The sequence below is a fragment of the Olleya marilimosa CAM030 genome (assembly GCF_000518485.1).
GTDB classification, from domain to species: domain Bacteria; phylum Bacteroidota; class Bacteroidia; order Flavobacteriales; family Flavobacteriaceae; genus Olleya; species Olleya marilimosa.
Genome location: NZ_JADR01000009.1, coordinates 1 through 57,671 on the forward strand (window position 1 = coordinate 1; position 57,671 = coordinate 57,671).

Consider the following 57,671-nt stretch of genomic DNA (forward strand, 5'->3'; position numbering starts at 1 on the left):
TCATAAGTTACCGTTACTGTATCACCTGTTTGGGTATTGATGGTTCCGTCGTTATCTGTGCCTGCTACTGTGCCAAATGTTGTGTCTACTGTGCCTGCAAATTCACCTGTATTTGGGCCTGTCTCGGTTAAGGTAATGTCTTCACTTTCTCCAGTTACATCATTTACTACCGTCACTACAATAGTTTCTGCTACTAATGGATCCGTGTTTAAATCATTATCGGTTACAACAACATCTAAGGTGTCCCCTGGTACTGACGTATCTGTGATGTCTACGGTTCCTGTGACTCCACCACAAGCAGTAAGGTCTGTATTATCAGTAACTCCTGAAGTTGTTGCTTGTTGAAGTGAGTTAGCAGATGCATCCTCAGGAATACCATTTGCATCAACCTGTCCTTCATTATCATCTGCTAAGTTGTTACTTGAAGTTAAATTTGCAATTGTAAAACTACCAGCTCCTTCGATTGCATCATAACATCCATCACCATCACTATCTACATCTAAATAATCCGGAATATTATCATTATCTGTATCAGTGCTTTGACAAGTAGAAAGAATAATTTCGATCCCATCTGTACCAGTTCCAAATAAACCACCTTGAACAAATTCTAAAGTAAAAGTTGAAATTTCACCATTAATCTGTAAAGTACCAGCAGCTGTACCATCAGCATCATTTTGCGTACTTTCTTGGGTATGTGCAGGATCTGCAGGAGCATTAATACCTGTGTCTGAAGCTGTAGAAGACGCTACATTAAAATCAGAAGTTCCTGTTAATTCATTCCAAGTTAAACCATTAAGCAATGTTACAATTGCACCATTTTGAGTTGTAACTCCATCTGTCCCTCCTAACCTGTCTAAATGTATGATTGGATTAGTAACAGTAACTGGGTTACCTAAAGCATCTACATAATTTACAGTAAGTGTACTACCCCAAATATATTGGTTTTGTAAAGATGTATCGTTAGCTAAATTTTCTGTCCAAAAAGAATCGTTAGTAAAATTACCAGCTGTAAAATCTATTGCATTTGTTGTTGAAACTTCTGCTATAACACCATTACCAAAGTCATATGAAGCTGTGGTACCTGAAATAGTCCAAGCTCCAGACAGCACTTGAGAAGTACATTTACCTTCGTCTGTATCTAATATACCATCATTATCATTGTCTAAATCACAACCATTAGGCACACCATCATTATCTATGTCAACACTATCATCGAAACCGTTACAAATATCATTTGTATCAATTACTCCATCTCCATCAGAATCACATTGTCCAAATGAATCAAATTGGGTATTATCTGTAGATGTCCCAGCAGTTTGTCCATTGTTAACATCAACATTGTTAGGTACACCTGTTGTTGAATTAACAGCCCCATCTAACTGTCCATTAGCAAGAACATTACTGATTAATATATTATCTCCTCCTTCTAACGCATCAAAACATCCATCACCATCAGAATCTGTATCAAAAATATCTGGTATTCCATCACCATCTGTATCCTTAGCTACACAATATTCTAATTCAAAAAACTGCATAGTTACAGTTCCTAAATTTCCATCTTGCTTCCCTACAGTTATACTTATCACTGTAACAGGACCTGAAATAAAAGCTCTTACAGCATTATTAGGTGCATTTGCTCCACCAGCAGAACTAACTACACTTTGCCCACTAAATACTCCATTAGCACCTAAATTTATATCTGACAATATCACAGGTGTGTTTATGGCTCCATTAGAAGCAGTAAAATCTGCTCTATCTTGATTATCTAAACCTCCAAATTTAAATTCTACATTATATACTGGTTCAGAAAAAGTGTACGTATATACAGCTACATCACCATTAGGAAAATTTGTATTATTTGGCTGAGTATTAATATAATCACCTGTTACACCAGCTACACTTGCACTATTAACTCCTGTACCCCAAGTAGTAGATCCTAATAACTCATAAGTAGCGGAAACAACATCAACTCCATCAAAAGGATATATATTATTTAATGTAGCTGAAGCAGACCCTCCGTTTGTTCCTGTATCATTATTTGTAAAAGTTTGCCCTAAATTTACAAAGCCTGGAGAACATGATAATTCATTAATATCAAGAATACCATCATTATCGTCGTCCAAATCACAAATATCACTTACATTATCTCCGTCTGTATCTAAATTACCAGATGCAGATGCATCACATTGATCTACAGGTATAAGAACATTATTACTAGCTGTATCACTAACAGTTCCAATATAATTTGCTCCTACATTAACAGTATTTGTTTGAGTTGTACCTGCTGCACTAGCATTAACAATCGCATTCAATGTAACCGTCATTGTTTCGCCTGGAAATAAATTAATATTATCTCCAGAAATTATCATATTAGCTGGGTCATTAACTGTATTTGTAACTTGAGATCTATTTACCGTTGGAATTGTGTAATTGATTGTAAATGTAGCATCATTTACCGTATTCGTTCCAAAATCATTTGGGTCGTCCCACACAAAATTATAATTACCTAAAGCCGAAATAGCTCCATTTACATTCACTGTTGCTGTCTGACTAACGTTATTGCCAGCCACATCACCACCAAAGGAACCTGCGGTTAAAGAACCCTGAGGGTAGCTTGCCACCATAGATATTTCTGACAACCAATCCGTTGTGCTGACAGTGACATTATAAGTATATGAGGTTAAGATTGCATTTGACGGTATATCTGCGCTTGTTACAGTATAAGTTTGTGTTAAACCTGTACTATTAAATGTTTGATTAGCTGGTGACATAGTATATGAAAACGAGCCATTTGTGAAATCAGACTCCCAATATGTTGCGCTTGCAGTTCCAGATACATAATTTAAACCAGAAGGTAGTAAATCCGTAACGTTAATATTATTAGCATTAACACTACCATTATTTTCAATTTCTACGGTATAACTAATCGTATCACCGACATTAACATCACCAGTAGGTACTGCTGACTTGGCAACCTGTATACTTGGAGGTTCTGGTACTAATCCTGTAAAAACCAATTCAATAGCATCTCCTCCATTAGGCCCTCCTGCTGCTTGTGTTGCATTAATAGAAATAGTCGAATATGTCCCATTTAATTGTAAGCTTCCTGCTGAAGTACCAGCGCTAGGACTAGTAGTACATTCTGGGGTGTTAGGATCATCCATAACAACTCCAGTTGACCTTTGAAATTCAGTACTTGTAGAAACAAAATGAACGCCATTTTGAGATAATTCAGACCACGTACCATTAGTTAAGGTATATAAACCTGAATTTGAAAGTTGACTTCCAGGCACACCTGAAGCACCTCCAACTCTGTCTACATGAATTATTGGAGCATTTACAGAGATTTGATTTGTAGAAGTTGGACCATCAAAAAAAGCAAATACTAAATCTCCATTTATAGCTCCTGTTCCGTCTGCATTAGCTGTCAATCTTAATGAAGGGTTATTATCTACACTAGGATCAGAATATGCTCCAGCACATCCCATTGTTTCTGTTGATAAATTAATAATATTTCTAGAATACGTTAACCTTACATAGACACTACCTGCTTGAGCCTGCCATTCTCCTCTTGGACCTGATTGGGACCATACTCCAGTGATTTGACCAATCGATTCTGTAGTTACTGACAGTAAAACTATTAAGGTTAGTAAAACTTTAATATATGTCAATTTGCTTGCCATTAATCTTGTAAATATTTTCATACTATATTATGGGTAAAATTGTGTAATACTCTAAATTTATTAAAATTTGCTATTAAATAGTAGAACTACCTACTAGATTTGCGAAGTTAAATACTTACAAACTTTTAAAATTTAAATGGACGCTAAAAAGTGTTAATATTCGTTAAAACGTAATTTAATCAGATTAAAACAATAAATCATAAGATAAAAAAACATTCATAAAGCATATTTAACATCGTTAAAACACAACTTACATCGTTTATTTGCAAATTAAAATCGATTTAAAAGATTTATACTACATACCAATCAAAACTAACAACAAAATACCTACTAAATATATTAACAAATGATTTTGACTAGTAGGACATTAAACCCTATACCTATATATTTGTAAAAATTATTTTAATGAAATTTTTAGACGAAATAAAAAGACGAAGAACCTTTGGTATCATATCGCATCCAGATGCAGGAAAAACAACGCTAACAGAAAAATTGTTACTTTTTGGTGGTGCAATTAATGAAGCAGGAGCTGTAAAGAGTAATAAAATTAAAAAGGGTGCCACTAGTGATTTTATGGAAATAGAACGTCAACGTGGTATATCTGTAGCTACATCTGTACTTGCTTTTGAATATGATGGTATAAAAATAAATATTTTAGATACACCTGGACACAAAGATTTTGCAGAAGATACGTTTAGAACTTTAACAGCTGTAGATAGTGTAATAGTTGTTATTGATGTTGCTAAAGGTGTTGAGGAACAAACGGAAAAACTTGTAGAGGTTTGTAGAATGCGAAACATACCAATGATCGTTTTTATTAATAAAATGGATCGTGAAGGTAAGGATGCTTTTGAACTATTAGATGAAATAGAACAAAAATTAAAATTAACAGTAACACCTTTAAGTTTTCCGATAGGAATGGGTTACGATTTTAAAGGTATATACAATATTTGGGAGAAAAACATTAACCTTTTTAGTGGTGACAGTAGAAAGAATATTGAGGAAACTATAGAGATTAATGACTTAGAATCTGAAGAATTAAATACTTTAATAGGAAATAAAGCTGCAAATACTTTACGTGAAGAAATAGAGTTAGTTGAAGGTATTTATCCAAAATTTAGTAATGAAGACTACTTAAAAGGAGAGCTTCAACCAGTATTTTTTGGGTCAGCGTTGAACAGTTTTGGTGTTAGAGAATTATTAGATTGTTTTGTTGAAATAGCTCCTAAACCAAGACCTAAAAATAGTGAGGAAAGATTAGTTTTACCAGAAGAAGATAAATTTACTGGTTTTGTATTTAAAATACATGCTAATATGGATCCTAATCATAGAAATAGATTAGCTTTTGTTAAGATAGTATCAGGAGAATTTAAAAGAAATACGCCCTATTTGCATGTTAGACATAAGAAAAAAGTTAAATTTTCTAGCCCAAATGCTTTTTTTGCAGAAAAAAAAGAGATCGTAGATATATCCTATCCTGGTGATATTGTTGGTTTACAAGACACTGGAACTTTTAAAATAGGTGATACGTTAACAGAAGGTGAAATCCTTAATTACAAAGGGATACCAAGTTTTTCTCCTGAGCACTTTAGATATATTAATAATGCAGACCCATTGAAGTCTAAACAACTTTTTAAAGGAATAGATCAGTTAATGGATGAAGGTGTGGCACAGTTATTTACATTAGAACTTAATGGAAGAAAAGTAATTGGTACTGTTGGAGCATTACAATATGAAGTTATACAATATAGGTTAGAACATGAATATGGTGCTAAATGTACCTATGAAAACCTAAATGTGTATAAAGCGTGTTGGGTTGATCCAGAAGACAAAAAAAATAGTGAGTATAAAGAATTTTTACGTGTTAAACAGCGTTATTTAGCTAAGGACAAAAGAGGACAATTAGTTTTTTTAGCGGATTCACCATTTTCGTTACAAATGACACAACAAAAATATCCTAGTGTTAAATTCCATTACGTTTCAGAGTTTGAATAGTACAAAATTGATTTTAAACGGTTTTAAAGATAGATTAAGCTAATAAGCTTAATATATAGAGAGAAAAAACAAAAACACTCTTAAAACATCATTAATTAAAGCCTAAAACAGAGCGTTAATAACTAAAACCAATCACAAAATTAATATAAATAGTTTTTAATTATTTAAAAATTTAATTTAAAAAAAAGCCTTTCTAATTTTAATAGAAAGGCTTTTTTATTAAGCTTGACCAGTGGGTCCAAAATTTAACGGAATTGGTGGTTGCTCATAATCCTTAATTTCTCCATGGACTTTTTCAAATCTATTTACATTTTCACCCAAAGCCTTTAATAATCTTTTAGCGTGTTGTGGCGTTAATATGATTCTGGACTTTACTTTGCTTTTTGGAGTACCAGGCATTATTCTTACAAAGTCTACAACAAACTCTGATACTGAATGATTTATAATGGCAAGATTAGAGTATATACCCTCTGCAATTTTCTCGTCTAATTCTATATTAATTTGACCTTGTTTAGGTTTGTTATCATTATTATCTGACATATCTATTTTTTTAAACAAAGAATCCTGCAATATGCAGGATTCTTTTAATTATTATATAATCTGATTACCAATATTAAATTGATATACAATTAGTTATAGTTAACTTCTTGTTTAGCTTTCATCATTTGATCAAACTCTTCTTTAGATCCAACAATAATATTATCATAAGCTCTCATACCTGTTCCTGCTGGTATGCGATGTCCTACAATTACATTTTCTTTAAGTCCTTCTAACGTATCAATCTTACCAGCAACAGCTGCTTCATTTAATACTTTAGTAGTTTCTTGGAAAGAAGCTGCTGATATAAACGATTTAGTTTGTAAAGAAGCTCTAGTAATACCTTGTAAGATTGGCGTAGCTGTTGCTGGCTGTGCGTCTCTTGCAATTACTAGTTGTTTATCTTCACGACGTAAAATAGAATTTTCATCTCTTAATTGGAAAGCAGATATGATCTGACCTTCTTTTAAGTTTGAAGAATCTCCAGCATTTTCAACTACTTTCATTCCAAAAATATTATCATTTTCTTCAATAAAATCAGATTTGTGTGCTAATTGATCTTCTAAGAAGATAGTATCTCCAGAGTCAATAATTCTTACTTTACGCATCATTTGTCTTACGACAACCTCAAAATGCTTATCATTAATCTTCACTCCTTGTAAACGATATACTTCTTGCACTTCGTTAACTAAGTATTGTTGTACAGCAGATGGTCCTTTAATATTTAGAATATCATTTGGTGTAACAGAACCATCAGATAATGGCATTCCTGCTTTAATAAAGTCGTTTTCTTGTACTAAGATTTGACTAGATAACTTAACTAGGTATTTTTTAATTTCTCCTAATTTAGACTCTACAATAATCTCACGATTACCTCTCTTAATCTTTCCAAAAGATACAACACCATCGATTGCACTAACTACTGCTGGATTAGAAGGATTACGCGCTTCAAATAATTCTGTTACACGTGGTAAACCTCCTGTAATATCACCTGCTTTAGCAGATTTACGAGGGATTTTAACTAAGATTTTTCCAACCTTAACTTTTTCTCCATCATCAATCATGATGTGCGCACCTACTGGTAAGTTATAAGAACGAATTGCTTCACCTTTACCGTCTTCAACAATAAGTGTTGGTATTAATTTTTTATTTCTAGATTCAGAAATCACTTTTTCTTGGAAACCTGTCTGCTCATCAATTTCAACTTGATAAGTTATACCTTGTTCGATATTTTCATATCTAACTTTTCCAGCAAATTCTGAAATAATAACTCCGTTATATGGATCCCAAGAACAAACAACATCACCTGCTTTTAAAGGATCTCCATTTTTAACAAAAACGTGAGAACCATAAGGTATATTATTAGTACTTAAAGTAATTCCAGTTTTCTTATCTACTAACTTAAGTTCTGATGTACGAGAGATTACAACATCTACTGCTTTACCATCGTTGTCAGTACCTTTAACAGTTTTTAAATCTTCAATTTCTGCAATACCATCAAACTTAACTACAAGTTTATTTTCTTCAGAAATGTTACCTGCAATACCTCCAACGTGGAAAGTACGAAGTGTTAACTGTGTACCAGGCTCTCCAATAGATTGTGCTGCTACAACACCTACAGCTTCACCACGTTGTACCATTTTGTTAGTAGCTAAATTACGACCGTAACACTGTGCACAGATACCTTTTTTAGCCTCACAAGATAATGGTGAACGTACTTCAACAGACTCTATTGGTGAGTTCTCAATTCTAGCTGCTACTTCTTCATCAATTAGTTGACCTGCTTCTGCTAAAACTTCTTCACTTAAAGGATCATATACATCATTTAATGAAATACGACCTACAATACGAGCTTCTAACTTCTCAACAACTTCATCATTTTTCTTAAGTGCAGAAACTTCAACACCTCTTAATGTACCACAATCTTCGCTATTTACAATAACGTCTTGTGAAACATCCACTAAACGACGGGTTAAGTAACCAGCATCTGCAGTTTTAAGTGCTGTATCGGCAAGACCTTTACGTGCACCGTGAGTAGATATAAAGTACTCTAAAATTGAAAGACCTTCCTTAAAGTTAGATAAAATTGGATTTTCAATAATAGAACCTCCTCCTGCAGTAGATTTCTTAGGCTTAGCCATTAATCCACGCATACCTGTAAGCTGACGAATCTGTTCTTTAGATCCACGAGCTCCAGAATCAAGCATCATATATACCGAGTTGAATCCTTGTTGGTCCTCTCTAATACGTTTCATTGACAATTCAGTCAATTCTGCATTGGTAGACGTCCAAATATCAATAACTTGGTTATAACGTTCGTTATTTGTAATTAATCCCATGTTATAGTTACCAGTAACACCATCAACTTTTTGGTTGGCAGCATCAATCATAGATTGCTTTTCTGGCGGGATAATTATATCTCCTAAACTGAAAGATAAACCTCCTCTAAATGCGAAGTTATATCCTAAAGTTTTAATTTCATCTAAGAAAGCTGCAGTTTCAGGTACACTAGTTACTTTTAAAATATTACCAATAATATCTCTTAAAGATTTTTTAGTTAATACTTCATTAATAAAACCTGCTGCTGCTGGAACTTTTTCGTTAAATAAAACACGACCAACAGTAGTTTCAATAATTTGATATACTAGTTCGCCAGCTTCATTAAAGTCCATTGCTCTAACTTTAATCCCTGCATTTAATTCTACCCTCTTTTCGTTGTAAGCAATTGTTACTTCCTCTGCCGAGTAAAATGTTAATCCTTCACCTCTAACTGGAACTTCAGGAGTAGAATATCTGTGCTTAGTCATATAATATAAACCAAGTACCATATCCTGAGATGGTACAGTAACTGGAGCACCATTTGCAGGGTTTAAGATATTATGAGATGCTAACATTAACATCTGACATTCTAAAATAGCCTCAGGTCCTAATGGTAAATGCACAGCCATTTGGTCACCATCAAAATCGGCATTAAATGCAGCACATGCTAATGGGTGTAACTGGATTGCTTTACCTTCAATTAATTTAGGTTGGAAAGCTTGAATACCAAGTCTGTGTAACGTAGGAGCACGATTTAAAAGCACTGGATGTCCTTTTAAAACATTTTCTAATATATCCCAAACAACTGGTTCTCTCTTATCTATAATCTTTTTAGCAGATTTTACAGTTTTAACAATACCTCTTTCAATTAATTTTCTAATTACAAAAGGCTTGTATAATTCTGCTGCCATATTTTTTGGCAATCCACATTCAAATAATTTTAATTCTGGTCCAACAACAATTACAGAACGTGCTGAATAATCTACACGCTTACCAAGTAAGTTTTGACGGAAACGACCTTGCTTACCTTTAAGTGAATCTGATAAAGATTTTAAAGGTCTGTTAGAATCTGTTTTTACTGCAGACGACTTACGTGTGTTATCAAATAATGAATCTACCGATTCTTGTAACATACGTTTTTCGTTACGTAAAATAACCTCTGGTGCTTTTATCTCAACTAATCTTTTAAGACGGTTGTTACGGATAATTACACGACGATATAAATCATTTAAATCTGAAGTAGCAAAACGTCCACCATCTAAAGGCACTAATGGTCTTAATTCTGGTGGTATAATTGGCACTACTTTCATAATCATCCATTCTGGACGATTCTCTCTATTCTCATTAGACTCACGTAAAGCTTCAACAACTTGTAAACGTTTTAAAGCTTCAGTTTTACGTTGTTTAGACGTTTCTGTGTTAGCTTTGTGTCGTAACTCGTAAGATAACGTGTCTAAATCTATTCTAGATAATAAGTCAATAAGACATTCTGCTCCCATTTTAGCAATAAACTTGCTTGGGTCTGTATCATCTAGATATTGGTTGTCTTGAGGAAGTGTTTCTAAAATATTTAAATACTCTTCTTCAGTTAAAAAATCTAATTTTTGTAAAGGCTCTCCTTCTTCATTTTTAGCATTACCTGGTTGTATTACTACATAACGTTCGTAGTAAATAATCATATCTAATTTCTTAGAAGGTAATCCTAAAATGTATCCTATTTTATTTGGTAAAGAACGGAAGTACCAAATGTGAGCAACAGGAACAACTAAATTAATGTGTCCTACTCTATCACGACGTACTTTCTTTTCAGTAACTTCAACTCCACAACGGTCGCAAACAATTCCTTTATATCTAATACGCTTATATTTACCACAAGCACATTCGTAATCCTTTACAGGACCAAAAATACGCTCACAGAATAAACCATCACGTTCTGGTTTATGTGTACGATAATTGATAGTTTCTGGTTTTAAAACTTCACCTCTAGATTCTGCTAATATAGATTCTGGTGATGCTAAACCAATAGAGATTTTATTAAACCTCTGTACTGTATTCTTATCTTGCTTTTTTGCCATAATTCTTATAGTGTTCAGTTTGTAAAGCAGTTTTTAATGTATTAAAAACTGCTCGACTCACTTAAAATTATTCTTCTAATCTAATGTCTAATCCTAATCCTTTCAATTCGTGCATTAATACGTTGAAAGATTCTGGTAATCCAGGTTCTGGCATTGGTTCTCCTTTAACGATAGCTTCGTAAGTTTTAGCTCTACCAACTACGTCATCAGATTTAACGGTTAAGATTTCTCTCAACGTTGCAGATGCTCCGTAAGCCTCTAGTGCCCAAACTTCCATCTCTCCAAAACGCTGACCTCCAAATTGTGCTTTACCACCTAAAGGTTGTTGCGTAATTAAAGAGTATGGTCCGATAGAACGCGCATGCATCTTATCATCTACCATGTGTCCTAATTTAAGCATATAGATAACTCCTACTGTTGCAGGTTGATCAAAACGATCTCCAGTTCCACCATCATATAAATATGTATGACCATATCTTGGGATTCCAGCTTCATCAGTTAATTCATTAATTTGATCAATTGTTGCTCCATCAAAAATTGGTGTAGCAAAGGTGCGACCTAAATCTTGACCAGCCCAACCTAAAACAGTTTCATAAATCTGTCCAATGTTCATACGAGAAGGTACACCTAATGGATTTAATACAATATCTACAGGAGTTCCATCTTCTAAGAAAGGCATATCCTCTTGACGTACAATACGTGCAACAATACCCTTGTTACCATGTCGTCCTGCCATTTTATCACCTACTTTTAACTTACGTTTTTTAGCGATATAAACTTTAGCTAACTTGATAATACCTGCTGGTAACTCATCTCCTACAGAAATAGTAAACTTCTCACGTCTTAAAGAACCTTGTAAGTCATTTTCTTTAATCTTGTAATTATGAATTAAATCAGCAACTAACTTATTTGTATGTTCATCTGTTGTCCAAGTACCTCCTGTTAAGTGAGTATAATCGTCAACAGCGTTTAACATTTTTAAAGTGAATTTTTTACCTTTTGGTAAAACTTCCTCACCTAAATCATTAAATATACCTTGAGATGTTTTACCATTAACAATTGTAAATAGTTTTTCAACTAATACATCTTGTAATTGTTCAAACTTAGTAAAGTAAAGATTTTCTAACTTAGCGATGTCCTCTTTATCTTGAGCTCTCTTTCTCTTGTCTTTAACTGCTCTAGAAAATAATTTTTTATTAATAACTACACCATGTAATGAAGGTGAAGCTTTTAATGAAGCATCTTTAACATCTCCAGCTTTATCACCAAAGATTGCACGTAAAAGTTTTTCTTCTGGAGTTGGATCAGACTCTCCTTTAGGAGTTATCTTACCAATTAAAATATCACCAGGTTTAACTTCTGCACCAACACGGATCATACCGTTTTCATCTAAGTCTTTAGTAGCCTCTTCTGAAACGTTAGGAATATCGTTTGTTAATTCTTCGTTACCTAATTTAGTATCTCTAACTTCTAAAGAATATTCATCAATGTGAATTGATGTAAATATATCTTCACGAACAACCTTTTCTGAAATTACAATTGCATCCTCAAAGTTATACCCTTTCCAAGGCATAAAGGCTACTTTCATATTTCTACCTAAAGCTAATTCACCCTTTTGAGTTGCATAACCTTCAGATAATACTTGTCCTTTAGTAATTTTATCGCCTTTTTTAACAATTGGCTTTAAATTAATAGAAGTTCCTTGGTTAGTTTTTCTAAACTTAACTAAAGGATAGGTTTTAATATCACTATCAAAACTAACTTTAGCTTCGTCTTCTGTACGTTCGTACTTAATAACAATCTCATTTGCATCAACATACTGTACAACACCATCTCCTTCAGCATTAATTAAAACACGAGAATCTGATGCTACTTGTCTTTCTAATCCTGTTCCAACAATTGGAGCTTGCGGACGTAATAATGGTACAGCCTGACGCATCATGTTTGATCCCATCAATGCACGGTTGGCATCGTCATGCTCTAAGAAAGGAATAAGTGACGCAGAAATAGATGAAATTTGATTTGGTGCTACATCAGTATAATGAATATCCTTAGGATCCATTACTGGGAAGTCACCTTCCATACGTGCAATTACCTTATCATGTAAAATCTTACCATCTTCATCAACTTTAACAGTTGCTTGAGCTATAAGTTTATCTTCCTCTTCTTCTGCACTTAAATATATTGGAGCTCCTTTAATATCCACAACGCCATCTGTAACTTTTCTATAAGGTGTTTCAATGAATCCCATTGAATTTACCTTAGCATATACAGATAATGATGAAATTAATCCAATGTTTGGTCCCTCAGGAGTTTCAATTGGACAAAGTCTTCCGTAGTGCGTATAGTGAACATCTCGAACTTCGAAACCTGCTCTTTCTCTAGATAAACCACCTGGTCCTAGTGCTGATAAACGACGTTTGTGCGTAATTTCAGCTAAAGGATTGGTTTGATCCATGAATTGAGATAACTGGTTAGTTCCGAAGAAAGAATTAATAACAGACGAAAGCGTCTTAGCATTAATTAAATCAATAGGAGTAAAAACCTCGTTATCACGAACGTTCATACGTTCACGGATAGTACGTGCCATACGTGCTAAACCAACACCAAACTGAGAAGATAATTGCTCTCCAACTGTACGAACACGACGGTTAGATAAGTGATCAATATCATCAATCTCTGCTTTAGAGTTAATAAGCTCGATTAAGTACTTAATTATAGTAATAATATCTTCTTTGGTAAGCACTTGCTTATCCATTCCGATATCTAATTGTAATTTTTTATTCATTCTATAACGACCTACTTCTCCAAGAGAATAACGTTGATCACTAAAGAATAATTTATCTATAATACCACGTGCTGTTTCCTCATCTGGCGGCTCAGCATTACGTAATTGTCTATAGATATGTTCTACTGCTTCTTTTTCAGAGTTAGTAGGGTCTTTTTGAAGTGTATTATGAATAATTGCGTAATCACCTTGTTGAGCACTTTCTTTGTGTAAAAGAATAGTTTTAACATCAATCTCAAGGATTTCTTCAATATTATCTTTATCTAATTCTGTATCACGATCTAAAACTATCTCGTTACGCTCAATAGAAACAACCTCACCAGTATCTTCATCAACAAAATCTTCATGCCATGTATTAAGCACACGAGCTGCTAATTTACGACCTATGATTTTTTTAAGACCAGACTTAGATACCTTTACTTCTTCTGCAAGGTCAAATATTTCTAATATATCTTTATCACGCTCAAAACCAATAGCTCTAAAAAGAGTAGTTACAGGTAACTTCTTCTTTCTATCAATGTACGCATACATTACTTGGTTAATATCTGTAGCGAATTCTATCCATGATCCTTTAAAAGGAATAACTCTTGCTGAATATAATTTGGTTCCATTTGCATGGAAAGACTGTCCAAAAAATACACCTGGAGATCTATGTAATTGAGAAACTACTACACGTTCTGCTCCATTGATACAAAAAGTACCAGAAGGTGTCATGTAAGGTATAGTTCCAAGGTACACATCCTGGACAATGGTCTCGAAATCCTCATGTTCAGGGTCTGTACAATATAACTTTAACCTAGCTTTTAATGGAACGCTATAGGTTAGTCCTCTTTCAATACATTCTTCAATGGTATATCTTGGTGGATCAATAAAGTAATCTAAAAATTCTAATACGAATTGATTACGTGTGTCTGTAATTGGAAAGTTTTCCATGAAGGTATTATATAAACCTTCATCACCTCTTTCTTCAGATTTTGTTTCTAACTGGAAAAAATCCTGAAAGGATTTAATCTGAATATCCATGAAATCTGGGTATTCTGTTCTATTTACAATAGACGAGAAATTTAATCTTTCAGCTTGTGTTACTAACATCAATGGACGAAATTTTGATTAAAAAAAATATTATTTTATATAGCTAATCACTATATACGACAAATGGTTTAGGTCGTAAAGCGTATGCTTCAGACCTAAACCTTTGTAAAATTATTTGGTAAGCTTACTTAAGCTCAACCTCAGCTCCTGCCTCTTCTAAAGAAGTTTTTAACCCTTCAGCTTCGTCTTTAGATACACCTTCTTTAATGTTACTTGGTGCGCTATCAACTAATTCTTTAGCTTCTTTTAAACCTAAACCAGTTAATTCTTTAACTAATTTAACAACTGCAAGCTTAGATGCTCCAGCTGCTTTAAGAACTACGTCGAATTCAGTTTGAGCTTCAGCAGCATCACCTCCTGCAGCTGGACCAGCCGCAACAGCTACTGCAGCAGCAGCAGGTTCGATACCATATTCATCTTTTAAAATAGTAGCTAACTCATTTACTTCTTTAACAGTAAGGTTAACTAATTGTTCTGCGAAATCTTTTAAATCTGCCATTTTTCTATCGTTTTAATTTTGTAATTTAATATATAATTGTAAAAGTGCCTAAGTTGGTATTATCCCTCTTTTTGAGATAATGTTTTTAAGATACCTGAAAGTGTTCCTCCACTAGATTTAAGAGCTGAAATAACATTCTTAGCTGGTGATTGTAATAATCCTACGATGTCACCAATTAACTCTTCTCTAGACTTGATGTCCACTAACATATCTAACTGATTGTCTCCTAAGTAAACTGCTTCTTCAATAAAAGCACCTTTTAATAAAGGCTTATCAGATTTTTTTCTAAAAGTCTTTATTACCTTAGCTGGAGCATTACCAGTTTCAGAATACATCACAGATGTATTTCCTTTTAATACTGATGGTAAATCTCCAAAATCTCTATCTGAAGCTTCCATCGCTTTTTCAAGTAATGTATTTTTAACAACCGCTAACTTAATGTTTGCTTTGTAACAAGCACGACGTAAGTCAGAAGTAGTTCCTGCGTTTAAACCAGAAATATCTGCTATATAGATATTAGAATTTTCGGCTAATTGTACAGTTAAGTCTTTAATTACTTGTGATTTTTCTTCTCTAGTCATAATATAAAGTTTTTAACTCCTTAACCTATTTTAGTCTCCACAGCAATACTAGGACTCATGGTAGAAGACATAAAAATGCTCTTTACATAAACTCCTTTTGCAGCAGTTGGTTTAAGTTTTAATATTGTTGTTAATAATTCGTTTGCGTTATCTTCAATCTTATCAGCAGTAAATGAAGCTTTTCCAATTGAAGCATGAACGATACCAGTTTTATCAACTTTAAAATCAATTTTACCAGCTTTCACTTCTGTTACAGCTTTTGCAACGTCCATTGTTACCGTTCCTGTTTTTGGGTTAGGCATTAAACCACGAGGACCTAATACACGTCCTAAAGGACCTAATTTACCCATAACACTAGGCATAGTAATGATAACGTCAACATCAGTCCAACCACTCTTGATTTTATCAAGGTACTCGTCTAAACCAACGTAATCAGCACCAGCTTCTTTCGCCTCAGCCTCTTTGTCTGGAGTTACTAAAGCTAATACCTTAGTATCTTTACCAGTTCCATGAGGAAGAGAAACAACTCCTCTAACCATTTGATTAGCCTTACGAGGATCTACTCCTAAACGTATTGCCAAATCAACAGAAGCGTCGAATTTAGTGTTAGTAATATCTTTTATTAATACCGAAGCTTCTTTTAAAGAATAAACTTTATCTTTTTCTATTTTTGCTACAGCTTCTTTTTGTTTTCTTGTCAATCTTGCCATTTTAAAATCTTTTTAGGTTAATTTGGTGCATCACCACCTTTAACAGTTATACCCATAGATCTTGCAGTACCAGCAATCATCTTCATTGCAGAATCTAATGTAAATGCATTTAAATCTACCATTTTGTCTTCCGCAATAGTTTTGATTTGATCCCAAGAAACTTTTGCTACTTTCTTAACGTGTGGTTCTCCTGAACCTTTTTTCACTTTGGCCGCTTCTAGTAATTGTACAGCAGCTGGTGGTGTTTTGATTACAAAATCAAATGATTTGTCCTTGTAAACCGAAATCACAACTGGTAACACTTTACCAGCTTTATCTTGAGTTCTAGCATTAAACTGCTTACAAAACTCCATGATATTAACACCTGCAGCACCTAGAGCGGGTCCAACCGGTGGCGAAGGATTCGCTGCACCTCCCCTAACTTGTAGTTTAACTACTTTTCCTAGTTCTTTTGCCATTTTGAATAAATTAATTTGATGCTATGTTTAAGTGGAAGCCTAAAAAAGCATTATTATTAGTGTAACAATTATTATATTTTTTCTACTTGCATGTAACTTAACTCTAATGGTGTCTTTCTTCCAAAAATCTTAACCATTACTTCTAACTTACGTTTTTCTTCATTTATATTTTCAATAGTACCATCAAAACCATTAAAAGGTCCATCTATAACCTTAACAGTTTCTCCTTTAGTAAAAGGTATTGCTACATTGACATCTGCATCCACTGAAAGTTCGTCAACTTTACCTAACATTCTATTTACTTCTGATTGTCTCAAAGGTAAAGGATCACCTCCTTTAGTAGCTCCTAGAAAACCAATAACATTAGTAATAGATTTAATAATATGAGGAATTTCTCCTGTAAGGTTTGCTTTAATCATTATATAACCACTAAAGTAAACTTTTTCTTTATTTACTTTTTTACCATTTCTAATTTGCACTACATTTTCAGTAGGAACTAAAACCTGTTCTACATAGTCTTGCAAACCTAGCCTAGCAATTTCATTTTCGATATAAGCCTTAATTTTATTTTCTTGACCACTTACAGCTCTTACTACGTACCATTTTTTTTCTCCAACTTCAGCCATAGCATTTTATCCTATTAGATTGAAATATAAACTAATTACTTTACTAAAAACAGTATCTATACCCCAAATAGCTAAAGAGAAAATAATTGAAAAAACAGCCACAAGGATTGTCAAACTTTGTGCCTCCGACCATGGTGTCCAAGTGACATTGTTTTTTAACTCTCCAAATGATTCTTTTATATAGTTTACTATTCCAGCCATGTTATTTTATTTAATATTATTAAACGGAATGAATTCCTTTAATACTTTTTAGAATAAATTCAAAATATATTCTAAGTTGCACGGGTTGAGAGACTCGAACTCCCGACACCTGGTTTTGGAGACCAGTGCTCTACCAACTGAGCTAAACCCGTAAACATAAATCAAGGCACTTCTTAACGAAGTGCCTTAATTTTATATTTAAAACTATAAATTAGTCTAAAATTTCAGTTACCTGACCTGCTCCTACTGTTCTACCACCTTCACGTATAGCGAAACGTAATCCAACATTCATTGCGATCTTTTGAATTAACTCAACATGAATAGTTAAGTTATCTCCTGGCATAACCATCTCTACTCCTTCAGGTAAAGCTATATTTCCTGTCACGTCAGTTGTACGAACGTAAAATTGAGGACGATAGTTGTTATGGAATGGAGTGTGACGTCCACCTTCTTCTTTTTTAAGGATATAAACCTCTGCTTTGAATTTAGCGTGTGGTGTAACTGATCCTGGCTTAACGATTACCATTCCTCTTGAGATTTGAGACTTCTCAATACCTCTTAATAGAATACCTGCGTTATCTCCAGCTTCACCTCTATCTAATATCTGACGGAACATTTCGATTCCTGTAATTGTAGATGTTAATTTTTCAGCACCCATACCAATGATCTCAACAGGATCACCTGTATTAGCGATACCAGTTTCGATACGTCCTGTTGCAACAGTACCACGACCTGTAATAGAGAATACATCCTCGATTGGCATTAAGAAAGGCTTATCAACCTCACGTAATGGCTCTTCGATCCATGCATCTACTTGTGCCATTAATTCCATTACTGTATCAACCCACTTTTGCTCACCATTTAAAGCTCCTAATGCAGAACCAGAAACAACAGGTCCATTATCTCCATCATACTCATAGAAAGATAATAACTCTCTAACCTCCATGTCTACTAATTCTAAAAGCTCTTCATCATCAACCATATCCACTTTGTTTAAGAATACTACAATTCTTGGGATTCCTACCTGACGACCTAATAAGATGTGCTCACGAGTTTGTGGCATTGGACCATCTGTTGCAGCTACTACTAATATAGCTCCATCCATTTGCGCAGCACCAGTTACCATGTTTTTAACGTAATCGGCGTGACCTGGACAATCTACGTGTGCATAGTGACGATTAGCTGTAGAATACTCTACGTGTGATGTATTAATTGTGATACCTCTTTCTTTTTCTTCAGGAGCGTTATCAATTTGATCGAATGATCTTGCTTCTGATAAACCTGCATCAGCTAATACTTTAGTAATAGCAGCAGTTAAAGTTGTTTTACCGTGATCTACGTGTCCAATTGTACCAATATTTAAGTGTGGTTTTGAACGATCGAAAGTTGCCTTTGCCATGTTTTAATAATTTAATCTTAGTTATATAATAATATTAGTGTATTCTTTTTATTCTATTCTTTATTCTGAGCCAATGACGGGAATTGAACCCGTGACCTCTTCCTTACCAAGGAAACGCTCTACCCCTGAGCTACACCGGCTTAAATATTAGAGCGAGAGACCGGGTTCGAACCGGCGACATTCAGCTTGGAAGGCTGACGCTCTACCAACTGAGCTACTCTCGCAATTATTTAAAATCCTTTTTTTTGTTTAAAACTTTTTTTTTCAAAAAAGTGGGGAGAGCAGGATTCGAACCTGCGAAGACGTAGTCAGCAGATTTACAGTCTGCCCTCGTTGGCCGCTTGAGTATCTCCCCAATTTTAAACTTTTCACTCTTTTAAAGAACTTTACAAACTTAAACAAAAAACTTATCTATTCAAGTTTATTTTGAGCCGATGGAGGGACTCGAACCCACGACCTGCTGATTACAAATCAGCTGCTCTAGCCAGCTGAGCTACATCGGCTTTTTTATGCTAATTTTATTTCTAAAAAAAGCCCGCTATTTCTAACGGACTGCAAATGTAAATATTTATTTAATTATTCAAAACATTTTTATGAAATATTTTTAAATTTTTCTCTTAATTTTTCTTTTCGCTTTTTTAATTGCCTTTCTAAAGAGGCTACAGCTATATCAGCCCCTTCTTCAAATGACTTACATTGTTTTTTTACAACCAAGCAATCTCCTGGTACATTTATTTTAGCTTCAAATATTTTATTGAGCTTATTACTACTCTTTTCTACTTTTAAATAAACTTCGGACTGTATTACTTTATCGTAGTACATTTCAAGTTTATCCATTCGTTTTTGAATGAACTCTAATAATTGGGGATTAGCATTAAAGTTTACTGCTTGTGTGTTTACCTTCATACTTTAAAATTTTGTGGTTAAACATTTATTTTTTGCTTCTAGGATGTGCTTTTGCGTATACTTTTTTTAACTCAGCAATACTATTGTGAGTATATACTTGAGTAGCTGCCAAACTTGAATGGCCTAACAACTCCTTAACAGCATTTAGCTCTGCTCCTTCATTTAATAAGTGCGTTGCAAATGAATGCCTAAGAATATGCGGACTTTTTTTTACTTTACTAGAAGCCTTACTAAAGTAATCATTTATAATTCTGTAAACAAGAGTTTCATATATTTTAACTCCCTTTTTTGTTAAAACCAAATACTCATTATCTGTAATAGTTTCTAATTTATTTCTTTCTAACTTATAACTATTTACACTATTCACTATCATGGGTAATAGTGGAATTATACGTTCTTTATTTCTTTTTCCTAAAATTTTGACTGTTTTATTTATTAAATCAACATCTTTTAACTTTATATTAATTAACTCTATACGTCTAATTCCAGTTGAATAAAACAATTCTATTATTAATTTATTTCTAAGACCTTCAAAATCTTGGTCATGATTTATTTGGTCTAAAACGGTTGCAATTTCTTTCTCTGAAAATGGAATTTGAACTTTTTTACTAGTTTTAAGCGCTTTGTGTTTTGAAAGTGGATTTAGATTTACTTCTTCAATTTTAAGTAGAAATTTGTAAAAACTATTTAATGCTGAAATCTTTCTATTTATACTCCTGTTAGTTATATCTTTTTGCACCAAACTAACTATCCAACTCCTAATTTGCGAATAGTGAACCTCCTTTATTGTAGTTGTTTGATCTTCTTCATTAACAAAATTTAAAAAGGTTTCAATATCTTTTTTATAAGCATTAACAGTTAGCTGGGAATATTTTTTTTCGAGCAATAGATAGTCTAAAAAGGCTTTTAATAGCATTATATTTTAAATGTTTGAATAGGTTAAATATAACATTTTGCATTGGATTTAATAATAAAAGAAAAATCCCACTAAATGACTTAGTGGGATTTTTAATATTAGTTGAAACTTTTAAACAGCTTCTTGATCTCTTAAATGCTGAACATATTGAGCTTTTTGAATTTTAGCTCTATTCTCTACTGACGGTTTGATAAATTGCTTACGACCTTGCAAAGCTCTTCTTGTACCTGTTTTATCAAACTTACGTTTGTAGCGCTTTAAAGCTCTTTCTATATTTTCTCCGTCCTTTATTGGAATTATTAACATAGTGTCTTAACCTCCTCTCTTTTAAAATTTTGAGGCGCAAATATAATTACTTATTTATATTTTACAATAAAAATTACTGCTTTTATTGCTTAAAAAGTGTTGAACGCTTAGTTAAATCTTTAATTAACTTTTCGTCTTCTTCACTTTCTAACAAGGTATTATAGTTTTCCCAAAAGGATTTATTATAAGGTTTTACAGAAAAAAGGTCTGAGTCCCAGTTTTGACCTAAAGCTGCTTCTACTTGTTCTTGATCTTGAATTATCTCTGTAAATAAAATTTCTTGTACTGTATAGTAGTAACGTTCTTCCTTATTAAACAGGGCTTCTTCTTCTTTATTAATTTTACCTGCTGGTTTATACCCAACATTGACAAGTTTTGGTGTTTCGTAATAAATATAATTTGGATACATCCTGTCTTGATATTCCAAATAAGATATTACTAACTTGTGATTTATTTGTGTATCAAATAGGGTTTTACTTCTACTTTTTTGAGCATTAGATCCTGCTTTTAATTGATATTCTATCTTTTTAATTGCAAAGTTATCCCAATAAATATACATCCAGCCTTCTGCAATATATCCTTCGTTATAAATTCCTTCAGTATCTAAGCCAACAAAATCTTCGCTTTTATCAATCTTTATTTTGTAAATTTTTCTTTCGTTATCTACCAAAATTGTATCTAACTTAAACTGATGTGTTTTTAAAATATTTTTACCAAATAATGCCTTTGGGCTTTTAGAATTACGTACCAAATTAAGTTTGCCTTTAAATAAATTATCTAAACCATTTACTCTAGTATCATTCCATTTAATTGATTTTATTAAAGAAGATTTTTCAATAGTATCTCTTCTTAGATTTTTAGGTTTTAAATCGACATTTGCATTATATTTTAAATAGGTTGCATAAGAAAATAAGCTATCAACATCTCTTAAATCGTAACTTTTTCTAACTTGATCTACATTTATTTTAAGATTATCTTTTCCACCTGTGACATAACTAGAATCATCATACAAAGTAATTGCACTTTCAACCAACCATTTAAATTGTTTTTTATTACGCTCTTTATGTCTAATAAACCCTTTTTGCAAGTAAGGCAATTCTGGAAGGTTGTTTTCTAATTTTTCTAGCGCTCTAAGTACAATATCGTTTCCAGTTTTTGGTCTGTTTTCTGCTACTATTAGTATTTCATCTAAAGATGCTACATCTTCTTCCAGCAAAATATCAAACTCGTTATCAAACTGATCTATAGTTGTTTTGTAACTTTTAAAACCTATTGACGAAATTATTATAGTATCCTTTTCGTATGTTTTAGGCACTAATAATACAAATTTACCATCTGCATTTGTAATTGTACCAATGGTTGTATTTTGGATATATACACTTGCGTTTTCAATTGGCATCATACTCATAAAGTCAACGACTTTATTTTTTAGTTCGGTTTGAGCCACAGCAACGCTTCCTATAAGTAAAAAGACAATAATTACTAAGGATTTGATCTGAGTCAATTTCATTTTAAAAAGTTTAAATATTATTTGTTAGCTGCAAATCGATTTTAACGATTGGCATTTTAGCGAAAATAAACTTTTATTTTCGCTAAAAGAACTAATCAAATTATTTTGTAGCAGGTTTGTAATCCTTACCATCGATTACCATTTTAGCGATAATCTGGAATAATTTTCGCTAAAAAGCTAATCAAATTACTTTGTAGCAGGCTTATAATCTTTACCGTCGATTACCATTTTAGCGATAATCTGGAATAATTTTCGCTAAAAAGCTAATCAAATTACTTTGTAGCAGGCTTATAATCTTTACCATCGATTACCATTTTAGCGATAATCTCCCTTAAGATTTCTGAAGTACCACCACCAATTGGACCTAGTCTACTATCTCTTAATAAACGCGCCAAAGGATACTCTTCCATATAACCATAACCACCTAAAAACTGAAGACAATCATAAATAACCTCGTCTGCTACTTTAGTTGATTTTAATTTAGACATTGTAGCTTCCTTAACAACGTACTCACCTTTACCTAATCTATCTGCAATTGTATAGTTAAATGTTTTACAGATTTCTACTTCTGTAATATGGTCTGCTAAACGATGTCTTAAGGCCTGAAAACGATCAATTGTTTTACCAAAAGCTGTACGCTCTGACATGTATTGCATTGTATAATCTAAAGCAAACTCTGCTCTAGCATGAGCATTAACACCCATAATCAAACGCTCTGTAGCAAAATGCTGCATAATGTATGCAAACCCTTTGTTTTCTTCTCCCATTAGGTTAGATGCTGGAATTGTTACATTATCAAATGCAATCTCTCCTGTATCTGATGCTCTCCAACCTAATTTATCTAATTTGGTTGCAGACACGCCTGGTGTATCTCTATCAATTAAGAAAATACTAATTCCTTTATTACCTAAATCTGGATTTGTTTTGGCTGCAACTACTAAATAATCACTGTATACTCCGTTTGTAATAAATGTTTTTGAACCATTAATTACATATGTATCACCTTTTTTAACTGCTGTGGATCGCATTCCTGCAACATCACTACCACCAAAAGGTTCTGTAATACAAAGACACCCAATCATGTCTCCAGTAATACTGGCAGTTAAATATTTATCTTTAATGGCATCACTACCTTCTGCCTTTAAATGGGTCATTGCTAAGTAAGCATGTGCCCACATTGCAGCTGCAAAACCAGCCGAATTTATTTTTTGTAATTCTTCTAGCAAAATTACCATGTAGAAAATATCTAAATCCATTCCGCCATATTGCTCTGGGTAACTAATACCAAAAAAGCCCATGTCGCCAAATTTTTTCCAAATAAAGCGCTCTATACTTCCGGTTTTTTCCCATTTATCAATGTGAGGAACGACTTCTTTTTTTAAAAAATCGCGTAAACTTTCTCTAAATAAATTATGCTCTTCACTGAAGTACATATTTTCCATAATACGTTGTGTTATTGTTAAGTTCTAATCTAGACGTAAAGATAACTTAATTATCTCTAATTTATTAACAGGAAAACCGTTAACTTTTGTTAATTCGTCAATAGACTTAAACCCATCACGTAAGGTGCGTTCTTCTATAATATTGTGTGCTATTTCGTAGTCAATATATTTTATAATTACCAACTGTTCTTTGGTCGCAGTATTTAAAGCAATTTTAGTAATTGCTCTAGGTGTTTTTATAGTAAAATCCGCTTTGATATTCTGGATAACTTCTGGCGTTAACCCATATACCTGTTGTAACTCTATAAAAGAATGAAATCCATTAATTTTATTCCTGAATTTAATGATACGTTCGGAGTACGATGGTCCTACACCATACACTTTTTGTAATTGTATCGCTGTAGCGGAATTTAAATCAAGTTTTTGCACTTCGGTTTTTACTGTTTTTGAATAACCTGTTTTAAAATTAGTCTGTTTAGGCTTTGGATTTGTTACCCAATCTGGAAATTTAAAATAAGGTGATATTTTGTCCAATACCGAATCTGATACCTTTGTTACCTCCTGAAATTGTTTTACAGAATTTACCCATTTATCTTGCTTTCTAAAGGCTAGCAATCGATCAATTTCTTGATTAGATAATCCTAGTGTATAACCTTTATAATCTGTAATAAAATTAGGATTAAAGGGATAAATCTTTGGTTTACGTTTTTCTAATTGAATTGCTTTAAGCGAATCAATTTGCTTAATTAAAGCACTAACATTAGCATCATTAGACGCAAAATCAGGGTCTGTATCTAATAGTTTTGGAAGTACTAAATGATAAAACCCTTGAACAAATAGGATAATTAGCAGCAATAAAAAAATCCCACTTCGTTGTTGTTTAGAAAACTGGAAGTGGGACTTTAAATTCATTATAATGTTTTTTGTTTTTTACATTTCATCAACTAAATCTGTTGCACCATCTTCTATAGCATCTTCTTTTTTGTTGATAGCATTCATATACTTAGTAAGCTCCTTTTTAATAACTGGAGATAACATAACTACACCAATAATATTTGGCACTACCATTGCAAAAATCATAGCATCAGAGAAGTCAATAACAGCTCCTAAACTAATCGAAGCTCCTACAACAACAAATAATAAGAATAAAATTTTATAAATTAAATCTGTAATTTTTCCTTTTCCGAATAAGAAAACCCATCCTTGCATACCATAATATGACCAAGAAATCATTGTACTAAAAGCAAATAAAATAACTGCTATTGTTAACACGATTGAGAAGTGAGGAATAACCGTATCAAAAGCTGTAGCTGTAATCTCTACACCTTCTTTAATTTCTACTCCATATTCCATAAAACCACCATCAAAGTTTGTAATTACAATTACTAAAGCTGTCATAGTACAAATAACAACTGTATCTACAAAAGGCTCTAACAACGCAACAATACCTTCACTTGCTGGATATTTAGTACGTACTGCAGAGTGAGCAATTGCTGCAGACCCTACACCAGCTTCGTTAGAGAAGGCTCCACGTCGCACACCTTGAATCATTACACCAATGACACCTCCTAATCCAGCTAATGGAGTAAATGCACCATTAAATATTGCCATAAAAGCATCATCAATTAAAGTAAAGTTAGCAAACAATATAATTAATGCTGCTAATACATAAATACCAGCCATAAATGGCACTACTTTTTCTGTTACAGATGCAATACGTTTAATACCTCCAATAATAACAACAGCTACTAAAACAGCCATTACAATACCAAAGTACATTCCTGCATTTTCTCCTGTTAAATTAAATAATTTTGTAAACTGAGCTGCTGCTTGGTTAGCTTGGAACATGTTTCCTCCTCCAAAAGATCCACCAACTACAAATATTGCAAAAAGTACAGCTAAAACTTTACCAATTCCGCCAGCTCCTTTTTCTTTTAACCCTTTAGTTAGGTAGTACATTGGTCCACCATATACTGTTCCGTCTTCACCTACATCTCTGTATTTTACACCTAAAGTACACTCGGCAAACTTAGATGCCATACCTAATAGTCCAGCAATAATCATCCAAAATGTTGCACCTGGACCACCAATTGATAGTGCTACTGCAACACCTGCAATATTACCTAAACCTACTGTGGCAGATAACGCTGCTGTTAACGCCTGGAAGTGAGACACTTCTCCATCTGCACCTTCAGCTTTCATTGTTTCAATGATGTCTCCACCTGGTGTTTGATCACCATATAAAGAGTCTACACCATGTTTTTCAATATCTTCATATTTACCTTGTACTACCTTAATTGCAGTTCTAAATCCAGTAAAATTGATGAACTTGAAATAAATTGTAAAAAATAAAGCACCTCCAATAAGAACAATTAATACCCATGGAATTTTTATAGTATCTGTAAAAGGAATTTCAGAGAAAATCCCTTCAACAAACCAACCTGTATATTTTTTAAAGATAGCGTCTATATTGTCTGCTGTACTATCTTGAGCAAAGGTTAGCAATGGTAATATTAATGTAAACATCGAGAGAAGATATTTCTTCATAATTTATTTATTTGTTAGTTAATTTTAAGTTAAGATTAGCAAGATGCAAAAAAATGATGAATTTTTAAAAGAAATCTTGTTAAATACATCATTTAGTCCAAACTAAAAACGGTGTTTAGTTTTTGGATTTGTTCTGGTCGTCCAAGTACAATAACTTTAGAGTTAGGCACTAATTTTAATTCGGCCTCAGGATTTACAATATACTCACCATTTCCATTCTTAAAACCAATGACTGTACATCCTGTTTTATGTCGCAGGTCTAAATCTTTAATTGTCTTAATTCCTGTTTTAGGATCGTAAAGTTTTTCAACTTGCACTTCTTCAATATTAATATTACTTTCTCCTACTATAGCCAAATTATCAATAAACTCAATCAAATCTGGAACAACCACTAAGGATGCCATATGATCACCTCCAATACGATCTGGTAAAATCACGTTATTAGCACCTGCTAATTTTAGTTTTTCGTATGATGTTTCTTGAGAGGCACGACTTATAATACGTAAATCACTTTTCATTTGTCTTGCAGATAATACTACAAATAAATTGTCTGCATCATTTGGTAAGGCAGAAATTAAGGTACTAGCTCTAGTAATTCCTGCTTGCAGTAAAATTTCATCTTCATTAGCATTACCTAAAACAAAAGGTGTGTTTTCGTCTTCAAATTTTTCAATAACCTCTTTATTTTTTTCAATAATAACAAAAGGTTGTTTATGCGCTAATAATTTTGTTGCAGCCTGTTTCCCATTTCTACCAAAACCACAAATTATAATATGGTTATTTAGTGCATCAATTTTTTTCTGCATTTTCTTTTGTTTTAGTTCTTCAATGTTATTTTTACTTAAAATAAATTCGGTAATAATAGTTAAAGCATAACCTACAATTACAACACTATTTAAAATTAAAAAGATGGTGAAAATTTTAGACTTATCGTCTAAGGGTTGCACCTCTCCAAAACCAACAGTAGTTATGGTTATTACTGTCATATAAAAAGCGTCCACCCAAGTGTAGTGGGACATAAACCTAAAGCCAATAACACCAATAACTAATAGTATAATTAATAGTGCAATTGCAGTATATATTTTAGATCTGTAAAGTGTAATTAGTGGGTTAGTCATAATTTATAGGTCAAACACTGACGAGCGTTTAGTGTATACTATATCCTTTATGCGCATCCAAAAGGCTAAAAATAAGTATAACGCAAAACCAAAACCTAGTGTTGCAAAGGTTAAATACATAAACGTGGTGCGCACTACTTTGGCTCTAATACCCAAACGATCTGCGATACGCTGACAGACGTGATAGCCTCGTTTTTGAAAATAGTGTAGCTGTTTATATAAAAATTGCATACTGCAAGATAATTAATTTTGTGCAAGTATGGTATTACCAATTGCACATTTTAAGCAACGGTTTTTATCACAATATAAATTTTTAAGCTGAATAATTGCCTGACTTTCTAATGCTGACTCCGAAACCACTTTTAAGCTCGCAAACTTATCTACTATTCCGTTTTTTTCTGGTTTTAATTGTTGCATTAAATTAACAATTTCTTCCTCAATAGATTTACCTTGTTGTTTTGCGTAGCAAAATTTAAGCGGAATGATAGTATTTATTAAAAGTAAATCTACAAACGACTTTGTAATATGCTTTTTTCTGGCTGAAGATACTTTGTCAAACGTATAATGCGACTCCCAAAATGGTGAGGTTGACACCGAAAATAATTTATAAATATCCGCAACACTATCCGAAGCAATAACTTTTGAGAATAAATTGTGGTGCATATGGTATACATTGGCTAATTGCGACAACCTAATAGTTGGAAAATTTGGTGGACGCAGTCTAAAAAACTGAAACGGACTAACACTAGTATTATCAATTTTAAATTTTTGTTTTAAAAACGCATAATCTTTTTGAAGTGCAATATAATATGCCTCTTGTATATCGTCCTCTAGCATATTTGCTTGACCAAAAAACAAAGCTTCTAAACCTTGTAAATTACTTTGCTGTTTTCTAACTACCGAAAAATCAAAACTATTAGCCAAACTAAAAAAAGCGTCTCCATTAACTTTAAGACCAAAATTTTTAGCTAGTAATTTAAATAAAACCGCTTCCCAGTTATTATTAGAAGCTATTAATATAGCTTCAATAGCTTTTGCTTTACTTTCTAGACGCTCAAAAAACAAACGCTCAAGCCAATTTGTGACAATAAAAGGATTAACATTAGTAATCGTGTTTTCGCAATTAATCCACGTTTGTTTACTATTAAATAATTTAGCATAATTATTTAAAGCCACTTGCGACACATAACTTTTAAGCTGGATGGTTGGTATTTCTGAGTTGTCCTTTCTAAAAACAGGTGTGTCATGTTCCCAAACAACATGTAAGATTACATTATCGTAATTAGGATCAACTTCATGATTATGCACGTACCAATCGCTAGATTTAATATGGATCTCGACATTGCCAGCCCATAATTGACCAGCAATTATAAGTTGCGCATTAAAAAAATCTGGACCAGTATGATAATTATGTGTGCCTACATTTTGGATAACAACTTGCTCTCCTTTTGTGGTCTGGAGATTTAAGGTTTCAAATTTTTTAAGTTTCCAGAGATAGTGTAAAAAATCTTCTTGCATGGCTTAAAGTTACACTTTTTATGTAAGAAAAATACGTAGTTATACGTATTGATTTCTAAACATAAAACTACTAACTTGACTGAACCTTCGATAAAGCAAATTAAAAACTTGTCTTATCTATATGTTGCGCATCATTAACACAAACTGCTAACCAATGATAAAATTCTTTAGAAAAATTAGACAAAATTTACTTTCGGAAGGAAAACTGGGAAAGTACATCAAATACGCAATAGGAGAAATAATACTTGTAGTTATTGGAATTTTAATTGCATTACAGATTAACAATTGGAATGAAAACCGAAAGCAACAATCTGAAATTATAGATATTTACAACCAGATTGCACTTGATTTAGATAATGACATTAGCGAGTTTTCAAGCGTTATCAAATATTACGATTCTATTAAACCTGTTTATGATGCTGTCCTTTTAGATACTAGAACAGTAGACTTATTAGACGATGGATTATCTAGAATAATGGCTGGAGGTCCAATAATTAATATGAATAAAGGTGGTATTGAACGCTTAAAATCAATCGCATCAAAAGATAGTCTATCGTTGTACTTAATTGAATTATATGATACTTCAACAACCCTTAACACTATAGAGAAAAAAATTTCTGACGAAAGTCACCAAGTTGTAAATATATTTAGAGATAATTACAGGTGGTATCCAGAATGGATAAGCAAAAGAATAACAAAAGATAATAGCAGTGAAGAGCTGCAAGATTATTTTGTAAATAGTCAAGAATATAGACGTTATGTTATAAGTAGTTACCAGAAGTTATATAATGCCTATCTTCCAAATTTGCAATTCGGAATAGTTGAATTGCAAAATATAAGAGCAGCTATTAAAGAGCGAATAGATAAATAACCAAACCACAACATATAAATAATTATAGCTAATTTGATCGCTAAATCACGCTACAAAACCTACACAAACACACTTAGCAAATCAATTAAAACCTTTAACTTCGCTTAACAGACCATAATATAGCCATCTACTAGAATTGAAACGCGCTAAACTAATACTACCCATAATTGTCATCGCTCAGTTTTGCTGTACCTCACTTTGGTTTGCAGGTAATGGTGTAATTAGTGACATGGTCCTAAATTTTAATTTAAAGCTTAGTGCATTAGGGCATTTAACCTCTGCTGTACAATTTGGATTTATTATTGGCACACTAGTATTTGCAATTTTGACTATTGCAGATCGCTTTTCGCCATCCAAAGTGTTTTTTATAAGTGCCTTGTTTGGTGCTACTTTTAACTTAGGCATTATCTGGAATGGACACACTTTAACAAGCTTATTATTGCTTAGGTTTTTAACAGGTTTTTGTTTAGCTGGCATCTATCCTATTGGTATGAAAATAGCAACGGACTACTTTAACAAAGGTTTGGGTAAATCACTTGGTTTTTTGGTTGGCGCTTTAGTACTTGGTACTGCTTTTCCGCATTTATTAAAAGATTTTACAACTAGTTATCCATGGAAGTCGGTATTAATTACAACATCCACACTTGCTATAATTGGAGGTATGTTAATTTTATTTTTAGTGCCAGATGGACCTTATCGTAAACCTAGTTTACACACTAATTTTAAAGCGTGTTTTACCATCTTTAAAAAACACAATTTTAGACAAGCTGCTTTTGGTTATTTTGGTCACATGTGGGAACTTTACGCCTTTTGGGTTTTTACACCTATTATGCTTAAGCAATATAGCGTTATACATAATATTGCAGATTTAAATATTCCGTTATTATCTTTTTTAATTATTGGATTAGGAGGTGTTGCCTGTGTTGTTAGTGGCTATGTTGCACAACATATTGGGACTAAAAAGACTGCTTTTATAGCATTGCTATTATCTGGTATTTGCTGTTTACTTTCTCCTTTACTATTTACAGTAACCTCAATAAAAATTTTTGTTTGTTTTTTATTGTTTTGGGGAATGGTGGTCGTTGCTGACTCACCTTTATTATCAACTTTAATTGCAGAAAGTGCAATACCACAACTTAAAGGCACCTCACTTACTATTGTAAATTGTATTGGTTTTGCAATCTCTATAATAAGTATTCAATTATTAACTGCTTTAATTGAAACGACTACTTCCAACGGAATTTATGTAATTTTAGCTTTAGGTCCAATTTTGGGTTTACTTGCTTTAAATAATAAAAAGAAATCTACTATTAGCCAATAAACAAAAAAATCCCAATACTAATTGCTGTATTACTACACACAATCCGTATTGGGATACTTATAAAATAAGCGACTTATTTTATTTGGTAACTTGTATTATTTAATGTCTACCACTTCTAGATCAAAAACAAGATCTTTACCAGCTAATGGATGGTTTGCATCTAAAACGATAGTTTCTTCTTTAACTTCTACTACCATTAAGTTAGTCTCGCGACCATCTTGCGTTTTAGACACTAATCCCATACCTACTTCTGGTGTCATATCCTGAGGTAAATCTGCTTTACTTACTTCTTGGATTAAAGCTGGATTAACATCACCATAAGCTTCTTCTTTAGCAATTGTGATGGTCTTTTTTTCGTTTAATTTCATATCAATAACTCCTTTTTCAAAACCAGGAATTAATTGTCCTTGACCTAAAGTAAACTCTAAAGGCTCTCTTCCTTCAGACGTATCAAAAATTTGTCCATCAGATAATTTACCTGTGTAATTTACTTTAACTGTGTTGTTTTCTTTTACTTGATTCATACTACATTATAAATTTTAAAACGTACGCTTTGCATAATTTTTATGCTGTAATTATTATAGTTTAAACGTACTGACAGGTTAAACGCCAAAACCAAGCCAAACCCTAAATTAAGTATCATCAAACTTATAATATCTTAGTTTTAAAATATTAATTAAGCTGTGAGCCCTTTATTGATAGTATAACAGCTGTTAAAATTTGATTTAAAATAAGAAAAATTATAAATAATTAATAATCAGCAACTCTGTCATGTTTAAGTATTATAATAACATTAAGGTGTCAAAACTGCAAATTACTTGGTCAAGATTAAACATTATAAAAAAAGCCCACAAGTTACTTTGTGAGCTTTTAAATTATTAGATTAATTAGGATTAGTCTATGTAACCCATTTTACGCATCCAGTCGTCGTTAAACATTTTACCAACATAACGACTTCCATGATCATGGAATAATACCACAACAACATCGTCTTTAGTAAAGTGCTCTTTTAATTGTAACACACCTTTAATTGCTGCTCCTGCACTATTACCTAAAAACATGCCTTCTTCTTTTGATAGTCGTTGTGTATATACTGCAGCATCTTTATCTGTTACTTTAGTAAACCCATCGATGATGCTAAAGTCAACGTTTTTTGGAAGGATATCTTCTCCAATACCTTCTGTTACGTAAGGATAGATTTCGTTTTCATCAAAAATTCCTGTTTCGTGATACTTTTTAAATACCGATCCGTAGGTATCTATTCCCCAAACTTTAATATTTGGATTTTGTTCTTTTAAGTATTTACCAACTCCAGAGATTGTTCCTCCTGTACCTACACCAACAACAAAGTGCGTAATTTTACCATCTGTTTGTTCCCAGATTTCTGGTCCTGTACTTTGGTAATGTGCTTTGGCATTACTAGGATTATCGTATTGATTTACGTACCAACTGTTTTCTATTTCTGTGCTTAATCTTTTTGATACCGAGTAGTATGATCTTGGATCCTCAGGCTCAACTGCTGTTGGGCAAACCACTACCTCTGCGCCTACTGCTTTTAAGATATCTACCTTTTCTTTACTTTGTTTATCTGCCATTACAAAAATACACTTGTATCCTTTTATAATTGCTGCTAATGCCAATCCCATTCCTGTATTACCTGAAGTCCCTTCAATAATAGTCCCTCCTGGTTTTAGACGTCCATCTGCTTCTGCATCTTCTATCATTTGTAATGCCATACGATCTTTAACGGAGTTTCCTGGGTTAAAGGTTTCGTATTTAGATAATACTAAACATGGTAACTCTGCTGTTAGTTTGTTTAGTTTTACTAATGGTGTATTACCGATGGTTTCTAAAATGTTATTTGCGTATTTCATTAAGGTATTTTATTTTTTTTATTGAAGAAAAAAGCGTCTAATTTATGTTTATTCCTTTAAGCTAAAGCTTGAAATTAAGACGTGCTAATTTCTAATTTTGATTTTGCAAAAGTACGTTAATTGTCTAAAATTGAAAGTTAAAACTACATTAATTTATTTTGAAACTGTCCTTAGGGTTGATTGCGTTAGCGGTAGAAACGACATCCTTTTTTGTGCGCGCTTATGCGCAAAAAAGATATAGTGGATGACGCGACCCTTGTGGTAACGCCCAAATTATTTATTCAAAACGGATGGCCTTTACAGGCGAAATTTTTGAAATAATATACGATGGGACTAACAGCATTAATAGACACAACACAAAGGTCCCAATGTTTAAAGCAATGATGTAACCTATATTAATGTAAACTGGTACTGCAGAGACGTGATAGGTTTTTGGGTCTAATGGGAATAGTCCAAAATATTTTTGTAATAAGAGTAAACTTAGTCCTATTATATTACCCCAAAACAGTCCTTTTAAAATTAAATAGGCTGCGTTGTATAAAAATATTTTACGTATGCTATTATTGGCACTTCCTAAGGCTTTTAGGATGCCTATCATTTGTGTGCGCTCTAATATTAATACTAGTAACGCTGTTATCATGTTTATACCTGCTACCAAAATCATAATCCCGATGATGGCGTAAATGTTATTGTCAAAAATTTTAATCCACTCGAATATAAAAGGGTATTCTTTATCAACGGTTTTTGCATTTAATGTAGAAGGGACTTCTTTAAAAATGGCATCTCCTGTGGCTTCTAGGGTATTATAATCTTCAATAAAAACCTCGAAACGTCCTACTTGGTCGTCGTCCCATTTGTTTAATCGTTGGATTTGCTTAATATCTCCAATCATATATAGTTGGTCCATCTCTTGCAAACCTGAATTGTAAATACCTACTATATTGTAAGTTATCACTCTTGGTGGTTTTGTGGTGTCCTCTCTTAAAAAATAGGTGTTTATACGATCGTTTAGTTTTAATTGTAATCTATTGGCTAAGTATTGTGATATTAAAACATCAGTACTAATATCCTTTGTGTAGTCAGGTAAGCGACCCTCTATTAAAAACCCTTCAAAATATTGCCAGTCGTAGTCTGCGCCTACACCTTTTATTACAACGTATTCAAAATCGTTTTCTAATCTAATAATTCCGGATTTAGTTGCAGTACCTTGTATGTGCGTTACTTCTGGTACATTTTTAAATGTTGGATAAAAGTCTTGATTGGTAGAGATTGGTCTTATGCTTTCTTGCGAGTTGTTATTATCGTAATTTTGGATAATACTATGACCATTAAAAGCGATTACTTTTTCTCTGATTTTTTGTTGTAAACCAATACCTGTTGCAATAGCAATCATCATGACAATAATACCTAATGCAATTGCTACGATACCAATTTTTATTATTGGTGCCGATATGCTACTTTTATACGCTTTACTATCAATTATGCGTTTAGCTATAAAAAACTCGAAATTCAAACTAGATTATGCGATTTAATGTTTTCAAAAATACAGCTTTATTATTTGTTTTAATACTAATTTCTTGTGCTTCTAAAACGAAAAATAATTTAAATGAAACTAATACTGTTTTGGCTAAAACCGAAACTACTATTGTTAACACCACAACTAAGTCTATTATTGTTGGTGCTAACCAAACCGAAGCGTATTTACATTTATTAAAAGGGAAACGTGTTGGAATAGTTGCTAATCAAACTAGTGTTTTATTTAAAAATGTTACTTCTAGCAAAACACCTAATTATGACAGCAACACACATATTGTAGATACTTTACTTGACTTACAAGTTGCTGTAAAAAAAGTTTTTGCTCCAGAACATGGTTTTAGAGGTACTGCAGATGCTGGAGAATTGGTTAAAGATGGTATTGATACAAAAACTAATTTACCAATAATATCATTATACGGAAACAATAAAAAACCTACCGTTGCACAACTACAAAATGTTGATGTTATAATTTTTGATATACAAGATGTTGGTGCACGTTTTTACACCTATATATCGTCTTTACATTATGTCATGGAAGCTTGCACTGAACAAAACAAGACCTTGATTGTTTTAGATAGACCAAATCCTAATGGTCATTATATTGATGGTCCAATTTTAGAAAAAGAACATACTAGCTTTGTAGGTATGCATCCTGTACCTGTGGTGCATGGTTTGACTATTGGTGAGTATGCACAGATGATTAATGGCGAAAATTGGCTAAACAATGAACTAAAGTGCAATTTAAAAGTGATTACTTTAAAAAATTACAATAGACAAATGGCTTATGACTTACCTATTAAACCATCTCCAAACTTACCTAATGCTCAGGCTATAAACTTATACCCAAGTTTATGCTTTTTTGAAGGGACTAATGTAAGTGCTGGTCGTGGTACGGATTTACAATTCCAGATATATGGTTCGCCTTTTTTACCTAAAACAGATTATGCTTTTACACCTAAATCTAACGAAGGTGCTAAATACCCAAAGCATGAAAACAAAGTCTGTCATGGTTATAATTTAAGCGGTATTAAGCAACAAAATGGTTTAAACTTAAGCTATTTAATTAACGCTTATAACACCACATCTACAAAATCTGATTTTTTTATTGCTAATGGCTTTTTTACAAAACTTGCTGGTACTAAAACACTACAACAGCAAATTGAAGCAGGTTGGAGTGAGGACAAAATAAAAGCCACTTGGACAAGTGGCTTGAATGATTTTATGGTTAAACGTAAACCTTATTTATTATATCAATAAAGATTAATCTTCATAAGGCAGACCGTTAGGTCTTAAGTTTTCTTTTCTGTATTCTTCTCTAGTTTGCTTTTCTACAGATCCATCTTGTATAACAGAGATGTTATATTTGACTTCTTTTTTCTCATGCTTAATATCCTCTGTTGCAACTGTTTTAACATCTGCAATACGTGCCTCTGCTTCTTTTCTTTCTGCTTCAGCTATAGCTCTTAATTCTTCTCTTCTTTTTTCAGCTAGCGCTCTTTCTTTTATGGCTTGTTTATTAGCTTCTATTTGTGCCAATTGTCTCTCAGCTTTTTCTCTTTCAGCTTTTGCTCTGTTAGCTTCCGCTAAAGCGTGTTCTTGTTTAGATTTGGCTTCAGCTTCCTTTTTAATTAACTCTCTTTGCTCTTTTTCTTTAGCTTCAGCAATAGCCTGCTCTTTTCTTGCAGCTTCTTGAGCTTCCTTTTTAATTAATTCTCTTTGCTCTTGCTCTTTTTGTTTGGCTTCAGCTAATGCATGATTTTTTCTAGCTGCGTCTTCTGCTGCTCTTTTTATCAACGCTCTTTGTTCTCTTTCTTTAGCTTCAGCAACTTCTTTGCTTTTATTTGCTACACTAGCTAAACGTGTATCACTACTTGCATTGTGTCTTGGCTTAATGTTTCTTTTACGTTGTTCATCATCGGACAAACTTGCTCTAAGTACGTCTTCTTCTAAATCTGCAATAGCATCTATTGGTTTTGTAATAGCACCAACTCTGTTTAAAGAAATTGGATACACAGCATCTTCGCGATAGGCAACAACAGTATATTGTCCTACTTCAAAATGGTGTAATGGAATTTTCGCTTCCTTACTGTCTAAATCCATTAAGACAGACTCTTTTTGAGAATGATATAAGAAACTAAATCTATAGATAGATGAGCTACTTTTAAGTATAATAGTATCACCTGTTCTGTTTAATACATGAACAAGTCCTGCTTTGGTTGCATTTACATTTTCAACTATAGTGGTTTTAACTTGCGAAAATACCGAAGTACTTAGCAATAACATTAAGAATAGTAGGAATGTTATTTTTTGCCTAATCATAATATAAATTTTATATAGTTACGCTAAAAATCAGTTCTAAGGGAGACCAAATGTATTATGAAATTGGGATATTAAATACAAATCTGAACATAATTTATATATAATTAGCCAAACGACATAAAATAGTCGATGAATAGTTAATTTATCTGATTATCAATGATTTAAAGCTGCAATTACTAATTAATTACCATATATGCAAAAAACACACCAAGTTTGTACAGTATTATTATATTTTTAAAACAAAGTGAAGAAACTTCTTAAAGTACACACATCAATAAAGACTTGAAAATTAAAAACTATACTGCTTATTAATATTTAATTCGTTTTTTCATTTCTTCAACAATATTAAAAGCAGCAGGACAAATAGCTACATTTTTTAAAGTCAAATTAGATATTTGCTGAAATTTTTTACGGTCAGTATGCGGAAACTCGGAACAGGCTTTTGGACGCACATCGTATATAGAACAGTAATTATCTGCTCCTAAAAAGGTACAAGGTACAGATTGTAGCACGTAATCGTTTTCCTCGTCAAGTCGTAAATAGTTATCTATAAATTGTTGTGGTTTTTGCTTAAAATGTCTAGCAATACGTTGGATATCCTTATCAGTAAATAATGGTCCTGTAGTTTTGCAACAGTTAGCACATGTTAAACAATCGGTTTTTTTAAACTCGTTATCATGCAACTCTTGCATTAAGTAATCTAATTGCTTTGGTGCTTTCTTTTTTAGCTTAGTAAAAAAGGTTTTATTCTCCTTATGCTTATCTTTGGCAAGCTTTGGAAGACCATTTAAAAATTGTTCCATAGTGCAAAAATAGTATTTTAAATGAAAGACCTTTTCGGAAAAGCATTATTAGATTATCAAAATGGTAATTATACAGAAGACCTAATAACGTCTACTAACATATCTGACGACGATGAGTTACCACTTCCTTATCTTTTTAGGGATTATCAAGACATGCCAAAATTAGAACAAAAAGCTTTGCAACTATCTAAAGGACTGACATTAGATGTAGGTTGTGGTTCTGGAAGTCATAGTTTATACTTACAAGACCAAGGACTAAATGTTAAAGCTATTGACATCTCTAAAGGTGCTGTTGAAGTGAGTCATGCTAGAGGTGTCAAACAGGTTGCACAACTTGCACTTTTAGATGAGACTGAAACTTTTGATACGATCCTTTTACTAATGAATGGTACTGGTATTTTTGAAACCTTAAATCAGGTATCCACGTATCTATCGCATTTAAAATCATTATTAAATACAGGTGGTCAAGTTTTAATAGACTCTAGTGACATAAAATATATGTATTTAGATGAAGATGGTGGATTTTGGCAGGATATGAATGCTAATTATTATGGCGAATTAGATTATTTTTTAAGTTATAAAGGAGAAGCTGAACTACCAATGAAGTGGCTATATTTAGATTTTAAGTTACTACAACAAGCCTGCGAAGCTTCTGGTTTAAAATGCGAAATGCTCGCTGAAGGCGAGCATTATGATTATTTAGCTATATTGTACGTTTAGATATCGTATCCTTTTTCGGACAACTTAGCTATCATTTTTTTATATAAATCACCACTCCACATTACAGAAATATCACTCATTGAGGCATTCATGGAGTCTTGAGAGCTTACAATTTTTTGACCTGTATCACTTTGATAAAATTCTTTTAAAATTATTTTATCGCCTTCTGTTAATGCTTCAGGCTTAAACATATTTTTACCTGCTTTTGTTTTATACAACGCATTCATATTTTTGACATCTTGGTGTGTAAAATGTGCTTTATATGCAGACACTATCATTACAGCCAATTCATCCATTGCATCAGGCTTTACCTTTTTTAGGTCTTTCCATACAGCTGCTGGTACGTCTTGAGACTTAAATTGTTCTTCTAACATTGTAAACATTTGGTCAATAACTCCTTCATAATAGGTTATTGTTCCGCTGCTTTGAATACAAGCTTTAACGTCTTTGCTATACTGATCATTTTGAGCAATACTTACTGTACCTATTGCTAGAAAGCACACTAATGCGATAATTTTTTTCATTATAAATTTGTTTAAGTTATTACAAAATAGCAACTACTGTGCCACTCCATTAATGTACGTTTGATTTACTTTAATATTTGGTATTTCTTTTTCTTCAATGGTCATTATATTCTTATCTAATATAATAAAATCTGCAAATTTACCTGCTTCGATACTCCCTTTTTCTTTCTCCTCAAAATTAGCATACGCTGCCCAAATAGTCATTCCTTTTAAAGTTTCTTCTCTAGTAAGGCCATTATCCTTATTAAATCCTCCTGCTGGATATTGGTTTAGATCCTGTCTTGAGACAGCTGCATAAAAGGTTAACAGAGGACTCACTTGTTCCACAGGAAAATCTGTTCCTAAAGCTAATCTTCCGCTTTTTTCTAATAAAGTTTTATAAGCATAAGCACCTTTGATACGGTCTTTTCCTAAACGGTCTTCTGCCCAATACATATCGCTAGTTGCATGTGTTGGTTGTATAGAAGGTATGATGTTTTCGTTTTTAAAATAATCAAAATCATTATCTGTAATAATTTGAGCATGCTCTACTCTCCAACGTCTATTAGTTAGCTCTTTTAAGGTTTTCTGGTAAGTCTGTAAAACAAATCTGTTAGCAGAGTCTCCAATAGCATGAGTATTCATTTGGTATCCTGCTTTTGCTATTTGGTCAGCTAAATTAATAAAAGCATCAGTACCTATAACTAATGCACCAAAATGGTCATGTTGGTCTGAATATTCTTGTTTTAAAGCAGCTCCTCTAGAGCCTAACGCTCCATCTGCATACACTTTTACAGACTGCACATTTAATCTGTCTGTTTTAATTTTCCCTTTTGGTAGGTAATACTCTAAGTTTTCTTTTTTATTGCTAATCATTGCATATATACGCATATCTAATGTTCCGGCTTGTTGTAAACTATCAATTAATTGTATGACTTGTTTGTCCAAACCAGCATCTGAAACCGTTGTTAAACCTAAATCTGTACATATTTTATGTGCTTCAAGCAAAGCATCAATTTGTTGTTGTTTTGTAGGTTCCGGAAAAATAGCCTCAACCAACTCCATTGGATTATCTATTAAAACACCTGTAAGTTTACCATCTTGCTTTAATATTTCGCCTCCTTCAATTGTTGTATTGACATCTATTTTAGCTAAATCTAAAGCTGCTTGATTGCAAAGCATTGCATGACCATCTATTCTAGTTAAAGCAACAGGAGTATCTGGATACAGTTTATCTAAAAGTGCTTTATTTGGGTAAGTTTTGTCGTCCCAATCGTTTTGATCCCAACCTCTACCAATAATAAACTTAGATGGTCGGTTATTATGAAAATCGATAACACGTTTCATAACATCATCAAAACTTTTAGTATCTCTAAGATTTACTTGTAATTGATTTAAACCTAAACCATAAAAATGACAATGCGCATCAATAAATCCAGGCAACACTGTTTGTCCATTAGCATCAATAGTATTGATAGCTTTGTACTTTTTAGTAATATCAGTTGTTGTACCTACGTCTACAAATTTTCCATCTTTAATTGCAAAAGCTTCTGTAGTGTTAAAATCTGCATCAACAGTATAAACCGTTCCGTTGGTAATGATAGTATCGACTTCAATTTTATCTGAAGCACAAGATGCTATGATTAATAGTAATAATAAAACTTTGGTGATTCTCATTTTTAATATTTTTTGTAAATATAAACATAAAAAAAAAGCCTCAAAGAGAGGCTTTTAATTTAAAATATTAGGTAGTTTAAAACCTATAAATGAATTATTTAATTTTACTGAAAATCAAATTTATACGTTGCTCCTGCTAGAAACTGTATACCTTGAACAGGCGTGTTTTGCCATTTAGTATACTCCTCTCCTACAATATTATTAGCTTTAGCAAACACTGAAAAACGGTCATTTATATGATAACCAACATGTGCATTAGCATCAAAATAACTATCTAAGGTTACAATACCTGTGTTTGGACTAATCAAGTTAGGAATGTTAAATTGATCCTTACGCTCACCTACATAAAATAGATTAGCTCCTGCAAACCATTGATTGGTTATTTGATAATCTAAAAAGACAGATGCTGTTAAATCTGGTAAATTCCAAGCTTCCATTTGATTGGTTACATCATAAGAAAAATACTCTCCTTTAATACCTAATGTAAAGTTACGGTTTATGTCAACATTTAACTCTCCAGCAACACTAAAAGTAGTCACATCATCATACACTAAACCAAACGAGTTACCATAAGTATAAGGCTCTGATGTTGTTGAAATATCGTTATTAATATATAATGCTTTGTTTTTTTCTGAGGTGTAATTTCCACTAACTGAGTAACTCATTGTATTAGACAGTTTACCTTTTATTCCTGCAAATGCTTTGTATTGTTGGTCTGTAGGTGCAATAAATAAATTAGGTGATATAAAGGGATTTTCTTGAGCAAAATCGTAATACGAATTTTGATTTAATCCTCCTGTCACTCCTCCAAAAGCAATTAAAACCTCATCCACCAACCTGTAACTTGCTGCTATATTTGGATAGATAAAAAATTTGCTTTTACTTGCTTCTGTATCGTTTAAATAAACAGCCTTTACACCTAAATCTACAGTTAAATCGTCTTGTTTTAATTGAAAAGTTGGCGCTAAACCTATCTGAAAGTTACCATAGTTAATCTGATTTGGATCTGCATAAGCTTTTTCAAAACTACCACCAACATAATCTGTAAACACTTCAACATCTACATCGTTATCCTGAATATTAATTGTACCAATTGCATTGGCTTTAAATCTATTTTCTCCTGATCCCAAGTTATCTCCGAAACGTCTATATAAAACGCTTCCTGAAGATACTATAGCGTCTTCAAAAGTAATGTCTCCTCCAACATAACCATTAATAAAACTATGACCAACATCTAAACTATCTGCAGTTGCTTGATTAAATAGTGGTTGTTGTAAGCCATACCAATTGTACGTTTGGTATTGGAAACCACCTAAAGCAGTCCAACTATAATCACGATCTTTTTTAGTATATGTTAAATTAAGTTTTGAATCTGAAAATCCGTTATCTGTTAATACGTTTTCAATATCTCCTTGTGACGAGTGATGACCAACGTATGCACTAAAAATTTGATCTCTACCAATAGCATGATTAAGATACGCTTCTCCAACTACCGTAGTATATGTACCAACACCTAAGGTTGCATAGTTATCGTACAACTTTACTTTTTTTGCTTTATCAACAACTGCTGCTTTTCCTTTTGCAGGTGTAAAAGTAGAGGCTACAGGAAATGAAAAAATATTATACTTTACTTCTTTTTTAGTTGCAGTCTCTGTGTCGTCTAAGGTTGGTGTTTCTTTAACTTTAAAAGCGTCAGAAATACTTGGTGTATATGGCTTAACAACATCTATAACTCCTGTTTGAATGGTATCTCCTTCTCTTTCTTGTGCAAAAGCGAAGACAGTGATTAATAGTGATGCTATCGTTAAAATGATTTGCTTTTTTGTACTAAACATAATTTATATTTATGAATTACGATTGTGTCGATTGCTGTTATTAGTCTTCAGATATTACTGAAGAGTTTGTTTTAGCTTCTTCTGTTTTAATTTTATTCAATTCGGTTTGTGCTTCTGTTTTTACATCTTCAAAATTGCTGAAGTTTTTGATAACACTTTCTAAAATGTAAGTGGCTTGAAAGGCATCACCTAAAGCATAAAAATTCTTAGCCATTATGACTAAACCTTTAGCTCCATAATATTTATAACCTGAATAATCTTTAGCCAAACGTTGTGTCACTTGGTTAGACTCTGCGTATAAACCATCTTTGTTTTTAAAATATGCATTATAGTATAGTGCTTCTGCTGCAGTTTCACCAGTTGCAAACGTTTCGACTTGTGCATAAGCTATTCTTGCTTTAGCAACATCGTTAGTTTTAATTGCCGAACGTGCAATGATAACATGAGCATCACTTCTAATTTTGTTATCCAAATTACCATTACCTAGCACTTTTTCCGCGTAAGCGACTGCTTGATTATAATTATTTAATTGATAATTAGATTGCATTAAATTAGACTGTGCAAATAAGCTGTTTTGCGGAAAGTTTGCTTCTGCCTCTAAACGTTTTAAGGTTGGTATTGCTGCATTCCAATCTTTTTTATCTAACTGTATTTGAGATAAACGTAGTAAGGCTTCTTCTGAAAACTCACTTTGAGATTTACCAACTACATAAGCGTAATGAGGCTCTGCATTAGATTTTAAATCTTTTTTAAAGTACAATTGCGCTAAGTAAAAATGAGCTTGTGTTGCATGTAATCCATTAGAAAACTGATTTAAATACCCATTAAATTGCTTGATAGCTTCATTTACGTTTTCGTCTAGATATTGTTTTTCTGCAGCTTGATACGTTGCATTGTCTAAATCAGCATCTGTAACTTCTACAAAATCTAATGTTCTAACCCAAGATGCATACTCATCTACCTTACCTAAATCTATATAAATAAGTCTAGCTGTTGCTACTGCTTGATTAGCTTCTGGTGTGCTTGGATAGTCTTTGGCAACGGACTTAAAAGTTGATAATGCCTGTTGGTTTTGACTCGCGTTATAATATACTAATCCTTGACGTAATTGGGCTTTACTAGTAAATGGACTAGTACTATATTCTTTTTTTAATTGGCTATAAATAGCTATTGCTTTAGCATCTTTACCTGCTTTTACGTAGCTATTACCTAAGGCATACATAGCATCATCACGTAGCTTTGATGTTGGGTATTTTGCTATAAATTGTTCTAATTGGTTAGTTTGATCACCTTCTTTACCAATATAACCATAACTCATTGCTTTTTGAAAATACGCATAGTCATTTTCAATCTTGCCTACTTGCATCGCTTTTTCATAAGCTGTTATAGCTTCAGTATAACGACTAGACACAAAATAACCATCTGCTAAACGTAAATACGCATCGTTTAACCTAACTTTATCCGATTGATTTTTCTGAATAAATTGATTAAAAAACACTGTTGACTGATCGTAGTTTTTTTGCTTAAAATACGTGTAAGCTATATTATAATCTAAGTTTTCAAATTCCTTGGTTGACGAAGCTTCACCTTGTTGTTTAAATTGTTTAAATCCAATTAAGGCATCTTCGTAGTTGGTTAGATTGTAATCTGTTTCGGCTTTCCAAAATGTTGCTCTTGCAGTAAATTTTTGATTTTGTTGTTCTTTCAAAGATTTATCAAAAAGGGTTTCTGCCTCTTGGTATTTACTTTCGTTATATAATTCTAAACCTCTATAAAACGCTACTTTTTGTAACGCTACTTTGCTTTCAAAGCTGTTTTTATTCTTCAACAACTCTAAAGCTTCCTTATAATTTTTAGAAGTAATGTACGAGTCTATTAGTAATACCTCTACCTCGTCTTTGTATTGTGTGTCTGGATATTTATCTAAATAGCCAGTTAGTATTTGAGGTACCGATTGATAAGCGTTACCAATTTCGTAACTTATTTTAGCGTAGTTTAACCAAGCGTCTTCTTGGATTTTTAAATCGTAATCCATTTGTGAGGCATTTCTAAACGCATTTAAAGCTTCTTGTTTTTTGCCTACATTAACGTAGCTTTCTCCTAAATGATAGTAAGCGTTTTGAGCGACACTATTATCTGCACTTACAATTTTGTTAAATTCTGAAATGGCTTTTTCATAATCCTTTTGCTTGTAGTAAGCGTAACCTAATTGGTAATAATCTGTATTACTCCATTTTCCTTTTTTACCTTTATATTGGGTTAGGTATGGAATCGCTTCGTCATATTTTTTTAAGTTGAAATAACTTTCACCTATGATTTTATTTAATTCTGAAACTTCATCTCTGTCACTAGTTTCTAGTTTAGATTTAGCAAGTTCTATTGCTTTATCAAATTTTCCTAATTTGAAGTTTAAATCAGCCTGATAGTAACTTAGTTTTTCTTTATATTTTTCTTCTTGACCAACTTGTTCAAAATACTTATTAGCTCCATCATAATCATCACCTTGATAGGACATAAAACCTAAATAATATTTAGCCTGAGAACCATATTTTTGTGAAGTCTCCACACGTGTTAAATACTTTTTGGCGTCTTTATAATTTTTGGTAGTAAATGATGCATAACCATTATTAAAATTATAAGTTTCTTTATCTGCTTTAGACAGTCCATTCTCGTCTACTTTTGCATACCACTTTTGAGCATAAGCATATTTACCATTTGTAAAATAATATTCTGCTACATCTAAAAATGCTGTATTTTTTTTAGTACTTGTTGGATAATCTTCCACAAAACGCTCCATTAAAACGTCTGCATTTTGCTGATTTAATCTTATGGCTGCATTGGCTATATAAAAAGCACAATTACTTTTTACGTTTTGGTCTTGCGTCTCTTTTTTAATTTGACTAAACAAATTTTGAGAAGCTAAATATTGCTGACTATTATAAAGCTGTAACGCTTTTTGATAATCACCTAGACTATTGGTATAAACTGCTGACTCCTGTCCTAATAACTGAAAACAAAAGACTATGGTAATGAAAAATGTAAGTTGTTTTTTTACTGACATTGATACTATTTTTAAATTCAAATCAAAGATAAATTAATCTATATCTCTAACGATAGATTTAACTAATAATTATAAACTGACTTACAAATAATCAAAAAAAGGTAGTTTTAATTATTCTATATTTACAATCTTATTTAAAACAATCCCATACATGTCTATAAAGAATAAATTACAACTTTTAATAGCTAATCACTCAGGACTTTTAGTTGTTATTTACGCTGTAATTATTCGTTTAATTTTTGTAATATTTTATAATACAATAACCATTTTTCCTGACTCTGAAGATTATATTAATTTATCAAAAACGGTTTTTAACTTAACTGGTTATGATGGTAAAAGGACACCAGGATTACCAATAATTATAAATCTTTTTGAGACTAACTTAAGTTGGGTTGTAGGCTTCCAATTGCTTTTAGGTGTGGTCACAACATACTTTATTTATAGTATTAGTAGTATCCTTAGTAAGAATAAAGTAATTGGCTTTTGGATTGCCATTATATTTACATCTTTTGCTAATGTGGTACTATTTGATTTTGCTATACTAACGGAAACATTAACTACTTTTTTATTAAGCTTTAGTCTATGGACAATAGTCTATTGCAGGTTATTTGAGAGCAAAACTAAATGGCACTTTTACTTTTTATTGTCGCTAATTCTAACTTGGTTATACCTTACAAGACCATTTTTTATATATGTTCCTGTAGGTTTTGCTTTGTTTTTTATTGTAGCATCTTTTAAAACTAATTTAAAGTCGGTCCTTTTTAACAGTACATTAGTTTTATGCTTACCACTATTGACCTATTACATGTGGAACAACCATAATAAAAAAACCATTGGACACTTTACCAATACTGCATATTTTGGAATTAATTTAACACAAACAGCAACACCTTTTTTTGAACTAGTAAAAGACGAACATGCCCAAATTAGAGATATTATAGTTAGGCATAGAGACTCTATACTTATACACAATCCAAAAATTGAAGCTATGAGCGTTTGGGACGCACAGGTTGAGTTATTACAAGTCACAAATTTATCTCAACAAGACCTGTATTTTAAACTAGGAGACATCTCTAAACAGGTTATAAAAGACAATCCCTTACTTTATTTAAAACAAGCAGGTAAATCTTGGCTACTGTTTTGGGGTAATCAAAGTAGTTTTTATTGGAATATTGAAAAGGTAAACAATGTTTATTTCAAGCAAGGCACCTTACTTTTGTGGATTTACATACAACGCTATGCCTTGATAATTTTTAATATCTTATTTCTAATATTTTCTCTTAAAAAAATAATCCTTTTTTTTAAAAACAAAATGCGTACTTATGATCCTGATCTTTTTATAGTTTGTATAATCCTGTCAGGATCTGTAGCACAAGCCTTAGTTGCCTACGGAAACAATAGTCGATTTTGTTTTCCGTTTTTCCCATTAATTGTTTACTTTGTCCTTTATAATATTTGGTCTTACAAACACGTTATCACAGCAAAAAAATAAAACTATTTTATGTCAAACACTGTCTTAGAATTAAAAAACGCTTCGATTTTTCAAGGTGAAAGTTTAATACTTTCTGAAGTTAATTTAGAAGTTAAAAAAGGTGAATTTGTTTACCTTATTGGTAAAACAGGTTCTGGTAAAAGTAGTTTTATGAAAACATTATATGGTGATTTAAAACTATCACAAGGTGAAGGACATATTGTTGAGTTTGACTTACCTACTTTAAAAGAAAAAGACATTCCGTTTTTAAGACGAAAACTAGGTATTGTATTTCAGGATTTTAAACTATTAACTGACCGTACCATTAATGACAATTTATTATTTGTATTAAAAGCAACTGGTTGGAAGGACAAAACAAAAATGAATGAGCGTGTCGCTTCTGTTTTGGAAAAGGTTGACATGAAAACTAAAGGCTTTAAATTTCCGCATGAGTTGTCTGGTGGAGAGCAACAACGTATAGCAATTGCACGCGCATTATTAAATGACCCTGAATTAATTTTAGCAGATGAGCCAACTGGTAATCTTGACCCACAAACCAGTATTGAAGTTATGGAAGTATTACAAGACATTAATAAAAATGGTAATACTATTTTAATGGCAACTCATGATTATGCTTTACTATTAAAATACCCAAGCAAAACATTAAAATGTGACGATAACAGGATTTTTGAAGTAGTACAACGCAAGACTACTGTATAAATTGGTTTAATATTTTAGAACACTTATTGGCACCTTTAACGTTAAGGTGATTTGCATCAAAAAAATCAGAATCATCAAACCTCTTATCTTCAAATAAGTTAATATAGGTTGTATTATTATTGCCTAAAGCTAAGTCATTAGCTGTTTCATACATTTTAGTAAGCTTTTTTGTGTTTACTAAATTTACATATCTGTAATTAACGGGAAAACTAACCAAATACACATTTAGTTGTTTGGCTTGACATTGTGTTATAATGTCTTGGATTCTTTTAGTATTTAATTTAAAATCCATCAAACCATCTTCATGATTTACAGTAACACGTCTAGCAAAATCATCTAAATCTTTAACGCTATTCTCTTCTAAATTAGTGGTAATAAAACCACTTGGATAGCTAGTTACCAAAGTGCCATCTTTTATATAATCTCTAACGTATTTGAGTGTTGTTGACAGCTTATGTACCAATGCTAAACTGAACTGTTTTAAATCATACGTATTAATTAATGGTATATTTAATCCCATTTGATTTTTATAAAAATACTTTCGCCATTTTAAATCTAGCTTATCATCTACTTCGCTTAAAGTTGTGTAAGCTATTGTTATAATAACGTTTTTTAATTTAGGAAAGCTATCCACATGCTTTTCAAATAATAATTTGTCATAGTATATAGATTGACTAACATTAGACACATTAAATGTTGTTGTATCAAACATTTTTGGATTTAGACCATAAAAAGCATGCGAATCTCCAAAAACCAATGTTTCTGTAGTTTTATAGTGTTTTTTGATTTGCTCATTTTTGTAGGTGTAATTATTTGGAACATACCTATAAAAACTCTCAATAGCTATAAAAACCAAGATTAAGGGTATGATAAAAAGCAAACTGTTTTTGAAAAAAGAATTCATTAATTAATAAAAAATAACATTTGTAAATATATCACTTTGAAAATTATCAACTTGTCTATTTATAAATCTATATTAATGCTTAGATTTGAAAAAAAAGCTACAACATAATAAAACTGTAGTTTACTTTATTTTAACCCAACCACCAAAATTTAAAACTAACTATTAATGTCTTTTTTTTCTGTAATTATACCGCTTTATAACAAGGAAAAATATGTTTTAAACACGATTAAATCGGTTTTAAATCAGAGCTTTCAAGATTTTGAAATTATTATAGTCGACGATGGAAGCACAGACCAAAGCTTACAAGTAATTAATAGCGTAAACAACCCTAAAATAACAATAATCCAACAAAAAAACCAAGGAGCTTCCATAGCAAGAAACAATGCAATACAAGCCTCAAAAGGTAATTACATTGCAACATTAGATGCTGATGATCTCTGGGAAAACAATCATCTTTTAGAATTAAAAAAATGCATTAATGCTTGTCCTGAAGCTGTTTTATATTGTACTAATTACAATATTAAACGACACGATGGATTTATTACTAAGTCAAAATTTAATTTTAATTACGAGGACACCTGTTTAATTGTAAAAGATTTTTTTAAAGCTAATATTATTAATTTTATTCCTACTTCGTCTTCAGTTGCATTTAAAAAAGAAGATTTTTTAAAAATTAATGGTTATAATACTAGGCTAAGAACAGGACAAGATATTGACTTATGGATTAAATTTGGTCTTATAGGTCAAATAGCCTTTAACCCTAAGGTCACTATGTTATACAACTATTTTGATCAGTCCAGTTTATCCAACAAAAATTATAATGAAGACAGACTTTTATTAATTAATAATTATAAATCTGAAGAAAAAAACAATGCCTCTTTAAAACTATATCTAGATATTAATAGATATGCTTTAGTTATACGCCATAAATTATTAAAACAAATTACAGAAGCTAAAACGGTTAAGAAAGATATTAATTTAAATAATTTAAATTTCAAACAAAGAGTACTTGTACACCTACCTGCTTCAATGTTAATTAGTCTAAAAAAGCTTCATGGGTTTTTAATTAAAAACAATATTTATTTATCAGCTTTTAAGTAACTGGAATTCATTATAATTCCTGACATAATCCTCTTCATCATAAACGTCTGAGGCTAGCACTAAGCATACTGCACCTGAAGAAAAATTTTCTAGTTCTCTCCAAATCCCAGGAACAATCAACAAGCCTTTATTGGGCTTATTTAAGCTTACTTTTCTAGTGTTGTTACCATCTTTTAAAATGACATCAAAACTTCCGCTTAAAGGTATTAAAAATTGAAACAAAGCCTTATGTGCATGACCACCTCTATAAGCATCACTTGGAACATCATATAAATAATACACACGTTTTATATCAAACGGAACACAATCTTTTTCTATAACAGATAAATTACCACGTCCTTCTTCATCAGTGATTTTGGGTATTTCTATAATAGATACTGCGTTAACAGTCGTTGATTTTAATTTCATTTTAAGCCTTTTCAATTCCTAATTTAACTAGATTTTTATAAGTATCAATCCCTTTTAAACCTACTTTAAATTTTTTAATAATTTGATTTGTTTTTATTGCTCCTTGTTTATGCACAATATATAAATATTTGCATAATTTCAAATATCCTAATACACCAGAATACTTGTAATATAAAGCACTTCTAGCATACACTAATTTGTCATTTCCAGAATCTTTACCTGAACTAAAAAATGGATGCGACAGTATTACTTTAGGCTCAAATATAGTTTGCATTTTTAATTTTAAAGCCTCTCTCATAAAAATATATTCGTCTGCGGTTTCAAAAGTTGACCCTAATCCAAAATTGACATTAAAAAGCAGTCTGTTTTGCTTTATTAATTTTGTATTAAACGTAATCACAACTGAGTTAACCTCTTTAATAGACTCTAGATTATGAAACTTAACTAGAGGATAATTTTTAAATAAATTACCATCAAAATCTTCCATTTTAAAAGTTATAATAGCTGCATTAGGATTTTTATTATATGCTTCTAAAATAATTTTATCAAAATCAGGTTTAAATTTAACATCATCATCCACGATTAAACATAACTGACCAATCGTGTTGTTTATTGCCATGTTTCGGCTTTTAGCCAAACCTTTTTCAAAACTATTTATCACTCTAATATTATCAACAGTTGACTTCAATAAATGAGATTGATCTGTTTGATTAATTATCAGGATATTATAATTTTGAGAAGAACTATTTGGAAACATATTTGATAGAAAATCCAAAGATGTCTGAAACATTGTTGATATTAACAACTCTAATTTTACATCTTTCTTTTTGGCATTGCCCATTAACTTCTATCTTTGAAAACAAATGTATAAAATATAAATGAAGATATTATTAATTGGCGAATATAGCAGACTACATAATTCTTTAAAAGAAGGTTTAATTGCTTTAGGACATCAGGTGACTTTAGTGAGTTCTGGTGATGGCTTAAAACAATTTGAATCTGATTATCTGTTGACTTCAAAAGTTAAAAATAATAGCTTATTAAGACTCTTAAATTTTGGATTAATTAGACTTTTTGGTGTTAATTTAATTCAAAATGAATACTACCATCAGTTTAAAAAATTATTACCACGATTTAAAAATTTTGATGTTGTACAATTAATTAATGAGGATGCTCTTGGTGTCACACCTAAACAGTCTATAAAGTTATATACACAGCTTTTTAAACAAAATAAAACTATTTACTTATTGGCTTGTGGAGAAGATTGTGTTACCATAAACTATTTTTTAAATCCGGCTAATGGCTACTCCGTTTTGACACCCTATTTAAAAAATAAAGCTTTAAAAAATACATTTAATTATTCATTAAAATATACAACAAAAGCCTATAAAAACTTACATAGTTTTTTAAACAAAAACATTAAAGGTGTAATCTGCTCTGACATGGATTATCACAGAGCGTATAAAAATCATTCTAAATATTTAGGCCTAATTCCTAATCCAGTTAACACAGATGTATTAGAATTTAAATCCTTAAAGACTGATGACAAAATTAATATATTCCATGGTATAAACTCGACATCAAGTTTAAAGAAAGGTGCAAATTATTTTTCTGAAGCTTTAGAATTTATTGCTAATAAATACCCTGAAAAAGTTAGCATTTCTAGCACTACTGACTTACCTTATAATAAATACATACAAAGTTATGATCAAGCACATATCATTTTAGATCAAGTATACTCCTATGACCAAGGTTATAATGCTTTAGAGGCCATGTATAAAGGCAAGGTTGTTTTTACAGGAGCAGAAAAAGAATGGTTAGAATATTACAACTTAAAAGAAAACAGTGTTGCTATTAACGCCTTACCATCTGTTGACTATATAGTTGAAAAGCTTGAATGGTTAATTAATAATCCTAATCAATTAAAACTAATTGGACGTCAGGCTAGCACTTTTGTAAAGCAGCATCATGATTATATTACAATAGCACAACGTTATTTAGATACTTGGAATAAAGCCTAATTACTCCTCTTCTAATTTATCCGGAATTACACCAAATAATGACGAATAAAATATTAGTAAGATAATAGCGTAATACATTACATAAGTTGCAAAATGTGCCATATTAGCTCCAACTAAACCAAACTCGTCTATAAAATACTTACTAGTAAAATATAATGTTGTAACAGAAAAAGCTTCGGTTATTATATAATGCCAAAACATACGTTTTGCCAAAAACTGATAAGCTATAACAATTGAAAGTACTTTGATAAAATCGCCTAATAATTGCCATAAAAACAAATCCTCTACTGGTCTAAATTCTTCAGTAAAAACTAAACTAACAATAAAACCTCTTAAAAAATAGACTACGATTAAACCTAACGCAAATATTGGAATTATTGTTTTATAAAAACTAAATACCTCTTTTCTAAAATCTTTGATATTGTCTATTTCAGAGAATCTAGGTAAAATATACATGGTTAATAATGTACTTACAAATAGTAAGTAGTATTTAGAAATCCGATTCATTGCTTCCCAAAAACCAGCTTGTTCTAAACCTATATTATCAATAATATAACTTCTAATTAATATGGCAACTAAGGGTAAAATAATAGCAGAAAACAATGCCATTCCTGAGTATGAGCCAAGTTTTTTAGCAAAGTTTAAACTAAAATTACTTGCTTTAATTAATGGTATAAAGTTTTTTCGGTTTGCAATACCAACAAGCGTTATTAAAAAAATAATGGACTCTGCAATGACTACTGCTATTAATGCTCCATCAATTTTTTCTTGCCAAATCAATAAAATGGTAATAACTGCACCTAAAATTTGACCAAAAATATTAAATACAATCAAGTATTTATATTTTGCAAAGCCATTCATTATGGAAAAAGCAAACATATTTAACGCGTAAAACGGAAGTGCCATAGAAAATATCCTAATAACGTACGCGTAATTGTTGTAGTCTTTAAAAATTAAATCATTAATGTATTCTGCTTTAAAATAAACTAGAATGGACATTAATAGTGTTGAACAAAATCCCATGTAAAAAACAGTAGAGATTGTTTTACTTAATTGAAAAGCATCATCTTTAAACTGAGCGATGTACTTTACAACACCCTTATAAAGTCCTAAAATAGATAAAGATTGCACTGAACCTACAAAATTACGTAGGTTACCAACTAATGCCATACCTTCTGAGCCTACAAATAATGCTATAAATTTGGATGTTAAAAATCCTGCTATAATTTTTACAATTACAGATACAGAATTAAGGGAAGCAACCTTAACTAAGACATTATTATTTATGTAGTCTAGAACTTTTTTCAATTAGTAATTATTCAATTTTTCAATCACTGTATCTACCTCTAAACTAGTCATTATTGGACTAATAGGTAAGCTTACACAAGTTTCGTGAATTTTTTCTGTTATTGGAAATTTTAAATGGTTAAATCGTTGAAGCGCAACTTGTTTATGCGGTGGAATAGGATAATGTACTGCTGCTTCAATATTATTTACTTTTAAATACTCTAAAAAATGTTGTCTATTGTTAACCAAAACCACAAATAAATGAAATACATGGTTTTTAGAACCATCATAAAATGGTAGTTTTATTTTATTATTGTTGATTTTGGATATATATTGTTTAGCTATTGATTGTCTATGGCTATTATCGTTTTCTAAAGCGCTAAGCTTAATGTTTAGAAACAACGCTTGTATTTCGTCCATCCTGTTATTAACACCTAAGACTTCATTTTCATATTTAGTGCTAGTACCATAATTTCTTAATTTAAAAATTACGTCCGCTAAGTTGCTATTATTTGTGGTAATTGCACCAGCATCTCCTAAAGCGCCTAAATTTTTACTTGGATAAAAACTAAATGCTGCAGCATCGCCTAAATTTCCTGCTTTTGAATTTAAACTTTTATTTAAAGCTCCATGCGCTTGAGCTGCATCCTCAATAACTAATAATTGTTTTTGCTTTGCTAAATCATTTATGGCTTCCATATTACAAAGTTGACCATATAAATGAACGACCAAAATTGCTTTTGTTTTATTAGTCAGCTGTTTTTTTATATCCGAAGCTTCAATATTAAAAGTACTAGGATTAGGATCTACCATGACTGGTTCTAACCCAACTTCTAACAAAGCTAATATAGAAGCTATAAATGTATTAGCAGGCACAATGACTTGGTCTCCCTTACTTAAAATACCAAGTTCCATATAGCCTTTAAAAATTAATACTAAGGCGTCAAAACCGTTGCTAACACCAATACAATGTTTAGTGCCACAAAAGGCTGCAAAGTTAGCTTCAAAGGTATTAACACCATCTCCTAATATGTATTGTCCTGTATTTAAAAACGAATCAAATTGGTTTTTAAATTGGGTATCAAACCTTGCGTTTATTTTTGGTAGGTCTAAAAACTTAATCATATAAACACTGAATTTAATAATTCGTGATTTTTTGTACTAACGCTATAAAAGTCTTGCACAATCATTCTAGCTCCAAAACTTTCTTTCCAATACAATAGTCCTTTATTAATATTTAAACCATTATTTACATTTGATGTACCAAAATCAAAATAACGTTTGTTTATAAAAACAGTATGTATTAAATGGTTAAACAACACATCTAAACTCCCTAATTCTTGTTTATCACTATTTGCTGAAATATACTGTGCATGTGCTACATTCTTAGTTTCAAAAACCGTCGCTCCTGCTACAATAGTATTGCCTTTATATACATTAAACTGTCGTATATTATCAGGAAAATGGGATTGCAGCAATGTTATCTCTTCTAACGTATGCACAGGCTTGACATTATGTTGTGCCTTTAGGTTAGGTATTAAAATATCATTCCAAAAAGTATCTAAACTACGCTCCTCCTTTACTACTAAATTATGGGTTTGTCCTTTTTTTAACCCTCTTTTTCTATTGCTAGAAATTGATATTGGCATAAAATTATAATCAATTACTGATAACGCATCACGTCTAACAACATTAGCTTTTAACAAAAACATTAAATACGCTAACTGACTGTTTGGTCCTGAGGCATAAATTGAAGGAAGACTCTTAATATTTAAATACAATATATCTTGATCTTCCAAAAACCGCAAAAGCAATTTAAAGACCTCTAAGACGTCATTAAATTTTAAAGTCTTATGCGTTACTAATCCACCATAGGTTAATCCTTGATGAGAGTGTAGTGTATCACCAACCTTATTTGCTGGTAAAACCGCAATTAGCTTTTCACCTTTAAAAATAAGTAATGAATAATCATCAAATCGTTTTTTATGGTATTCCATAAAATTTCGATTTAACAAAAATGTTGCATTATTGGAGGCAGTAATAAAACTGTTCCAAAGTTCTTTGTGTTTAGCGGAATATTTGATTAAAGAAAAAATAGCGCATTTTTATTTAAGCAATGAAAGTACTAATTTTTATTGAAGAATTTAATATAAAAATAAGTTATAGCTTGTTACTGAATATATTTAAGTGTCAACGCAATATAATTGTCCGTTAACACAAACTTAAATATGAAGCAAATTGCCATGATTAGCTAATTTTAATTCCATTTATAAATTATAAATTGGTTTGGTAATACACAAAAAAAAGAGGTTTCTAAATTAGAAACCTCTTTTAACAACATATTATATACTGTAGACAGTTGTTTTAACAACTCATCTAATATTAAGCAATCTTATTTCTCTTACGATCGTTTTCTGTTAACCAGATTTTACGTAAACGAATATGGTTTGGTGTAACCTCTACATACTCGTCTTTTTGGATATATTCTAAAGCTTCTTCTAAACTAAATTTAATAGCTGGTACAATTTTAGCTTTATCATCTGCTCCAGAACTACGTACATTACTTTGCTTTTTAGCTTTAGTAATGTTTACAGACATATCATCTTGACGCGAGTTTTCTCCAATAACTTGACCTTCATAAATATCTTCACCTGGCTCAACAAAAAACTTACCTCTATCTTGTAATTTATCGATAGAATAAGGAATTGCTTTACCATTTTCCATAGAGATTAAAGATCCTGAAATACGTCCAGGAATAGCACCTCTTAATGGTTGATATTCTTTAAAACGGTGTGCCATAATAGCCTCACCAGCAGTTGCTGTTAATAATTGGTTACGTAAACCAATGATACCACGAGAAGGAATTAAGAATTCGCAAATCATACGATCTCCTTTTGTTTCCATACTTAACAGTTCACCTTTACGTAAAGTAACAAACTCTACCGCTTTACCTGATACACTTTCAGGAAGATCAATTGTTAATTCTTCAACTGGTTCACATTTAACACCATCAATTTCTCTAATGATAACTTGTGGTTGTCCAATTTGTAATTCATAACCTTCACGACGCATAGTTTCAATTAAAACTGATAAGTGTAATACACCACGTCCAAAAACCATAAATTTATCTGCACTACCAGTTTCACCTAATCTTAGTGCTAAGTTTTTTTCTAATTCTTTTTCTAAACGATCTTTAATGTGTCTAGAAGTTACGTATTTACCGTCTTTACCAAAAAATGGCGAATCGTTAATAGTAAATAACATACTCATTGTAGGCTCATCAATTGCAATTGATTTTAAACCTTCTGGATTTTCAATATCTGCAATAGTATCTCCAATTTCAAATCCTTCAATACCAACAACAGCACAAATATCTCCTACTTGTACGCTATCAACACGTTTACGACCTAAACCTTCAAAAACAAAAAGTTCTTTTATTCTACTTTTAGTTATAGAACCGTCTCTTTTTACTAAAGAGATTTGTTGACCTTCAACTAAGCTACCTCTTTGTAATCTACCAATCGCAATACGACCTGTAAATGAAGAAAAATCTAAAGATGTAATTAATAACTGAGTTGTTCCTTCGTCAAACTTAGGTGTAGGCACATGCTCAACAACCATGTCTAATAAAGGCTCAACGTTAGTTGTTTCTTTTCTCCAATCATCACTCATCCAGTTATTTTTAGCCGAACCGTAAACCGTTGGAAAATCCAATTGCCACTCTTCTGCTCCTAACTCGAACATTAAGTCAAAAACTTTTTCGTGTACTTCATCAGGAGTACAGTTTTCTTTATCAACTTTGTTTACAACCACACAAGGCTTTAACCCTAAGTCAATTGCTTTTTGTAATACAAAACGCGTTTGAGGCATTGGTCCTTCAAAAGCATCAACTAATAACACAACACCATCTGCCATGTTTAATACACGCTCTACTTCTCCTCCAAAATCGGCGTGACCTGGTGTATCAATGATGTTAATTTTAGTATCCTTATAAATAACAGATACGTTTTTAG

Annotated in this window: 46 protein-coding genes and 5 tRNA genes (1 of these 51 running past the window's edge); 9 read left to right on the top strand and 42 right to left on the bottom strand. The window is 31.9% G+C overall.

The genetic code is table 11. The features are described from left to right. A partial coding sequence (locus tag M890_RS16080) for a beta strand repeat-containing protein (protein WP_157243282.1) occupies window positions 1-3,704 on the bottom strand: 3,704 nt, incomplete at its 3' end. A 384-nt stretch (window positions 3,705-4,088) separates the two neighbouring features. Here M890_RS16080 and M890_RS0111110 point away from each other — a divergent pair. Further along, entirely contained in the window at window positions 4,089-5,678 is a 1,590-nt protein-coding gene (locus M890_RS0111110; protein ID WP_028283611.1) for a peptide chain release factor 3, read from the top strand. A gap of 219 nt (window positions 5,679-5,897) precedes the next feature. Here the strand turns inward: M890_RS0111110 and M890_RS0111115 are convergent, their stop codons facing one another. From M890_RS0111115 to M890_RS0111235, 25 genes are all read right to left on the bottom strand, one after another. Beyond that, window positions 5,898-6,218: a DUF3467 domain-containing protein gene (locus M890_RS0111115; RefSeq protein WP_028283612.1), complete on the bottom strand. Its 321-nt coding sequence runs from the start codon at window positions 6,216-6,218 to the stop codon at window positions 5,898-5,900. An 89-nt stretch (window positions 6,219-6,307) separates the two neighbouring features. Then, entirely contained in the window at window positions 6,308-10,609 is a 4,302-nt protein-coding gene (gene rpoC, locus M890_RS0111120; RefSeq protein WP_028283613.1) for a DNA-directed RNA polymerase subunit beta', read from the bottom strand. Between the two features lie 67 nt (window positions 10,610-10,676). Beyond that, the gene (rpoB, locus tag M890_RS0111125) at window positions 10,677-14,489 is read right to left on the bottom strand and encodes a DNA-directed RNA polymerase subunit beta (RefSeq protein ID WP_028283614.1); all 3,813 of its coding nucleotides are present in this window, start codon (window positions 14,487-14,489) and stop codon (window positions 10,677-10,679) included. Between the two features lie 124 nt (window positions 14,490-14,613). Then, window positions 14,614-14,988, bottom strand: coding sequence for a 50S ribosomal protein L7/L12 (gene rplL / locus M890_RS0111130; protein WP_028283615.1), 375 nt, complete (start codon window positions 14,986-14,988; stop codon window positions 14,614-14,616). Window positions 14,989-15,047: 59 nt separating this feature from the next. Beyond that, a complete protein-coding gene (gene rplJ / locus M890_RS0111135) occupies window positions 15,048-15,569 on the bottom strand; it encodes a 50S ribosomal protein L10 (protein ID WP_028283616.1) in 522 nt (173 codons plus the stop codon). A 20-nt stretch (window positions 15,570-15,589) separates the two neighbouring features. Continuing rightward, the gene (rplA, locus tag M890_RS0111140) at window positions 15,590-16,279 is read right to left on the bottom strand and encodes a 50S ribosomal protein L1 (protein WP_028283617.1); all 690 of its coding nucleotides are present in this window, start codon (window positions 16,277-16,279) and stop codon (window positions 15,590-15,592) included. A 17-nt stretch (window positions 16,280-16,296) separates the two neighbouring features. Beyond that, on the bottom strand, window positions 16,297-16,737 hold the full coding sequence (gene rplK / locus M890_RS0111145) for a 50S ribosomal protein L11 (protein WP_028283618.1): 441 nt from the start codon (window positions 16,735-16,737) through the stop codon (window positions 16,297-16,299). Between the two features lie 71 nt (window positions 16,738-16,808). Next, window positions 16,809-17,363: a transcription termination/antitermination protein NusG gene (gene nusG / locus M890_RS0111150; protein WP_028283619.1), complete on the bottom strand. Its 555-nt coding sequence runs from the start codon at window positions 17,361-17,363 to the stop codon at window positions 16,809-16,811. Window positions 17,364-17,369: 6 nt separating this feature from the next. Beyond that, window positions 17,370-17,564: a preprotein translocase subunit SecE gene (secE, locus tag M890_RS0111155; RefSeq protein WP_028283620.1), complete on the bottom strand. Its 195-nt coding sequence runs from the start codon at window positions 17,562-17,564 to the stop codon at window positions 17,370-17,372. 79 nt (window positions 17,565-17,643) lie between these two features. Further along, window positions 17,644-17,716, bottom strand: a tRNA-Trp gene (locus M890_RS0111160). A 59-nt stretch (window positions 17,717-17,775) separates the two neighbouring features. Then, window positions 17,776-18,963: an elongation factor Tu gene (gene tuf, locus M890_RS0111165; protein WP_028283621.1), complete on the bottom strand. Its 1,188-nt coding sequence runs from the start codon at window positions 18,961-18,963 to the stop codon at window positions 17,776-17,778. Between the two features lie 68 nt (window positions 18,964-19,031). Next, window positions 19,032-19,103: transfer RNA gene (locus M890_RS0111170), tRNA-Thr, on the bottom strand. An 11-nt stretch (window positions 19,104-19,114) separates the two neighbouring features. Continuing rightward, window positions 19,115-19,187 (bottom strand) — tRNA-Gly (locus M890_RS0111175). 49 nt (window positions 19,188-19,236) lie between these two features. Beyond that, window positions 19,237-19,318: transfer RNA gene (locus tag M890_RS0111180), tRNA-Tyr, on the bottom strand. Window positions 19,319-19,392: 74 nt separating this feature from the next. Further along, window positions 19,393-19,466: transfer RNA gene (locus M890_RS0111185), tRNA-Thr, on the bottom strand. 88 nt (window positions 19,467-19,554) lie between these two features. Next, complete coding sequence (hpf, locus tag M890_RS0111190) at window positions 19,555-19,869, bottom strand: ribosome hibernation-promoting factor, HPF/YfiA family (protein WP_028283622.1); 315 nt, start codon at window positions 19,867-19,869, stop codon at window positions 19,555-19,557. 25 nt (window positions 19,870-19,894) lie between these two features. After that, entirely contained in the window at window positions 19,895-20,785 is an 891-nt protein-coding gene (locus tag M890_RS0111195) for a tyrosine-type recombinase/integrase (RefSeq protein ID WP_028283623.1), read from the bottom strand. A gap of 111 nt (window positions 20,786-20,896) precedes the next feature. Further along, on the bottom strand, window positions 20,897-21,091 hold the full coding sequence (gene rpsU / locus M890_RS0111200) for a 30S ribosomal protein S21 (RefSeq protein ID WP_028283624.1): 195 nt from the start codon (window positions 21,089-21,091) through the stop codon (window positions 20,897-20,899). A gap of 82 nt (window positions 21,092-21,173) precedes the next feature. Continuing rightward, window positions 21,174-22,601 carry a carboxypeptidase-like regulatory domain-containing protein gene (locus tag M890_RS0111205; RefSeq protein ID WP_028283625.1) on the bottom strand — a complete coding sequence of 476 codons (1,428 nt, stop codon included), beginning with the start codon at window positions 22,599-22,601 and terminating at the stop codon, window positions 21,174-21,176. 272 nt (window positions 22,602-22,873) lie between these two features. After that, on the bottom strand, window positions 22,874-24,043 hold the full coding sequence (locus M890_RS0111210; protein WP_028283626.1) for an acyl-CoA dehydrogenase family protein: 1,170 nt from the start codon (window positions 24,041-24,043) through the stop codon (window positions 22,874-22,876). A gap of 24 nt (window positions 24,044-24,067) precedes the next feature. Further along, on the bottom strand, window positions 24,068-24,955 hold the full coding sequence (locus M890_RS0111215) for a ComEA family DNA-binding protein (RefSeq protein WP_028283627.1): 888 nt from the start codon (window positions 24,953-24,955) through the stop codon (window positions 24,068-24,070). 18 nt (window positions 24,956-24,973) lie between these two features. Beyond that, the gene (locus M890_RS0111220; protein ID WP_028283628.1) at window positions 24,974-26,590 is read right to left on the bottom strand and encodes an alanine/glycine:cation symporter family protein; all 1,617 of its coding nucleotides are present in this window, start codon (window positions 26,588-26,590) and stop codon (window positions 24,974-24,976) included. 92 nt (window positions 26,591-26,682) lie between these two features. Continuing rightward, window positions 26,683-27,708 (bottom strand): potassium channel family protein, encoded by a 1,026-nt coding sequence (locus tag M890_RS0111225; protein ID WP_028283629.1) that lies wholly within the window; start codon window positions 27,706-27,708, stop codon window positions 26,683-26,685. Window positions 27,709-27,711: 3 nt separating this feature from the next. Then, window positions 27,712-27,939 carry a PspC domain-containing protein gene (locus M890_RS0111230; RefSeq protein ID WP_028283630.1) on the bottom strand — a complete coding sequence of 76 codons (228 nt, stop codon included), beginning with the start codon at window positions 27,937-27,939 and terminating at the stop codon, window positions 27,712-27,714. Between the two features lie 12 nt (window positions 27,940-27,951). Continuing rightward, window positions 27,952-29,226 carry a DUF2851 family protein gene (locus M890_RS0111235; RefSeq protein ID WP_028283631.1) on the bottom strand — a complete coding sequence of 425 codons (1,275 nt, stop codon included), beginning with the start codon at window positions 29,224-29,226 and terminating at the stop codon, window positions 27,952-27,954. Window positions 29,227-29,380: 154 nt separating this feature from the next. Here M890_RS0111235 and M890_RS0111240 point away from each other — a divergent pair, with 154 nt between their 5' ends. Then, entirely contained in the window at window positions 29,381-30,097 is a 717-nt protein-coding gene (locus M890_RS0111240) for a DUF6090 family protein (RefSeq protein ID WP_028283632.1), read from the top strand. Window positions 30,098-30,233: 136 nt separating this feature from the next. Then, a complete protein-coding gene (locus M890_RS0111245; RefSeq protein WP_028283633.1) occupies window positions 30,234-31,418 on the top strand; it encodes an MFS transporter in 1,185 nt (394 codons plus the stop codon). Between the two features lie 95 nt (window positions 31,419-31,513). On the opposite strand, the gene M890_RS0111250 is transcribed toward M890_RS0111245, so the two are convergent. The 3 genes from M890_RS0111250 to M890_RS0111265 all read right to left on the bottom strand — a co-directional run bounded on the left by M890_RS0111250 (window position 31,514) and on the right by M890_RS0111265 (window position 34,805). After that, window positions 31,514-31,942 carry an FKBP-type peptidyl-prolyl cis-trans isomerase gene (locus M890_RS0111250; RefSeq protein ID WP_028283634.1) on the bottom strand — a complete coding sequence of 143 codons (429 nt, stop codon included), beginning with the start codon at window positions 31,940-31,942 and terminating at the stop codon, window positions 31,514-31,516. Between the two features lie 369 nt (window positions 31,943-32,311). Next, a complete protein-coding gene (locus M890_RS0111260) occupies window positions 32,312-33,292 on the bottom strand; it encodes a PLP-dependent cysteine synthase family protein (protein WP_028283635.1) in 981 nt (326 codons plus the stop codon). A 277-nt stretch (window positions 33,293-33,569) separates the two neighbouring features. Then, complete coding sequence (locus tag M890_RS0111265) at window positions 33,570-34,805, bottom strand: ABC transporter permease (protein WP_028283636.1); 1,236 nt, start codon at window positions 34,803-34,805, stop codon at window positions 33,570-33,572. Between the two features lie 8 nt (window positions 34,806-34,813). Between M890_RS0111265 and M890_RS0111270 the strand changes: the two genes are divergently transcribed. After that, window positions 34,814-36,085 carry an exo-beta-N-acetylmuramidase NamZ family protein gene (locus M890_RS0111270; protein WP_028283637.1) on the top strand — a complete coding sequence of 424 codons (1,272 nt, stop codon included), beginning with the start codon at window positions 34,814-34,816 and terminating at the stop codon, window positions 36,083-36,085. A 3-nt stretch (window positions 36,086-36,088) separates the two neighbouring features. On the opposite strand, the gene M890_RS0111275 is transcribed toward M890_RS0111270, so the two are convergent. After that, on the bottom strand, window positions 36,089-37,147 hold the full coding sequence (locus M890_RS0111275) for a coiled-coil domain-containing protein (RefSeq protein ID WP_157243283.1): 1,059 nt from the start codon (window positions 37,145-37,147) through the stop codon (window positions 36,089-36,091). A 308-nt stretch (window positions 37,148-37,455) separates the two neighbouring features. Continuing rightward, complete coding sequence (locus M890_RS0111280) at window positions 37,456-37,950, bottom strand: YkgJ family cysteine cluster protein (RefSeq protein ID WP_028283639.1); 495 nt, start codon at window positions 37,948-37,950, stop codon at window positions 37,456-37,458. Between the two features lie 21 nt (window positions 37,951-37,971). On the opposite strand from M890_RS0111280, the gene M890_RS0111285 reads away from it, so the two are divergent. Continuing rightward, entirely contained in the window at window positions 37,972-38,670 is a 699-nt protein-coding gene (locus tag M890_RS0111285) for a class I SAM-dependent methyltransferase (RefSeq protein ID WP_028283640.1), read from the top strand. Here the strand turns inward: M890_RS0111285 and M890_RS0111290 are convergent. From M890_RS0111290 to M890_RS0111305, 4 genes are all read right to left on the bottom strand, one after another. Continuing rightward, window positions 38,667-39,194, bottom strand: coding sequence for a DUF2059 domain-containing protein (locus M890_RS0111290; RefSeq protein ID WP_028283641.1), 528 nt, complete (start codon window positions 39,192-39,194; stop codon window positions 38,667-38,669). The genes M890_RS0111285 and M890_RS0111290 overlap by 4 nt on opposite strands. Before the next feature lie 33 nt (window positions 39,195-39,227). After that, window positions 39,228-40,850 carry an amidohydrolase gene (locus M890_RS0111295; protein ID WP_028283642.1) on the bottom strand — a complete coding sequence of 541 codons (1,623 nt, stop codon included), beginning with the start codon at window positions 40,848-40,850 and terminating at the stop codon, window positions 39,228-39,230. 104 nt (window positions 40,851-40,954) lie between these two features. After that, the gene (locus tag M890_RS0111300) at window positions 40,955-42,685 is read right to left on the bottom strand and encodes a TonB-dependent receptor (protein WP_028283643.1); all 1,731 of its coding nucleotides are present in this window, start codon (window positions 42,683-42,685) and stop codon (window positions 40,955-40,957) included. 40 nt (window positions 42,686-42,725) lie between these two features. Next, window positions 42,726-45,746: a tetratricopeptide repeat protein gene (locus M890_RS0111305; RefSeq protein WP_028283644.1), complete on the bottom strand. Its 3,021-nt coding sequence runs from the start codon at window positions 45,744-45,746 to the stop codon at window positions 42,726-42,728. Between the two features lie 151 nt (window positions 45,747-45,897). Here M890_RS0111305 and M890_RS0111310 point away from each other — a divergent pair, with 151 nt between their 5' ends. Beyond that, window positions 45,898-47,238: a hypothetical protein gene (locus M890_RS0111310; protein ID WP_028283645.1), complete on the top strand. Its 1,341-nt coding sequence runs from the start codon at window positions 45,898-45,900 to the stop codon at window positions 47,236-47,238. Between the two features lie 9 nt (window positions 47,239-47,247). After that, window positions 47,248-47,937, top strand: coding sequence for a cell division ATP-binding protein FtsE (locus tag M890_RS0111315; protein WP_028283646.1), 690 nt, complete (start codon window positions 47,248-47,250; stop codon window positions 47,935-47,937). Here M890_RS0111315 and M890_RS0111320 read toward each other — a convergent pair. Continuing rightward, a complete protein-coding gene (locus tag M890_RS0111320; protein WP_157243284.1) occupies window positions 47,927-48,841 on the bottom strand; it encodes a hypothetical protein in 915 nt (304 codons plus the stop codon). The two genes, M890_RS0111315 and M890_RS0111320, sit on opposite strands and share 11 nt — an antisense overlap. Window positions 48,842-49,006: 165 nt before the next feature. Between M890_RS0111320 and M890_RS0111325 the strand changes: the two genes are divergently transcribed. After that, window positions 49,007-49,942, top strand: coding sequence for a glycosyltransferase family 2 protein (locus M890_RS0111325; protein WP_028283648.1), 936 nt, complete (start codon window positions 49,007-49,009; stop codon window positions 49,940-49,942). Here the strand turns inward: M890_RS0111325 and M890_RS0111330 are convergent. Next, window positions 49,928-50,350 carry a sugar 3,4-ketoisomerase gene (locus M890_RS0111330; protein WP_028283649.1) on the bottom strand — a complete coding sequence of 141 codons (423 nt, stop codon included), beginning with the start codon at window positions 50,348-50,350 and terminating at the stop codon, window positions 49,928-49,930. The genes M890_RS0111325 and M890_RS0111330 overlap by 15 nt on opposite strands. A 1-nt stretch (window position 50,351) precedes the next feature. Next, complete coding sequence (locus tag M890_RS0111335) at window positions 50,352-51,191, bottom strand: glycosyltransferase family A protein (RefSeq protein WP_028283650.1); 840 nt, start codon at window positions 51,189-51,191, stop codon at window positions 50,352-50,354. A 37-nt stretch (window positions 51,192-51,228) separates the two neighbouring features. Between M890_RS0111335 and M890_RS0111340 the strand changes: the two genes are divergently transcribed. Further along, the gene (locus M890_RS0111340) at window positions 51,229-52,371 is read left to right on the top strand and encodes a glycosyltransferase (RefSeq protein ID WP_028283651.1); all 1,143 of its coding nucleotides are present in this window, start codon (window positions 51,229-51,231) and stop codon (window positions 52,369-52,371) included. Here the strand turns inward: M890_RS0111340 and M890_RS0111345 are convergent, their stop codons facing one another. The 4 genes from M890_RS0111345 to typA all read right to left on the bottom strand — a co-directional run. Continuing rightward, window positions 52,372-53,679, bottom strand: coding sequence for an O-antigen translocase (locus M890_RS0111345; RefSeq protein ID WP_028283652.1), 1,308 nt, complete (start codon window positions 53,677-53,679; stop codon window positions 52,372-52,374). Beyond that, on the bottom strand, window positions 53,680-54,783 hold the full coding sequence (locus M890_RS0111350) for a DegT/DnrJ/EryC1/StrS family aminotransferase (RefSeq protein ID WP_028283653.1): 1,104 nt from the start codon (window positions 54,781-54,783) through the stop codon (window positions 53,680-53,682). Next, window positions 54,780-55,655 carry a GNAT family N-acetyltransferase gene (locus M890_RS0111355; RefSeq protein ID WP_157243285.1) on the bottom strand — a complete coding sequence of 292 codons (876 nt, stop codon included), beginning with the start codon at window positions 55,653-55,655 and terminating at the stop codon, window positions 54,780-54,782. Before M890_RS0111355 ends, M890_RS0111350 begins: the two co-directional genes overlap by 4 nt. A 385-nt stretch (window positions 55,656-56,040) precedes the next feature. Further along, window positions 56,041-57,671: the 3' portion of a translational GTPase TypA gene (typA, locus tag M890_RS0111360; protein WP_028283655.1), read on the bottom strand. The gene runs 169 nt beyond the window's last position; the window shows 1,631 of its 1,800 coding nt (coding positions 170-1,800); its start codon lies beyond the right edge, outside the window; the stop codon is at window positions 56,041-56,043.

Excerpts from the sequence above, each read along its gene's own strand:
- M890_RS0111280 (WP_028283639.1), bottom strand. The coding sequence starts at position 37,950 with ATGGAACAATTTTTAAATGGTCTTCCAAAGCTTGCCAAAGATAAGCAT.
- M890_RS0111320 (WP_157243284.1), bottom strand. The coding sequence starts at position 48,841 with ATGAATTCTTTTTTCAAAAACAGTTTGCTTTTTATCATACCCTTAATC.
- M890_RS0111335 (WP_028283650.1), bottom strand. The coding sequence starts at position 51,191 with ATGGGCAATGCCAAAAAGAAAGATGTAAAATTAGAGTTGTTAATATCA.
- M890_RS0111295 (WP_028283642.1), bottom strand. The coding sequence starts at position 40,850 with ATGAGAATCACCAAAGTTTTATTATTACTATTAATCATAGCATCTTGT.
- M890_RS0111355 (WP_157243285.1), bottom strand. The coding sequence starts at position 55,655 with ATGGAATACCATAAAAAACGATTTGATGATTATTCATTACTTATTTTT.
- M890_RS0111115 (WP_028283612.1), bottom strand. The coding sequence starts at position 6,218 with ATGTCAGATAATAATGATAACAAACCTAAACAAGGTCAAATTAATATA.
- hpf (WP_028283622.1), bottom strand. The coding sequence starts at position 19,869 with ATGAAGGTAAACACACAAGCAGTAAACTTTAATGCTAATCCCCAATTA.
- M890_RS0111305 (WP_028283644.1), bottom strand. The coding sequence starts at position 45,746 with ATGTCAGTAAAAAAACAACTTACATTTTTCATTACCATAGTCTTTTGT.
- M890_RS0111205 (WP_028283625.1), bottom strand. The coding sequence starts at position 22,601 with ATGAAATTGACTCAGATCAAATCCTTAGTAATTATTGTCTTTTTACTT.
- M890_RS0111240 (WP_028283632.1), top strand. The coding sequence starts at position 29,381 with ATGATAAAATTCTTTAGAAAAATTAGACAAAATTTACTTTCGGAAGGA.
- M890_RS0111195 (WP_028283623.1), bottom strand. The coding sequence starts at position 20,785 with ATGCTATTAAAAGCCTTTTTAGACTATCTATTGCTCGAAAAAAAATAT.
- M890_RS0111235 (WP_028283631.1), bottom strand. The coding sequence starts at position 29,226 with ATGCAAGAAGATTTTTTACACTATCTCTGGAAACTTAAAAAATTTGAA.
- tuf (WP_028283621.1), bottom strand. The coding sequence starts at position 18,963 with ATGGCAAAGGCAACTTTCGATCGTTCAAAACCACACTTAAATATTGGT.
- M890_RS0111330 (WP_028283649.1), bottom strand. The coding sequence starts at position 50,350 with ATGAAATTAAAATCAACGACTGTTAACGCAGTATCTATTATAGAAATA.
- M890_RS0111300 (WP_028283643.1), bottom strand. The coding sequence starts at position 42,685 with ATGTTTAGTACAAAAAAGCAAATCATTTTAACGATAGCATCACTATTA.
- M890_RS0111230 (WP_028283630.1), bottom strand. The coding sequence starts at position 27,939 with ATGCAATTTTTATATAAACAGCTACACTATTTTCAAAAACGAGGCTAT.
- secE (WP_028283620.1), bottom strand. The coding sequence starts at position 17,564 with ATGGCTGGAATAGTAAACTATATAAAAGAATCATTTGGAGAGTTAAAA.
- M890_RS0111260 (WP_028283635.1), bottom strand. The coding sequence starts at position 33,292 with ATGAAATACGCAAATAACATTTTAGAAACCATCGGTAATACACCATTA.
- rplL (WP_028283615.1), bottom strand. The coding sequence starts at position 14,988 with ATGGCAGATTTAAAAGATTTCGCAGAACAATTAGTTAACCTTACTGTT.
- M890_RS0111275 (WP_157243283.1), bottom strand. The coding sequence starts at position 37,147 with ATGATTAGGCAAAAAATAACATTCCTACTATTCTTAATGTTATTGCTA.
- M890_RS0111310 (WP_028283645.1), top strand. The coding sequence starts at position 45,898 with ATGTCTATAAAGAATAAATTACAACTTTTAATAGCTAATCACTCAGGA.
- rpsU (WP_028283624.1), bottom strand. The coding sequence starts at position 21,091 with ATGTTAATAATTCCAATAAAGGACGGAGAAAATATAGAAAGAGCTTTA.
- M890_RS0111220 (WP_028283628.1), bottom strand. The coding sequence starts at position 26,590 with ATGAAGAAATATCTTCTCTCGATGTTTACATTAATATTACCATTGCTA.
- M890_RS0111285 (WP_028283640.1), top strand. The coding sequence starts at position 37,972 with ATGAAAGACCTTTTCGGAAAAGCATTATTAGATTATCAAAATGGTAAT.
- M890_RS0111340 (WP_028283651.1), top strand. The coding sequence starts at position 51,229 with ATGAAGATATTATTAATTGGCGAATATAGCAGACTACATAATTCTTTA.
- rpoB (WP_028283614.1), bottom strand. The coding sequence starts at position 14,489 with ATGTTAGTAACACAAGCTGAAAGATTAAATTTCTCGTCTATTGTAAAT.
- M890_RS0111250 (WP_028283634.1), bottom strand. The coding sequence starts at position 31,942 with ATGAATCAAGTAAAAGAAAACAACACAGTTAAAGTAAATTACACAGGT.
- M890_RS0111225 (WP_028283629.1), bottom strand. The coding sequence starts at position 27,708 with ATGACTAACCCACTAATTACACTTTACAGATCTAAAATATATACTGCA.
- M890_RS0111350 (WP_028283653.1), bottom strand. The coding sequence starts at position 54,783 with ATGATTAAGTTTTTAGACCTACCAAAAATAAACGCAAGGTTTGATACC.
- rplK (WP_028283618.1), bottom strand. The coding sequence starts at position 16,737 with ATGGCAAAAGAACTAGGAAAAGTAGTTAAACTACAAGTTAGGGGAGGT.
- M890_RS0111110 (WP_028283611.1), top strand. The coding sequence starts at position 4,089 with ATGAAATTTTTAGACGAAATAAAAAGACGAAGAACCTTTGGTATCATA.
- M890_RS0111315 (WP_028283646.1), top strand. The coding sequence starts at position 47,248 with ATGTCAAACACTGTCTTAGAATTAAAAAACGCTTCGATTTTTCAAGGT.
- rplJ (WP_028283616.1), bottom strand. The coding sequence starts at position 15,569 with ATGACTAGAGAAGAAAAATCACAAGTAATTAAAGACTTAACTGTACAA.
- M890_RS0111210 (WP_028283626.1), bottom strand. The coding sequence starts at position 24,043 with ATGGAAAATATGTACTTCAGTGAAGAGCATAATTTATTTAGAGAAAGT.
- M890_RS0111215 (WP_028283627.1), bottom strand. The coding sequence starts at position 24,955 with ATGAATTTAAAGTCCCACTTCCAGTTTTCTAAACAACAACGAAGTGGG.
- M890_RS0111325 (WP_028283648.1), top strand. The coding sequence starts at position 49,007 with ATGTCTTTTTTTTCTGTAATTATACCGCTTTATAACAAGGAAAAATAT.
- nusG (WP_028283619.1), bottom strand. The coding sequence starts at position 17,363 with ATGGCTGAAGTTGGAGAAAAAAAATGGTACGTAGTAAGAGCTGTAAGT.
- M890_RS0111290 (WP_028283641.1), bottom strand. The coding sequence starts at position 39,194 with ATGAAAAAAATTATCGCATTAGTGTGCTTTCTAGCAATAGGTACAGTA.
- rpoC (WP_028283613.1), bottom strand. The coding sequence starts at position 10,609 with ATGGCAAAAAAGCAAGATAAGAATACAGTACAGAGGTTTAATAAAATC.
- M890_RS0111270 (WP_028283637.1), top strand. The coding sequence starts at position 34,814 with ATGCGATTTAATGTTTTCAAAAATACAGCTTTATTATTTGTTTTAATA.
- rplA (WP_028283617.1), bottom strand. The coding sequence starts at position 16,279 with ATGGCAAGATTGACAAGAAAACAAAAAGAAGCTGTAGCAAAAATAGAA.